We start from the raw sequence: 51,392 nt of genomic DNA, 5'->3' as shown, positions 1-51,392 counted from the left end.
ATTAAAAAATCAATTTACGAGAAAGATCTATTTACACAAAAGATTTGACAGTTTCCAAGCTGTGCTTGCTCTTATGGAAAATAATACCCAAACTACACGCGAAAAAATTATCAAAACTAAAAAGAATTATAAACGTGCTCCGTTGATGCCGGTTCATTTAAGAGTAATGATTGCTGTTATCTTAGGTCAAATAGCCTGTGGCTATGCCTTGGGCATCAGTGGTACAGCACTTTCAAATGCCGCTAAATATATTGACATTAGCGATTTATGGACCGGTTTAATCGGAGCTGGTTCATTGATTGGATTAGCTGGTAGTCTTTTAATAGGACGACTTTCTGATAAAATTGGTCGCCGTCAGTTATTAATGATCAATATGTATATTCTGGCAGGATTAACCCTAATTCACTTATTGACAGCTAATTTATTATTGACCTTCATCATTAGAATCGGAATCGGATTAATGATTGCTGTTGATTATACTGTTGGTAATGCTTTATTAACAGAATGGTTACCTAAAGGTGAGGATAGTAAGCGCCAAAGTCATTTATTGATCTATTGGACAATCGGTTTCATCTTATCCTATATAGTTGGTACTCTCATTACTGGCTTGGGCGCTTATACTTGGCAACTGATTATAGCTACCGGTGCCGTTCCAGCAATTATTACCGCTTTATTCCGAAGTTTCTTTCCGCTTCCCGCTTCTCCTACTTGGCTCGCAAGTAAAGGTAAAGTTAAGAAAGCAAACAAAATCATTAGTAAACACATGGGACACAAATGGCGCTTGCCTAAACGATTTATGAAAAAGAAAGCGCCTAAAGATATTGCCTGGGGAATTTTATTCTCTAAGAAATATTTACGCCGCACTTTAGTTGGTGGTATCTTTTATGCTTGCCAAGCATTTTCATTCTTTGGTATTAGTATTTTCTTACCAATTTTGCTTAGCAGCATGAATATTACAGGTGGCAGCATCTCCGGAATCATTTACAATGGCGGTATGTTTGTCGGCGTTCTATTCGGTATCTTTATTTTTAATAAAATTAGTCGCCGTACATTTTTAGTTGGCAATTTTTTAACTTCAGCTGTTTTAATTGGTATTATGGCTTTAGTACCTGGGTTAGATTCAATGATTAAATTATCCATTTTCACTATTTTTGCGATTATCCTTTCATCAGGATTAGTGCTTGATTACCCATATCCCACTGAATTATTTGGCATTAAAGTACGTGGGACAGGAGTTGGTACGTGCATTACAATTAGCCGTTTTGGTGCAGCCGCTGGTACATTTTTATTACCGGTTCTAACCAATATTGGTGGTGCAAAATTAGCTATGTTAGTTTGTGCAATTGTATTGCTCTTCGCATTTATCGTTTGTCTTATCTGGGCACCAGAAACATCACCGAAATTTATTAAAGCTGAACAAAATAATAATTAATTATCATAAAAAGACAGATGCATCTTCGCATCTGTCTTTTTTACTTCTTATCTTTCTTCTTTTTATCTTTAGAATCCTTATCAAGCAATTCTTCTGGATCCTTGTGTTTTGGCGTCTTTTTTGGATCTGGAACGGTCGCAAAACGATCAAGCATCTTTTGTAAATTATTAGGGTTGTCAAAAGTTAATCCCATAACTCATCTTCCTTTCGTTTTCCTCATTATATAAAAATTAATAAGCTACTAGCAACTTATTTAATTATTTATGATCAATGAAACGCTGCATTTTTATCATTTCTGAGCCAGCCAAATCAACACTAATTAGATCATCATAATTATGGTCACTAATCTCGCCTAAATCATATTCAGTTAAGATTTTTAAATCAAAGCCTTCATCGCCACGATCAGCAATTAAGCCCAATCGATCTGGATAATGATAAATAGAATCACTGATTTTTATCAAATGACCATCAGGCCAATTCTCAACTACCTCGGTGATTGACTTTATCGGGCCATTAAGATTAAGTGATCGTTCCAAATAGTCAGGATCAAAGCTATGATTTTTCTGTTGCCAATTTACTAAATAATTAAAATAGTTCAGTCTTTCTGATTCTTCCGTAACGTGCGCAACATGACTCCGAGCTATCACGACAATAGATTCTACTTGTCCCAATTCATTTAAACTCTCAAGCAAAATATTATCTTCATCATACTTAAGCACTTTGCCAATCACAAAATTACCAAATTGATCATCGAAAGTATAATCAAAATAAATTTCTACTAATTTTAATTCATTAAACTCATAATTTTGCTTTTGCTTCAAATAATGAATAAATAAATTATTATCTATGCTGTTTACGTCAACACAAACAATATCTTGAAGAGGAATAACCGTAGCAAAATGTTCAATAGAAGTGCCGTTCTTTTCTAAAATACGGACTTCTTTTTTATCAAGCTGTGTAATCAAACCAGTGTAAGTTACGCCGGTATCAACCTCAAAAGTTACAAAAGGCTGCGCATCAGCAACATTGATCAGTAAGTCATAAATATCAGTGAAATCCCAGTTCTTTACTAAACTATTTAAGTGCCCCATGTCAAATGGATCCTTAATTTCAGTTGTCGCATAATAATGCAACACTGGTGTGTCGTCCTCTATTTTGGCTATTTGATCTTCCTTGATAAAAACAATTCCGCCTTGATTGCCAGTTTGATCAACTGATTCTAAAACGATCCAACCATGTTCACGTGCCACAATTTGACCAATATAGTAGGAATTTGCATCAATAAAAGTAATGCTCTCATCCCCATCCAAATTATATTTTTCTTGATCAGCATTCAATGTAACTTGCACTAATTTGTTCACGTCTATCCCTCTTTTCTGTATAAGTTCAAGTATCCACTAAGAAACATTTTTCTGCAAGAAAAAAAGCGGCATCTATTGATGCCGCTTAATCTCATTTACCCATCAAGTTCAACGCCTTGCAGCTGTTTCATCTTACTATAAACTGCACCACGTTGGCTTGAGTCGAATTCCAGAATTAACATATCGCCACCGCGAATAACCGTTTGTCCATTAGGAATAATTTCATCCCCATCACGGCGAATAGTACTTACACGCGTATCTTCAGGCCACTTAATCTCGGATACCTTTTTGTCAACTAATCTAGAGCTCTCATAAACCGGTAGAACCATTTTATCAGCTTGGCCAGTATAATTAACCTTACGATCACTATGCTTGTCCATAGCGGCCGCTAATAGGCCGTAAATTGGTTTTCCGCCAAGAAGTTCATCAACTAGCAGCGCAATAAATGCTACAACAGCAAGTGGCATTAAATGTAGCAATGAGCCAACCATTTCAGTAATCAAAATAATTGCGGTAAATGGTGCGCGAATAATTGCGGCGAAATAGCCAGCCATTGAAAAGATTACTAAGTTAACTACTAAACGCTGAGGCAATAGTCCAAGTTGAACCATGAACAAACCATAAGTAGCACCAATTAAAGCACCCATGGTCAAAATTGGCAAAAAGATACCACTTGGTAAACCAGAGTCATAGGCCACGATTGAAAAGACAATTCTCATGACATAATAGAACGCCAACAGGCCAACTAATCCCCATCCACTTTGTGTAATTATATGGGGCATTGCCAAAATCAAGCGATTACCAGGACCTGTAATTAATGGCCAGAAGTAGGCTATTGGAATTAAGATTGCTAAAGGGATTAAGCCATGAAGCCAGTGAGGCAAAAACGTGATTTTTGCATAAACTTTTTTCAAACTAAACAGTCCGACTTTGTATAAATGGCCTAGAACACCTAATAAGATCCCTAAAATAATCAAGTGCCAATAGAGCACAATTGGAAATGAATGATTATATAAAATTCCAAGCGCTGGATGGATACCGAATAAATTGGAAACCACAAAGTTGGAAGCAATTGCTCCAGCTAATGCATTCATCCAAACAAGTGGAGAGAAATTATGGAAAACTTCTTCTAATACAAACAATGCTCCACTAAGAGGTGCACCAAATGCAGCAGATAGACCACTAGCGGCACCGGTTGCTAACAAAATTCGTGAATTAAGCTTATTTTGCTTAAAGCCTTGGCCTACACCCTGGCCGATGGTTGAGCCGAGTTGTAATGAAGGGCCTTCTGGTCCCAAGAACAAACCTGTACCAATTACCAGAATACCCCCTATTAGCTTACGCCATAAGATTGGGAACCATTGCAGAGATAACTTTCCTTGAAGTTGTAATTTTACTTCAGGAATACCTGATCCTCCAACATGAGGATATTGTTTTACAAAATACCCTGCAATTACGGCTACGGCGATAAAGCCTATAATAATCACAATAAACCATAATGGATTGCTGTGAGCTAATTGAAATAAATGCAGCCAAAAACCTGACGTTTTTTCAATTCCAAATCTAAATAGCCCAACTACTATACCAGTAAAGATACCAACTACTAACGCTTGTAAAAGTAGTTTTATATTGGTTTTATTTCCCTCGTCTTTCATATAACCCTCTCTTTAATTGAACAATCACGACAAACTCTATTGTACAATAAAAAACCAGCTAAGATTTAGCTGGTTTTTGGTTTCATGTGAAACAGATTTATTATTTTTCTTCATACCATTCAGTATGGAATGTACCTTCACGATCATTTCTTTGGTAAGTATGTGCACCAAAGTAGTCACGTTGACCTTGAATAAGGTTAGCTGGTAAATCTGGGTTAAAGATTGATTCTAAGTAGTTAAGAGCTGCACTTAAAGTTGGAGTTGGTACGCCAGCCTTAGTAGCGAATTCAACTGACTTTCTCAAAGCTGGGAGGTTTTCTTCCATTAACTTTCTGAAGTAGTCATCTTGGAACAAGTTCATGAGCTTGTTGCCCTTAGAATACGCATTTTCGATATCTTTAAGCATTGCAGAACGAATAATGCAGCCTGCTTCCCAATCTTGAGCAATTGACTTGTAGCGCAAGTCCCAATCATAAGCTTCGGCAGCCATGGTTAATTGTTGGAAGCCTTGTGCGTATGCGACAGCTTGAGCTAATTGCAAAGTCTTTTCGAATTCATCCACTAAATCGTCAGGAATTGCACCCTTGTACTCAAACTTAGCTTGCTTAATACCGCTCTTCACTGCTAAATGAGCTTGCTTACTCATGAAACGAGCCATAACAGCTTCAGCTACGACAGTTACTGGAGCGCCAAGTGCAACACCGTCTTCAAGCATCCAGTTACCGGTACCCTTGTATGAAGCAACATTTAAGATATGGTCGATAACGTGATCTGAAGTTAAATCATCCTTTTGAGCTAATACTTTAGAAGTGATTTCACTAAGGTATGCTTCAACCTTACCATGGTTCCACTTGTCAAAAATTGCGGACATCTCATCATCACTCTTATGAGCAACATCACGAAGTAAGTTGTAAACTTCTGAGAATTCTTGCATAATTCCGTATTCGATACCGTTATGTACCATCTTGACATAGTGACCAGCACCTTCAGGCCCCATGTAGTAGACACAAGGCTTGCCTTCCTTGTTCTTAGCAGCAATTGCTTCAAGAATTGGAGCAACCTTTTCATAAGCTGCTTCATCACCACCGGGCATAAGAGCTGGGCCGTTAAGGGCACCCTCTTCACCGCCGGACACACCCATACCGATAAAGTGAATACCATGCTTTTCCATTTCATGGTAGCGACGGTTAGTATCGTGGTAGTTTGAGTTACCGCCATCGATTAAAATATCGCCCTTATCCAGCAATGGGAGCAATTTTTGCAAGGTTTGATCCACTGGATCACCAGCCATAATTTGGATCAAAATCTTGCGTGGCTTTTCGAGTGAATTAACAAATTCTTCCCATGTATAACATGGCTTCAACTTATCATCTTCATATTTTGCAAAAGCATCAACTTCTGGTTTATCAATTGAAAAGCCAGAAACTGAGAAGCCGTGATTTCTAACGTTTAAAGCGAGGTTTTTACCCATAACGGATAAACCGATAACGCCGAATTGTTGCATATCTTTAACATCCTCCATTTAATCAAAATTCATCATGTTTTATTATACTTTTTTAAAGACAAAAAAGCGAAATTAAAAGACCGCTCTTTAGTCATTCCCTGGGAAATATTGCCACAAAAAAAGCGAGATTTTCATCTCGCTTTTTTGGTCAATTGAATTAAAACTAATTAGAAATTAGTGTTGTGAAGCACCCGAAACTGTATCAGGAGCAGTATCTTCTTCAGGTTCTGATTCTTCATGCTGAGATGCACCTGTTGCAGCGTCAGCTTCCAAACCATACTTTTCAGCAAAGTAGCTGAATGGCTTCAAGTCTTCGGCTTGATACTTCTTGACGAATGCAGGATCGTCAATTGAGTTCAATTCAGTTGAGTAAGGCATTTCGTGGGTGTACTTAACATCAATCAACATTGGGCCATCCATCTTCTTGAATTCGTCAACTGCTTCTTCGAATTCTTTCTTAGTGCGTACAGTAACGCCCTTCACGTTCATACCTTCAGCAACCTTAGCCCAGTCGTTGTCAGGAATAATAACGCCTGATAATGGTTGGTGAGATTCATCCTCTTGTTCAGCTTGAATGTAACCTAAAGTCTCGTTAGTGAAGACAACATTCAAAACATGCATGTTGTAGCGTGCCATAGTGAGTAATTCTTGGTTCATCATAGCAAAGCCACCATCACCAGCTAATTGCCATACTTCACGGTCTGGGTAAACAGTTGCAGCCATTAAGGCAGCTGGAGCACCGTAGCCCATTGTTGCGTGCAAGCCTGAAGTAGTCCACTTTTGATCATCATGCAAGTTCAAAAGACGGCATGAGTCAACGTTAACGTTACCAACATCGATTGCAAAGATAGCATTGTCATCAGCCTTCTTGTTGATTACATCCCAGATTGGCTCTGGACGTACAGGCATTTCATCTGAATTTTTAAAGCTATCTTGCCAAGCATCCCAATTCTCACGGTCTGCAATAGCAGCCTTGTAAAGTGGTGATTCGCTTCTAGTTTCACCAGCGTCAATAATTGCTCTCAATGCCTTCTTAGCATCAGCTAACATTGATACATCAGTTGAGTGACGCTTGCCAAACTTAGCTGGATCAACATCAATTTGAATTACCTTGGCATCCTTAGGGAACCATAATACTGAGAATGGTGAGTTATTGCCAACCCAAACAACTAAGTCAGTTGCACCTTGAACTTCTTGTGCGGCCTTTGGTCCAATACGACCGATGGTACCCATGTATGCTGGAAACTTGTCTTCTACGATACCTTTGCCTAAGTATGATGACATAATTGGAGTCTTGAATTTTTCGGCAAATTCCTTAACTTCATCACCGGCATCTTTAGCGCCTAAACCAATGTACATGGTTGGGTTCTTAGCTTCCTTCAAAAGCTTAACAGCTTCATCAACTGAAGTCTTAGTTGGTGCTGGGTAGTTTGGCTCTGGATGAGCATCCTTGTTTACACGGAAGTTATCCTCAATCTTTTGCCAACCGTAGTCCTTAGGAACGATTAAAACTGCAGGACCTTTTCTTGCGTAGGCTTGACGGATAGCTTCGTCAGTCAATACTGGAATAAGCTCTGGAGTCTTAGCTGAAGCGCACCAAACGCTAGCGTCTAAGAACCATTTATCTTCATCAAAAGCTTGGAAGAAGTCGATATCTTGTCTGCTAGTTGGAACGTTAGCTACAATAGCTACCATTGGTGTCTTATCAAACTTAGCATCGTATAAACCGTTAAATAAGTGAGCAGCACCAGGACCAGCTGAACCGAAACATACACCCAACTTGCCTGTTACCTTATATTCTGATGATGCAGCAAGTGCGCCAGCTTCTTCGTGACGTACTTCGATAAATTTCATCTTATCTCTGAAGTCATAGATGGCATTCATACTTGAGTCGAATGAACCACCTGGGAAACCATAGATGTGGTCAATTCCCCAATCATAAATAACTTTAAGCATTGCATCAGAACCATTAATTTTTGTCATTATAAGTACATCTCCTTAACTTTTCGTTTCTTTCATAATGTATTAAAACACATTTTTTCACATTTTTAAAACGTTAAAAGCGTTGTTATTATGCAAATGAAAACGTTTTTTTAAAAATAATCATTTCACAAAGATAGATAAATTTAGACTTATATATCACTCGTTGGTAGCGTTTTCTATTGTGATTTCATGAACATTATTATACTAAAAATCATTTATTTTATATACATTTATTATTACTTATAGTCAAAATTTAAAGAAAAAATTTTTTCTTTTTATTCAATCGTCCATTTTTTAGGTTGCGAGTTATTTCAAAAGGGCATGAAAAAAGCATAGTGGCAGTATTTGTCAACTATGCTTTTTACTTATTCATTTTATTTGTTTACTTTGGAATAGCGACCATTTTGAATATAAACACTCAAGATAGCTAAATCAGCTGGGTTTACCCCCGAAATACGTTCGGCCTGAGCTAAAGTCTCAGGACGAATCTTTTCAAATTTCTGACGAGCCTCAGTTGCTAAGCCCTCAATCATTTCATAATCAATATCAGCTGGAATCTTTTTAGCTTCTTGACGCTTTAAACGAGCAATTCTGGTTTCTTCTTTCTTGATATAGCCCGCATATTTAATCGCAATCTCTACTTGCTCTTTGACATAACGGTCACCATCGATCTTTTCGCCAGTGAGTCGTTCGATATCATCGATCTTAACATGTGGACGGCGTAAGAAGACGTCTGCCTTTACGCCGGCTTTCATTGGTTCCTGGCCGATACTCTTCAGATATTGCTGAACATCATCAGTCAAGTGGACCGTAATTTCATGCAATCTAGCTTTTGCATCCCTAATAGCTTGTTTCTTTTCTTCAAACTTTTCGTAACGTTCATCAGAAATCAAACCAAGTTCGTGACCGTATTCGGTCAAGCGCAAATCTGCATTATCATGACGCAAAATCAAACGATATTCGGCACGACTAGTGAGCAAACGATATGGTTCATTAGTACCCTTAGTTACCAAATCATCAATCAAAACACCGATATAAGCATCGTTTCGTCCCAAGGTAAAGCCAGGCTTGTCTTGCGCACTTAGTGCAGCGTTAATCCCAGCAATCAACCCTTGACCAGCGGCTTCTTCATAGCCTGACGTACCATTCATCTGTCCAGCAGTAAATAAGTGCTTGATGTTCTTAGTCTCAAGAGTGTGCTTCAATTGCCATGGTTCAACCACATCATATTCAATTGCATAACCTGGGCGCATCATCTCAGCGTGTTCAAGTCCCGCAACTGAGTGAACCATTTTAAGCTGAATTTCTTCAGGCATTGAAGTTGAAAAGTCGCCTACATAAACTTCTTTAGTAGTTCTACCTTCTGGTTCAAGGAAAATTTGATGACGATCTTTATCGGCAAAACGAACCACCTTATCTTCAATAGAAGGACAATAACGAGGGCCCACTCCCTTGATAATCCCACTAAACATTGGTGCTCGATCAAGATTATCACGAATAATTTCATGGGTACCGTTGTTGGTGTAAGTCATCCAGCAAGAGATTTGATTCTTTAAATAGTCAACGTCTTTACTTTCATATGAGAAATGACGAGGAGTTTTATCACCAGGCTCTTCTTCAGTCTTGGAGTAGTCAATCGTATTACCGTTAACACGTGGAGGAGTACCAGTCTTAAAACGACGAAGCTTAAAACCAAGTTTTTCAAGGTTTTCTGACAACTTGATTGAAGGAGTTGTGTTGTTAGGACCTGAAGAATAAGTAAGTTCACCAATAATAATTTTGCCGCGTGCTGCAGTACCGGTAGTCAACACAACGCTTTTAGCATGGTATTTTGCACCTGTATTGGTAATTACACCTTTGCAAACGCCGTCTTCTACTACTAATTGATCTACAATTGCCTGACGCAAAGTTAAATTAGGCGTATTTTCAATAGTATCCTTCATATGCTCATGATATTGCCACTTATCAGCTTGGGCACGAAGAGCACGTACGGCTGGACCCTTACCGGTATTCAACATTCTCATTTGAATATAAGTAGCGTCAATGTTTTTACCCATTTGTCCGCCCAAAGCGTCAATTTCACGAACCACAGTCCCTTTAGCAGGACCACCAACTGATGGGTTACATGGCATAAAGGCAACCATATCCAAACCAATAGTCACAAGCAAGGTCTTTTGCCCCATATGTGCACTTGCCAATGCTGCTTCACACCCTGCGTGACCTGCTCCAACAATAATTACATCATATTCATTTGAATCATATGTTTTAATCATATTCTTCCCCTACTTTCCTAAACAGAATTGACTAAACAATTGCGTTACCAGTTCATCTGGCGCGCTTTCTCCAGTGATTTCGCCTAAAGTATCCCAAGCTCCAGTGAAATCAATTTGCGCGATATCTACTGGGATGCCATCATCAACTGCTTGCACTACATCCTGCAATTCTTTTTTAGCCTTAGCTAAAAGTGATGTTTGACGCTGGTTAGTAACCATTACTTGATCATTAGAATTTTCGATACCAGCAAAGAATAGTTTATTGATTAATTCTTCTAATTTATCAAGATTTTGCTCTTTCAAAATTGAGGTTAAAATAACGTCGCTGCCAGTTTGCTTCTTCATTTCATCAACTGTTATCTTTTGTCCTAAATCAGACTTATTCAAGACAATAATTCTCTTTTTGTTCTTAGTTTCTTCAATTAAAGCTCTATCTTCAGCTGTTAATTCTTGACTAGCATCTATCAACAAAAGTACTAGATCAGCACGATCTAGCGCCTTCTTTGATCTTTCTACCCCGATTTTTTCAACCTTATCGTCTGTATGGTGAATTCCGGCAGTATCAATTAATTCTAGCGGTACTCCTTTTACAGACACATATTCTTCAAGGGTATCTCTAGTGGTTCCGGCTACATCGGTTACAATTGCTTTATCACTTTGAGTCAAATAATTAAGCAATGATGACTTACCCACATTAGGGCGTCCAACAATTGCAGTCGCAAGACCATTACGCAAGATTTTACCCTCTTGTGCAGTCTTCAACAGTCGATCTATTTTCTTAATTACTGATTTAGCAGTATCAGACATTTGCTTGGCAGTAACAGTATCGGCATCATACTCTGGATAATCAATATTTACCTCTACATTAGCCAGAGTATCCAAAATCTCCTGTCTCATAGCTTGAATTTTATGCAAAAGCCCCCCAGCAAGCTGCCCTACAGCGACCTGACGTGCTTTATCTGTTTTAGCACGAACAATGTCCATCACACTTTCAGCCTGAGTTAAATCAATTCTGCCATTAACAAAGGCACGCTTAGTAAATTCACCCGGATCAGCCATACGAGCGCCATGACTTAATAAAAGTTGCAAAATATGATTTGTAACTACGATCCCACCGTGACAATTGATTTCAACAATATCCTCACGCGTAAAAGTCTTGGGCGCACGCAATACTGTGACCATTGATTCATCGATAGTTTTACCAGTATCAGGATCAATAATATGACCATAGTGAATAGTATGTGTTGGTACTTTAGTCAAATCTGCACCTTTAAAAACTTCATTAGCAATTTTAACTGCATCTTCACCCGACATCCGTACAATGGAAATTCCGCCTTCGCCAATAGGGGTGGAAATTGCAGCAATTGTATCGAACTCTGTTAAAGTTTGAGCCATAATTTCACCTTTTCTTAATAAAAAAAGTGCATTATACCACCACGAATAAACATGATGGATAAAGCACTTTGACTACTTTATCTAAAAATCATTTTAGATTGATATTCTTTTATCTCTTTTTGCGTCCTAAACGCTTGTAAGTTTTTCTTATCTTACGTTTACGCTCACGTTCAGCTTCTGCCTTAGCCTCTTGCTCTCTCTTAAATTTAATAGGATTTTGCAAGATAAAGGTCTGAACTGCCTGGAATAAGTTGGAAATAACCCAGTAAAGTGTAATTGCTGATTGGAAGTTCAATGCCATTACACCTACCATGATTGCCATTCCGTAAGTCATTACCTTTGTCATCCCATTTTGAGCTGACTTAGGCGTAGCTAACTGACTAATGTAACTAGACAAGAAAGTGAAAACCATTGCCAAGATCGGCATTATGAAGTATGGATCTGGTTTACTCAAATCCATCCATAAAAAGCGTCCTGTTTGCAATTGTGGTGTACGTTGAATTGCCCCAAACAAAGCATACATAACGGGCAATTGAATCAAAACAGGCAAACATCCAGTATATGGATTTACTCCTGCTTCTTTATATAGTTTATTAGTCTCTTGTTGTAATAGCGTCCTTGATTCAGTGTCACGTCCTGGATATTTCTTACGTAACTCATTAATTTGTGGCTGAATGCTTTGCATCTTGGTTGTGCTTCGAATAGAAATAGCATTCAAAGGCAACAAGACAACACGAACAATAATGGTAAAGACAATAATTGCCCAGCCATAACTATTGCCCATTAACTTAGCTAACCACAAAATGAAAGCTGACATGTAATAAACAATCCATCTGTCCCACCAATTTCCACTGTTATGTGAAATCGGAGCAACATGACCGTTTGCACCTTGAGTCGCACATCCTGTCAAAACGACAGCAAGTGTAATCAAAGTTAAAACGGCAATAAGACGTTTGACACTTCTCTTGGTCAGAATGTCCTTCAATCTAATTTTCCTCAACTTCATCTGGCATTTCTTCAATAATATGAGCCAAAGCTAATGCATGAAGCAAGTTTTTTCGTACTTTGACCATATCAAAATTACGAGCATAAGGCCGGGTAATGATTAAAAAATCAGCATGTGGATCAATCTCCAACTTTTTTTCATCAATTACGGCCCGAATATAACGCTTGAGTCGATTACGTGCAACTGCAGTATGCCCAACCTTCTTGCCAACAGAAATACCTACACGAAAGTGCCTGTTTTCTGCTTTTTCTACCTTATAGATGACAAAAGCACGGTTAGCTACTGAATTACCAGACTCGAAAACTTGCTGGAAATCTTTTTCAGATTTTACTCGATAAGACTTTCTCAAAACGTTTCATTCCACTCTATGTAGACTAAAAAAACCACTGGGATTCAGTGGTTTAAGCAGATAAGACTTTTCTACCCTTTGCGCGGCGTCTTGCTAAAACCTTACGGCCATTTGATGTGCTCATACGCTTCATAAAACCATGAACACGTGAACGGTGACGCTTCTTAGGTTGGTAAGTTCTCTTAGTTGTCATTGTAAACTGCACCTCCATAAAATCTTTGTGCTAAATACACAATTTCTTATTAAGAATAGCACGAATAGCCGCAAAAACCAAGTATTTATTTAAAAAAAGCATTCATGATTCATTCAAAAATAAATCCCTTAAACAGTATTTTTATGTGGATAAAAAAATAAATATTTTTTCACACGAAATAATTCACAAGATAATTCCCAATGTTTTCCACATCCCACAGGATGTTAAAAATTAAATTCACACCATGTGGATAACGCATATGGTAATGCGCTTAAATTATTGCTACAATAGCAAAAGTAATCCACAGATCAATTGTGCATAAAGTAACTTTTTGCTTTTCATCATGTCAAAATGTGCATATTATTATTAAAATAATCCACAGACTGTTAATCATGTTAATTACTTTTACTCTTGTGGAAAACTTTTATATAAAATGATACACTTAATGTGCTTTTTACTATTGGGGGAATGCACATTGTTCGACATTGAAAAATTCTGGCAACATTTTAACGATGAGATGCGGGCTCGTTTTAATGAAGTTGCTTATAATGCATGGTTTAAAAATACTAAGCCTATTTCTTACAATAAAAATACACATGAATTGAAAATCTTAGTTCAAAATCCTGTTGCAAAGGGGTATTGGGAGAAAAATTTATCTTCACAACTGATTCAATCGGCCTATGGTTACGCCGGAATTGAAATATTACCTGTATTTCAGATAACTGAAAATAACGAAAGTCCTGAACGGATCGTCACACCCGAGCCCAAACATGATATTCAACTACAACAAGAAAAAAGAGCACCTAGACAATTCACCAAAAATTTAAAATTAAACGAAAAATATACCTTTGATAATTTCGTTCAAGGTGAGGGAAACAAATTAGCTGCCGGCGCCGCATTGGCTGTAGCAGACAGTCCTGGTAGCTTTTACAATCCACTCTTTATTTTTGGTGGTGTTGGTCTTGGAAAAACACACTTAATGCAGGCAATCGGTCACCAAATGTTAGCCGAACGTCCTAATGCAAAAGTAGTCTATATACAGAGTGAAACTTTCGTTAATGATTTTATTAATTCCATAAAAAATAAAACGCAAGACCAATTCCGCGAAAAATACAGAACTTGTGACTTGCTGTTAGTCGACGATATTCAATTTTTTGCAAAAAAAGAAGGTATTCAAGAAGAATTCTTCCATACCTTTGAGACTCTATATAATGATCAAAAGCAAATCGTGATGACCAGTGATCGCTTACCAACTGAAATTTCCGATTTGTCCGAGCGTTTAGTTTCTCGATTTACATGGGGGTTACAGGTTGAAATTACACCTCCAGATCTTGAAACACGAATTGCAATTTTACGCAAGAAGGCAGAAGCAGAGGGCTTAGTCATTGATGACAACACTCTCGATTACATAGCCTCACAAGTAGACACTAATATTAGAGAACTTGAAGGTGCACTTGTTAAAGTTCAAGCATATGCAACTATTGAAAAAGCAGACATAAATACAAATTTAGCTCGAGAGGCTCTTGTTGATCTAAAATTAGTCCAAAAAAATCGCGGGTTACAGATATCTAAAATCCAGGAAGTAGTCGCAAATTATTTCCAAACTTCAACTGCCGAATTAAAGGGTAAAAAGCGTGTACGGCAGATTGTAGTACCAAGGCAAATAGCGATGTACTTATCTCGTGAGTTAACTGATGCTAGTCTACCAAAAATTGGACAAGAATTTGGCGGCAAAGATCATACCACGGTAATGCATGCATATGATAAAATCGATAAGCAAATAAAAACGGATACAGAAATAAAAAGTGCTGTGTTTGATTTGAAACAAATGCTTGAGCATTAATTATCCACTGTGGATAACTTTAAGAGTTTTACACATAGTTTTTAACCGTTTAAATTCCGTTATTTTAAGGCTTCTACTGAGTTTTCAACAAAATTCACAGGCCCTACTACTACTAATTAAATATATAATTAATATAAATAACTTAGGAGGACAACAATGAAATTTACAATTAATCGTAATCTGTTTATAGAAAACTTGAACAATGTAATGCGGGCTATTTCCTCAAGAGCAACTATTCCTATTCTTAGTGGTATTAAGTTGGACTTGACTGAAACAGAATTAACCTTAACAGGTAGCGATACAGACATTTCAATTGAAATAAAGATACCTGTAAACGAAGACTTAAATGTGGAATCTACAGGTTCAATTGTTCTGCCTGCTAGATTCTTCAGTGAAATTGTTAAGAAATTACCAGGTAAAGACTTTTCATTTGAAGTAAAAGAAAGTTTCCAAACTCAAATCGTATCTGAAAATAGTGAATTTACAATTAATGGCTTAGATGCAAATAATTATCCACGTTTACCTGAAATCCCTGATAATGCCTCATTTACTATTTCTGGCAAAACTTTCCGTGAAATTATTAATGAAACGCAATTTGCCACATCTAACGATCAAACGAGAGCTATTCTTACAGGTGTTCGTTTCTTCTTTAATCCAACCAACATTAAGGCAGTCGCAACTGATTCTCACCGTTTATCACAGAGAACTATTACTTTAGAAAACGGACCTCAAGCAGAAACCGATCTGATTATCCCTGGTAAAAGTTTGCAAGAATTAGCTAGAATTATTGGAGAAACTGATCCAGAAGTAAAAATTTGCCCTGGTGATAACCAAGCATTGTTTGTAATTGGCAATCTTTCATTCTATTCACGTTTGCTTGATGGCAATTATCCTGACACTGATCGTTTAATTCCAACTGAAAAAACTACTAGTGTTGAATTTGATATTTCAGAATTATCTAGTGCACTTGAACGTGCAAGTTTGTTAACACACGCGGGCCGCAATAACGTAGTAACTTTAACTTTGGATACTACGAACCAAACTGCAAAGTTATCTGGTAAATCCGCAGAAATTGGTAATGTAGAAGAAGATGTAAGTTTCAGGAACTTGGAAGGAAATGACTTACAAATTTCATTCAACCCTGATTACATGCGTGATGCACTTAGAGCTTCTATTACCGATTCTGTAGTAATGAGTTTTACTAAGCCACTGCGTCCATTCGTCATTAATCCAGATAAAGATGATATTGAATTTGTTCAATTAATTACACCAGTTAGAACCTACTAATTAAGTACACAAAATTTAGGTATTAAAAAACTGCCCCATCGTGGGCAGTTTTTATTTGTTTTTCTGTTAAATGCTAAAAATCGACGCTCTAGTATTTTTTATTCGGGATAGTGTGATCAGGTTATTTGCAAAAAAACCGCAGAAAACGCCTTAAATAGCGGTTTAAGTTTGTTATTTGTTATGAAAACTAATATAATTATATAGGTAAAAAGAGTATTGAAGGTGAACATCATCAAATATTTTACAATTGTTGGCGACTGTATAACTTTAGGGCAATTCCTTAAAGAAGAGAGCGTTGTTTCGTCAGGCGGACAAGCTAAATTTTATCTCCAAGATAATCCAGTAACTTTAAATGGAGCACTTGAGAATCGTAGAGGTAAAAAAATTCGCGTTGGAGATCATTTGCTAGTTAATGGGCAAGAATATGAATTTCGGCGGGAAGAGTAATGTATCTTGATCATTTTGTAGTTCAAAATTTTCGTAATTTAAAAAAGCTTGATATCGATTTTGATCCTAACGTCAATATTTTTATTGGCAAAAATGCGCAGGGAAAAACCAATCTTTTGGAAGCAATCTATTTTTTAGCGTTGACTAGATCCCATAGAACCAATTCTGATAAAGAATTAATAGGTTTTGGTGGCGAATACACCAATTTGCTTGGTCATGTGCAAAAAAGCCAGGTTGATTTAACATTGCGTGTTTTGATCACCCAAAAGGGTAAAAAAGTATGGATTAATCGTGTTGAGCAAGCTAAGTTATCGAAGTACGTTGGCCAATTAAATGCAATTTTATTTTCTCCGGAGGATTTGGAGTTGATAAAGGGTGCTCCAGCCTTGCGGAGAAGATTTATGGACCAAGAATTCGGTCAAATAAATGCGGAATATTTATACTTTGCTAGTAAGTATCGGCAAGTTTTGCTTCAAAAAAATAATTATTTAAAGCAACTTGCCAAAGGAAAAACAAAAGATCAGGTCTTTTTGGATGTATTGTCAGATCAGCTTGCAGGTATTGCTGCAGAAGTGATTTTTCGTCGTTTTAAGTTTTTGCGATATTTAAGTCACTATGCTAGCGATGCATATGCACATATCAGTTTGGGTGGTGAGAAGCTAGCAATAGCGTACCACCCATCTGTTTCTACTATTGAAGCGGATGATACTGTTGAAGAGATTTATCAAAAAATACTAGCAAACTTTGAACGCAATAAAGCGATTGAAATGCGGAAGGGTACTACTACGTCTGGACCGCACCGAGACGATATTGAGTTTAAGCTCGATGGTAAAAATGCCCATTTATATGCTTCCCAGGGACAGCAACGTTCCATTGCTTTAAGTGTAAAGTTGGCAGAAATTCAGTTGATCCATCAATTAACTGATGAATATCCATTGTTGTTATTAGATGATGTGATGAGTGAGCTAGATCACACTCGTCAAAGTGCACTCCTTAATTATATTCATGGAAAGACTCAGACCTTTATCACTACAACAGATCTGGAAGGAATTTCCTGGGAAATAATTAAGAAGCCACGTGTGTACCACATTCAATCTGGCAAAATTAGTTTTGAGAAGGAGAATTAAATGGCTGATAATTCAAAGAAAAATCTTGATAAGGTCAAAAAATATGAAAAAGAGGCCGACAAGTATAATGCCAGTCAAATTCAAGTCTTAGGCGGCCTGGAGGCTGTTCGTAAGCGACCAGGTATGTATATCGGTTCGACTAGTTCTCAGGGATTGCACCACTTAGTGTGGGAAATTATTGATAACAGTATTGATGAACGACTTGCTGGTTTTGCTACCAAGATTGAAATTACTGTTAATGAGGATGGTAGTGTTACTGTTCAAGATGATGGTCGTGGTATCCCAGTAGATATTCAGAAAAAGACAGGTCGTCCAGCATTAGAGACTGTATTTACTGTACTTCACGCCGGTGGCAAATTCGGCGGTGGCGGATACAAGGTATCAGGTGGTTTGCACGGTGTTGGTGCATCTGTTGTAAATGCTTTGTCCACTAAGCTTGATGTAACTGTCATGCGTGATGGTAAAAAGTATTTCATTGATTTTGATCACGGCCGTGTTAAGGATGATATGAAACAAATTGGTACTGTGCCACTTGATCAACATGGTACTATTGTTCATTTCTATCCAGATCCTGATATTTTTACTGAAACTACTACTTTTGATGACAAGATCTTAAAGAATAGAATTCGTGAACTTGCATTTTTAAACAAGGGATTAAAGCTTACTTTTACTGATAAACGTAAAGATAGTGCTGAAACCGACGTATACAAGTACGAAGGTGGTATTAAAGAATACGTTGCCTTTTTGAACAAAGGACAAGAAGTATTATTTGATGAACCAATCTATGTTGAAAGTACTTATAACGGTATTGATGTGGAAGTTGCTTTGCAATATACAAATGGCTATAAGACCACTTTGATGACTTTCGCTAATAATATCCACACCTATGAAGGTGGGATGCACGAGGCTGGTTTTAAGACTGCTTTAACTCGTGTAGTCAACGACTATGCGCACAAGGCTAAGATCTTAAAGGATAAGGATGACAATCTTTCTGGTGAAGATATCCGTGAAGGAATGACAGCTGTTGTTTCAGTTAAGCACCCAAGTCCTCAGTTTGAAGGTCAGACCAAGACTAAGTTGGGTAACTCAGATGCTAGAACAGCAGTAGATAAGTCATTCTCTGAGACTTTTAGCCGTTTCTTAATGGAAAATCCATCTGTTGGACGCAAGATTGTGGAAAAGGGACAACTTGCTGAACGTGCTAGAACAGCTGCTAAGCGTGCGCGTGAAGTTACCCGTAAAAAGTCCGGTTTGGAAATTGCAAACTTGCCAGGTAAATTAGCTGACAATACCAGTAATGATCCAAGTATTTCTGAATTATTTATCGTTGAGGGTAATTCAGCCGGTGGTTCAGCAAAACAAGGTAGATCTCGTTTGACCCAAGCAATTTTGCCAATCAGAGGTAAGATCTTGAACGTTGAAAAAGCTTCAATGGATCGTATTTTAGCTAACCAAGAAATCAGATCTTTATTTACAGCTTTGGGTACAGGCTTTGGTGCAGATTTTGATGTGTCTAAGGCTCGTTACCATAAGTTAATTATCATGACTGATGCCGATGTCGATGGTGCTCACATTAGAACTTTGCTTTTGACGCTGTTTTACAATTACATGCGTCCAATGATTGAAAAGGGATATGTATACATCGCTCGTCCACCTCTGTATCAAGTTCGTCAGGGTAAGGTAATTAAATATCTTGATACTGATGAAGAATTGCATGATTACTTAGGTAGTTTGCAACCAAGTCCTAAGCCAGTTGTACAGCGTTACAAGGGGTTAGGTGAAATGGACCCAGAACAATTATGGGAAACTACTATGAATCCAGAAAATAGACGTTTGGATCGAGTAAGTCCTGAATATGCCAAGGATGCGGATGCAGTCTTTGAACTTTTAATGGGTAATGAAGTTGCTCCAAGACGTGACTTTATTCAAAAGAATGCTAAATATGTTGAAAATTTGGATGCATAGGAGAGGTTAGATGGACGATAATCAAACTCAAGATCGTAGAATTAGAAACGTCGATTTAACTAGCATGATGCGTAGTTCATTCCTGGACTATGCAATGTCAGTTATTGTAGCTCGTGCTTTGCCTGATGTTCGCGATGGTTTGAAGCCTGTACAGCGTCGTATTCTTTATGGAATGAGCGAATTAGGTGTTACGCCTGATAAGCCATACAAGAAAAGTGCCAGAATTGTTGGGGAAGTTATGGGTAAATTCCACCCACACGGTGACTCATCAATTTATTTAGCTATGGCGCACATGGCACAAGACTTTTCATACCGTTACATGTTAGTTGATGGTCACGGTAACTTCGGTTCTGTTGATGGAGACGAACCAGCCGCAATGCGTTATACCGAAGCAAGAATGAGCAAAATCGCTGTTGAAATGCTTCGTGATATCAATAAAAACACAATCGACTGGCAAAGAAACTATGATGATACTGAAAATGAACCAGTAGTATTGCCAGCTAGAATTCCTAACTTGTTAGTTAACGGTGCTAACGGTATTGCTGTTGGTATGACAACTAATATCCCACCTCATAACTTGAGCGAAGTAATTAGTGGTTTGCACATGTTGATGAAAAATCCTGATGCCACTACTAAGGATTTGATGAAGGTTATTCCAGGCCCTGATTTCCCAACTGGTGGAATTATTATGGGTCGCGGTGGAATTTATCGTGCTTATGAAACTGGTAAGGGCAACATCGTTGTACGTGCCAAAACGAATATCGAAACAGAAAAGAGTGGCCGTGAAAGAATTATTGTTAGCGAAATTCCTTTCATGGTTAATAAGGCTGAATTAGTTAAGAAGATTGCTGACTTAGCACGTGAAAAGATCATCGATGGAATTACTGGTGTTCGTGATGAATCTGACCAGACTGGTATGCGAATTACTATTGATATTCGTAGGGATGCCAGTGCCAGTGTTGTTTTGAATAATTTGTTCAAACAAACTCAAATGCAGGCTAACTTCGGCATGAACATGGTTGCCATTGTTGATGGTGCACCACACTTCTTAACTTTGAAGCAAATGTTGCAATATTACTTGGACCACCAAGAAGATGTTGTAACTCGTAGAACCAAGTTCGAATTAGCTAAGGCTGAGGCTAGAGCCCATATTCTTGAAGGGTTGCGAATTGCTCTAGATAATATTGATGAAATTGTTCATATTATCCGTAACAGTCAATCAAGTGATATCGCTAAGGCAACTTTAATTAGTCGCTTCGGTCTTGATGATAAGCAATCTCAAGCAATTTTGGATATGCGTCTTGTACGTTTAACAGGCTTGGAACGAGATAAGGTTGAGGCCGAATATAGAGAGTTGCAAGCTAAGATTGCCGATTACAAAGATATTTTGGCTAAGCCTGAACGGATCGATAAGATTATTTATGATGAATTATTAGATATCCAAAAGCGCTTTGGTGATAAGCGTAGAACCGAAATTGGTGCTAGCGAAGTTGTTTCAATTGAAGATGAAGATTTAATTGAAAAACAAAATATTCTTTTGACTGTAACTCACAATGGTTACATCAAGAGAATGCCAATTCAAGAATTTAAGACCCAAAACCGTGGTGGTAAAGGTATTAAGGGTATGGGTGTTCAAGATGGTGACTTTATCGAACACTTAATTTACTCAAGTACACATGACATGCTTTTGTTCTTTACTAATGCGGGTAAAGTTTACTCAAAGAAGGCATATGAAATTCCAGAATATGGTCGTATGGCCAAGGGATTGCCAGTAGTTAACTTGCTCCAATTAGAGAAGGGCGAAAAGGTTCAAACAGTTATCAACATTCCTGAAAATGCGGATGATAACTACTTGTTCTTTATCACCAAGATGGGAACAGTTAAGCGTACCCACGTTAGCGAATTTTCTAACATTAGAAACAGTGGTTTGATTGCCCTTACTCTCCGTGATGGGGATGAATTGAGCAACGTTTTGACCACTGATGGCAACCAAAACATTTTGATCGGTACTCACTCGGGTTATGCCGTTACCTTCAAGGAAAGCGACGTTCGTGCTATGGGTAGAACTGCTGCGGGTGTACGCGGAATTAACTTACGTGATCATGATTATGTAGTTGGTTCTGGTGTATTAGGTGCAGACGACCAGGTATTAGTCATTTCTGAAAAAGGCTACGGTAAACGTACTCCAGCTGCAGAATATCCAGTTAAGGGCCGTGGTGGTAAAGGTATCAAGACTGCTAATATCACTGAAAAGAATGGCCTACTTGCTGGCGTAATCGTTATTAGTAAGGGCAAGGACATCATGGTTATCACTACTGATGGTATTATGATCCGCTTTAAGACAAAGGATGTTTCTCAAACTGGACGTAGTACTATGGGTGTTCGCTTGATTAAAGTTAACGACGATAGTCAAGTCGCAAGTTTGACCATTGTTCCATCTGAAGCTGATCAAGATCAAGTTGATGATGAAGATGACAATGACGATAATGAGTAATTAATTAAAAAATCAAAAAATTTGAAGTTTTAAAAAAATTATCAAACTTTTTTGCGTAATAAATAATGAACAGTAAAAAACTATTTAGGATCACGTGAAAAACTGTTTGGTAATTTTTTATTTATATGCTAGAATTAGAAATTGCGAGTAATATTTCAATTACTCCTTGTTCTTGATTTTAGCAAGAACCATATAGTCCAAAAGGAGGTGCATTAGTCATGGCAACTACAAAGTACGAAGTAACTTACATTATCAAGCCTGATGTTGATGAAGAATCAAAGAAGGCCCTCGTAGAAAACTACGACAAGGTTATCGCTGATAACGGTGGTACTATGGTAGAATCCAAAGACTGGGGCAAGCGTCGTTTCGCATATGAAATTGATAAGTATCGTGAAGGTACTTACCACATTATGACTTTCACTGCTGACAACGCTGACGCAGTTAACGAATTTAGCCGTTTGTCAAAGATTGACAGCGCTATCTTACGTTCAATGACCGTTAAGTTAGACAAGTAATTTTAATTTATTGTTTTCGTGATTTAGGAAAGGAAGGACATAAGTATGATTAATAGAGTTGTACTTGTTGGCCGTTTAACACGTGATCCTGAATTGCGTACTACTGGGAGTGGAATCTCGGTTGCTACGTTTACTCTTGCTGTTGACCGTCAATTTACAAATAGCCAAGGTGAGAGGGGCGCGGACTTTATCAGCTGTGTAATTTGGAGAAAATCTGCAGAAAACTTCTGTAACTTTACTTCAAAGGGTTCATTAGTTGGTATTGATGGCCGTATTCAAACCAGAAGTTATGACAATAAAGATGGGCAAAGAGTATATGTAACTGAAGTTGTTGTTGATAACTTCGCATTGCTCGAATCACGCAAGGATCGTGAGGCCCGCGGTCAAAATGGTGGTTATACACCAAATACTGGAAATGCTGGTGCTCCAAGCACTAACAACTTCCAAAATAATGGTGGATCACAAAATACTACTCAGAATACTAATAATCAATCAAACAACGCTCAAGATCCATTCGCAGGATCTGGCGATCCGATTGATATTTCTGATGATGATCTTCCATTCTAAAAATATTTAAAGAAAGGATTCTAGAACATGGCTCAACAAAGAAGAGGCGGCCGTCGTCGTCGTAAGGTTGACTACATTGCAGCTAACCACATCGATTACGTTGACTACAAGGATGTCGATCTGTTGAAACGTTTTATCTCAGAAAGAGGTAAGATTTTACCACGTCGTGTTACTGGCACTAGTGCTAAGAACCAACGTAAAGTTGCAAATGCTATTAAGAGAGCTCGTATCATGGGCTTGTTACCATTTGTTGCTGAAGACTAATTAAAATTAGATCGAATACAAACCAAAAGGACAGGATTATTTCCTGCCCTTTTTTAGTGCCATTTTTTCATTCATAACGCGTAATAATGTATAATTGATACTGATATATTTTACCTTGTAATAGGAAGGATCTTCATGAAAGATTTTTTACGTAAGCTTGAATTGCCTGAATTTATTAAAGATTCGCGATTAACAGCTTCCGTAGTAATCATTTTAGTACTTTCTTTAGTGGGAAGTATTATTGCGATGATTATGAGTCCATTATTTGGTTTAGCAATGGTGCTAATTTTTATTATGTCTGTTGCTTTTGCCATTTATGGAACCTACATTTTGGCAGGTAAGGCAACTAATTTTGCCGTTAATCTGTCTTACCGAATAAAACGTAGTGAGCAAGAAGCCATGATCAAGATGCCACTCGGTATTTTGCTCTATGATTCTGATCATCAGATTCAATGGGTGAATCCTTATTTGCAATTGTATCTTAAAGATACGGATTTAGTAGGTCACACAATTGAAGCTGTAGATCCAGATCTGAATAAATTGTTGAATGAAGCGATTGAAGCTAAAACCTCAGAAAACCATATAGTTAATTGGGATGGACACCGTTTTGAAATGGTGGTCCAAGATGATTTGGGCGTAATTTATCTGCTAGATATTACGCGTTATGCAAAAATCGAAGATAAGTATGAAGCTGAGCGTCTGGCTATTGGACAGATCTTTATTGATAATTATGATGAGTTAAGCGAAACAATGCATGATCAGGAACTGACCAGCATGAGTTCATATGTACAAAACACGTTAAGTAATTATGCTAAGAAGTTTAAGGCATATTTAAAGCGGATCGATGAAGATCACTTTTTACTGCTAGTACATATGCAAGATTTAGCTGAGATGGAAAAGGATAAGTTCTCTGTCTTAGATAAAGTACGACAAGAAACTAGCCGTAACAACACTCCGCTTACCTTGTCAGTCGGGATTGCCTTCGGCTCCGATTCACTCTCTGAAATTGCCAACCAGGCACAATCTAATCTTGATTTAGCCTTAGGTCGAGGCGGGGATCAAGTTGTGCTTCGTCAACCGGGCAAGGATGCACGCTTTTATGGTGGTAAATCCAACCCAATGGAGAAGCGAACTAGAGTCAGAGCTAGAATGGTCTCTCAAGCAATTAGTGAACTATTCAAAGATGCGGACCGTGTTTTCGTCGTTGGACATCAGCGTCCAGACATGGATTCAGTTGGTAGTGGTATTGGTGTCGTAAAGTTGGCTCGCCTTCATGGCGTAAAAGCTAATTTTGTTTTAGATACTAATAAAACAAATTATGACGTAGGGCGCTTAGTGATCAGAATGCAACAGAAGAATCAGGATAAAGATATTTTTATCAGTCCTGAGGAGGCTCTAGCTGAAGCAACTGATAAATCAATGTTGGTTATGGTTGATCACTCTAAGTATTCAATTACTTATTCTCAAGCCTTGTATGATCGTTTGAAGAATAGAATTATCGTAATTGATCACCATAGACGTGGTGAAGAGTTCCCAGAGAATCCAATGCTTACCTATGTTGAACCATATGCTTCTTCAGCCTGTGAGTTGGTTACTGAAATGATCGAGTATCAACAGCCAGCGCAAGGCAAGCAAGTTTTAACAGATCTAGAAGCAACTGCAATGCTTGCCGGTATCGTAGTTGATTCTAAAGAATTCTCGCTTAGAACGGGGACTCGAACCTTTGATGCCGCAAGTTACTTGCGGTCAATCGGCGCTGATTCAGCTGTGGTAAGTTCACTGCTCAAGGAAGATATTGATAGTTTCCTTGAGAGAACACATTTGGTTGCTACATTGAAGATGGTAAAGCCGCATATGGCTGTTTTGTGTGGACCTGATGATAAGATTATCGATCCAATTATCACGGCTCAAGCAGCTGATACGGCACTTGATTTGGAAAATGTGGGTGCTAGTTTTGCCATTACTCGGCGCACTCCAGACACTATCGGTATTTCTGCACGTTCAATGGGTAAGATTAATGTGCAGATTATTATGGAAAAGCTGGGCGGTGGCGGCCATCTTTCTAATGCGGCTACTCAGATTAAAGGTGTTACCATTGAAGAAGCAAGAGCAAAATTGCTTCAAGCAATTGATGAATACGAAAAGGAAAATGAATAAAGGAGAACAAAATGAAGGTTATTTTTACACAAGACGTTAGAGGTCGTGGCAAGCGTGGACAAGTTAAGGAAGTTCCAGATGGATATGCACAAAACTATTTAATCAAGCGTGGCTTGGCTAAGGCAGCTACCAAGGGTAACATGAATACCTTAAAGCGTGTAGAAGCTAACGAAAAGGCTGCTTACGAAGCTGAAAAGGCAGAAGCTAAAAAGATTAAGGCAGAGCTTGAAAAAGACGATACAATCGTTAACTTCAAGTCAAAGGCTGGTACAGATTCACGTTTGTTTGGTTCAATTTCAAGCAAGAAGATTGTAGAAGGCCTTGAAAAGCAATATGGTATCAAGGTTGATAAGCGCAAGTTGAACTTGCCAGAACCAATCAAGACTTTAGGTTACACTAATGTTCACGCTAAGTTGTTCAAGGGTGTTGAAGCTACTATTCGTGTACACGTTACTGAACAAGACTAATTTTATTTTTGATAAAAAGTGGTTGTGATTGATGGATAATATTGTTTCTCAACAAATTCCACACGACTCAGATGCCGAAAAGGCTGTTCTGGGCGCGATTTTTATTGATCCAGAAGCAATTGCTGATGCGAGTGCGGTAGTTCAACCGGAAGATTTTTATGAAAGAGCAAATCAGATCATCTATCAAGCGATGCTGGATTTGTCAGATCGCGGGGATGCAATTGATCCGCTGACTCTTCAAGATGAACTAAATAAGAGAAATCAGCTAGATGACATTGGTGGGATTAGTTATGTTTCAGAATTAGCACTGGCAACGCCTACCGCTGCGCACGTTACTTACTATGCGCAGATTGTGCACCGAAAGGCGTTATTGCGCAGACTGATTTCTGCTAGTCAGAAGATTATTTCCAACGCAATTGATGGTTCAGATGATGTAACTGATATTCTTGATGACGCGGAAAGCGAAATTATGAATGTCTCATCAGAAAATAATAGTGGTGGTTTCAGAACAATCAAAGAAATCGTTAATTCCACTATTAAGGATATTAATAATATCCCTGATGACGGCAACATGGTTACAGGATTGCCAACAGGATTCGCTGAGCTGGATAAGATGACGACTGGTTTTCATGATGATGAATTGATCATTATCGCTGCACGGCCTGGTGTAGGTAAAACTTCATTTGCATTGAATGTGGCACAGTTTGTGGGGCTGCATACGGATAAAACCGTGGCGATGTTTTCTCTAGAAATGAGTGGAGAACAGTTAGTTCAAAGAATGTTAGCATCCTTAGGACTAATAGATTCTCAGCATTTAAGAACAGGTCAGCTGGATGAAGAAGAATGGCGCAAGTTAGTAATTGCGTCAGGCTCGCTTGCTAACACGGATATTTTTATCGATGATACTCCGGGTATTAAAATGAGTGAAATCCGTGCAAAAGCCAGAAGATTAGCCAAAGAAAAAGGTAATCTGGGGCTAATTGTAATCGACTACCTGCAGCTGATTGAAGGTCCACGTAGTGAATCACGGCAACAAGAAGTTTCCGCAATCTCACGTCAATTGAAAAAGCTGGCTAAGGAGCTTCACGTGCCCGTTATTGCCCTTTCCCAGTTATCACGGTCGGTTGAGCAGAGGCAGGATAAACGGCCTGTATTGTCCGATATTCGTGAATCTGGATCAATTGAACAGGATGCCGATATTGTATCTTTCTTATATCGTGATGACTATTACCGCGATGAGCCAGAAGATGGTGAAAATAGCGGTAGCAGCAACGAAGTAGGATCTGAAGACGATAACGGTGAAGTTGAAGTAATTATTGAAAAGAACCGTTCAGGTAGTCGTGGGACTGTTAAATTAATGTTCTCGAAGCCATATAACCGCTTCTCGAACCTGGATTATGCTCATGATGATCCTGATGGCAATTAAGCACATGTTAAAAGCATGTGCTTTTTTATTTAGTAAGAGTATTCAAAATCCGAATATTAAGTGATAAACGTTGATATAACAGCAAATATAAAATAAATATCAGAACAATGGTAATAAATATAAATAATATAATTCGTATTTTATATTGAAATCTAGCATTTATTCTGTTATACCTATTTATGTGATGAAACCTATTAATTAATTTTTTGGAGGAATTTCAGGTTTATGAAGTTTAAAAAAGTATTAGTTGGAGCTTTAGCAGTTTTAGCTACTGTTTCACTTGCGGCATGTTCGAACAATCAAAAGAGTAGTTCATCTTCATCAAATGAACCAAAAGAATTGAATGTCGAATTCGTACCAAGTACTCAAGCTAACAAGATGGAAGCTAAGGCCAAGCCACTTGGAACGCTTTTACAAAAACAATTGCATATTCCAGTTCACGTAACAGTTTCTACAGACTACAGTGGTTTGGTTGAAGCTATGTCATCTAAGAAAGTTGACGTTGGTTTCATGCCACCATATTCTTACATCCTTGCTCATAAACGCGGAATTGCGGACGTACTTTTACAAGCTGAACGTTACGGCTATGATGAACCATCTGGTAAGATGAACCACACTTTGATGCACAAATACCGCGGTATGATCGTGGTTAAGAAGGGTTCTAAAATCAAGTCATGGAAGGACCTTAAAGGTAAAAAGATTGCTATCGGTGATCCAAGTTCTTCATCCGGTTACGTTTACCCAGTTGCAGAACTTTACAAGAAGGGCTTAAATGTTACTAAGGAATGTAAGCTTGTTAACATCAAAGGTGATGATCAAGAAGTTCTTTCAGTATTGAACGGTGACGTTGATGCTGCATTTGTCTTCTCAGATGCACGTAACATCGCAGCTCAAGACGATAAGAAGGCAATGACTGACGTTGTGCCAATCTACTTCACTAAGTGGATTCCTAACGACACCATCGCAGTTAGAAAAGACATGCCTAAGAAGTTTAGGGTTAAATTGGCTAAGGCTTTTAAAAACATTGCCAAATCCAAGAAGGGTAAGCAGATCATTGAAAGTATCTATAACCACTATGGTTATGTAGATGCTAAAGATTCTGATTTTGATGGCTTGCGTAATTATCAAAAGATTGTTAATAAAGCAACTGGCAAATAATGCCTGCATTGAAAAGACTCGCTTTGGTAAAAAGTGGGTCTTTTCTTGTGCGTGATACATCGGTTAAAATAATTAACAAAGGAGAAAAAATATGAAAATCGCCGTTTTAACTGATAGTTCAGCTTATTTAACTAAAGAACAACAGGAAAAATACCATATCGATGTTTTACCTATTCCTATTATTTGGAATAATAAAACATACCGTGATCTGATTGATATTGGTTACGAAGAGTTTTATCAAAAGCTAAATGAAGAAAAGAACTTGCCAACTACTTCACAGCCATCAATCGGTAATTTACAAAAGAAGATTGATGAATATGTCCAAGAGGGCTACACCGATGTGATTGTAATTACCTTATCTAGTGGTATTTCAAGCTACTATTCTACTGTGCATAGTATCGCTGAAGCCGAAACTAGAATCAAGATTCATCCATTCGATAGCAAAATCACCTGTGCTGGTGAGGCCGATTATGCTATCCTTGTAGGACGCCTTGTCGCAGCCGGAGCAGGCGTTGATTTAATCATGCATGATTTAACTGACTTGCAGAAAACAATGGATGTGCGCTTTATGGTGGACGATTTAAGCCACTTGAAGCGTACGGGCCGTCTTTCTAATGCAGCTAGTTTTGTAGGTGCTTTATTAAAAGTCAAGCCGATTCTTTCAATGGATGTGCAAGCTGAAGGACACATTTCCGCAATTGCTAAAGAACGTCAAACCAAGCGGGCTTATAAGCATATCCAAACAGATTTTGATAATTTAACTAAGAATATGCTATATAAGATTCAATGCACGATTTTTGATTCGCTTGATCCAGATAAAAAAGCGGAGTGGGTCAAGGATTATCAAGCTAAGTTCCCTAAGTATAAATTCAATACTAGCATCATTGGCCCAGTCGTTGGAGTGCACGTTGGACAAGGAACTATGGCGATGATTTGGTGTCGTGATTTGGATGATTATTTTGATGAAAATGGTCAACCCATCAAAGGAATTGACTCAAAAGAAGTCGTAGATAATGCGTAAGTAAAGAAATTTAATTACATATGCATGAAAGCCTTTACACATAAGGGCTTTTTTCTTTATAATAGGTGCAGCACAAAACTATTTGGAGATAAAAATTTTTACGAAAAGGATGAGAATATGTCAGATAAGAAATATGTCGGCAGTATTGAAGCCGGTGGTACTAAATTTATCGTAGCAGTACAAGATGTTGAAACTGGTAAGGAAGTCGCAAGAGACCGTATTCCTACTACCACCAATAAGGAAACCTTGGAAAAGACTGCAGAATTCTTTAAAAAGCACCCAGTTGATGCATTAGGCATTGGTACTTTTGGTCCAATTGATATTAATCCTAAGTCAAAAACTTATGGTTATATTTTGGATACGCCAAAGCCAGGTTGGTCAGGTACTAATGTTAAGGGCTTCTTTGAAAAAGAATTAGGTATTCCTGTAGTAATGACAACTGACGTTAATGCATCATGCTATGGTGAATATGTTGCGCGCGGCCGTGACGATTCTAAGAGTTACTTCTATGCAACTGTAGGTACTGGTGTGGGTGCCGGTATCGTTCAAGGTGGAAAGATGCTTGGGCTTAACAACCACCCTGAAATGGGACACATGCTTGTCCGTCGCTACCCAGGTGATGATTATGAAGGTCACTGTCCATTTCACAACGATGCTTGTGTAGAAGGGATGGCAGCTGGTCCAAGTCTTGAAGGCAGAACTGGTATCCCAGGTGAAAAGCTTTCTCGTGATAATAAGGTCTTCACTTATTCCGCATACTACATTGCACAAATGCTCTTTAACGTTTACATGACTGCTCGTCCAGATGTGATGATCGTGGGTGGTTCTGTATTAAACGAAGACGATTTGACTAAAGTAAGAAAGTTTTTTGACGAATTTAACAACAACTATGTAGCTACTCCAGATTTAAATGAATTAATTGTTCATCCAGCTGTAGCTAACAATGGTTCAGCTACCTTAGGCGACTTTGAATTAGCTAAGAATTTGCTCAAGTAAAAAACGAATCAAAAATAAATATGCAACAAAAAGGCTCAACTTGTTAAGAAAGACGTAAGGCGAGCCTTTTTTGACGTAATCGGATACAAATCAGTGTAATATTAAAAACATAGAAAACCTATCACATTATTTTCCCGAAAGGAGTCCTACCTATGAAAAAAACAGATAGTAGCTTAAAAGACAAGGTTATCGGAAAAGTGAAAGAGGTCGAAGGTAAAGTTACCGGCGACAAGGCTCGCGAAGTACAAGGAAAAGCTCAACAAGCTAAGGGTAAAATAAAGGAAAAGGCTAAAAAGTTAAAGGATGATCTTGAAGATCATTAAAATAGCAGTTTGTTTTATTAAACCTTACATGGAAAGAAAATAGGTGATCCTATGTTATATTGGATCTGGGTTTTAATAGTTGGTGCCATAATAGGACTAGCCGCTGGTTTCATAACTGGCAAAGGCGGGTCGATGGGCTTTATAGCTAATACGATAGCTGGGCTAGTTGGCTCAACTCTTGGACAAGCAATCTTTGGTGAATGGGGACCCCAAATGGCTGGCATGGCAATAGTGCCGTCCATATTGGGAGCAATAATATTGGTTGCTTTGGTTTCATTCATCATGAGTATTTTCAATCGACAAACTGAATAAAAACTTAATACTAAAAAAGGACATGCACTTGCATGTCCTTTTTGTTTCATGTGAAACTTTTTTACTTTAATTTTTTGTTTTCCGCATCTTTTTCAGTCTTGAATCTAGTTTTAATTTCTTCAGGCAAAATGCTTGGAACTGAAGTGTCATAGAATTCGTAAAAGATCGGCTTCTTATTTGAGTCGTTGCTTTTTGGATATAGAGCAAAATCTGTTTCAGAAAATGGTAAGCTAATGTTTCCGCGAATTGCGTTAATAATCTCGTTGATCATGTGCAAAATATATTTTCGTGTATCAGGGGTAAGCGACATAATTACGCGGCTAAAGCGAACAGTTCCCAGTAACTTATGAGCAGTTATTTGGAAGACGTCAGTAATATTCAATTCTTCAAATGATTGAAACATAGTGTCCCACAATTCGCCTCGTTGAATATCAGGAATTGTGTGATTGAAATCAATTAGAGAATGGCGCAAAGATCTGGCTCCAGAAGTAAGACCATCAGCTAAAACGAAACTATCGCGACCAACGCTCCAGCGGCGCGGATCGTGTTGCTGAACCATAGAAGCATTGCTTTTAGTAATTAAAACTCGCTCAGGGTGATCTAACATCGCTCCAATAATAGATCCTTCAGGTAGGTATGTCTTCATTTTAGGTAGGGCACGAACAAAGCCGGGAGAACGCCATACTTCACCAAAGAAGCCGGGACCATCAAAACTGATGGCTTTAATAATGCGATCCTGCAATTCAGGTTCAACGACACTTAGAGCATATTCTGCGTAGTTGCCGCCCTTTGAATGACCAGTAAGATAAATTTTATCATTAGGAAATTCTTCGGCCATTTCTCTAAGATAATCGGTGGCGACATCTTGACCATAGATTTTAGGCATGTAATTCATAGTCATGTCTTCATTCCAGCCAATGATAGAACTATCGGTGCCGCGATAAACAATGAGAATAGTATTGGCATTTAGACGAAAAGTAGCGGCAGTAAATTGCAACGGATAAGGATCTTTTTCTAAGCGATTGGTCCAATTTAGGATTTCAACGTTGCCTAGGCGTGGACTTTTAGGTAAAAGCCAAATTTGTGCGCCTGTCTCATCGTGCATTTGTACTTGAAAAGATGGGAGAACGCGCAGTTTTTCTGCAACTTCAGCTAAAGTATGCCCCTTAGCTGATTTGTCTACTGGTAAATAAATTAAAGAAGAAAATAAAGAGGCGTCAACGCTATTAAAAGGCTTTTCTTTGAAGGTTAAGTCACCGCGCCAGCGTAAATAATCAAGAGTGCCTGACATATATATGTCCTTTCTGTATTAATATTGATGTATTTTACAGGATCTTTCTTCAAAAGAAAATCTCAAGCAGAATTGCTCGAGATTTAGTTAAGTCCACCGCGTGTGTAACTAATTCGAGTAATATCAGGATACTTGCGCAGTGCCATCACAATGTTGTTTTCATTAATTTTATTATTGATAACGCCATCGACATAGAAGACAATTCTTTCATCGCTAACATCTAGAATTTTTATATTGATGTTTTCAACTTTGTTTTCCTCAAGTTTCTTTTTTATCTTAGATAAAATATGATGCTGGTTAATGGCTTCAATTTGGATATTAAAGCGAACATGAGGTGTGATCTTGCTGATGATCACATCATCGTGGAAGAGCATTTGAATCACAAAGAGAAGGGCTGTAGAAAGAATTCCAATGAAGTACATGCCAGCCCCGATAGCCATTCCGATAGCAGCAGTTGCCCAGACACCAGCCGCGGTGGTTAAACCAGAAATTTGTTCTTTTCTAACTAAAATTGTACCGGCACCAATGAAGGAAATACCAGTAACGATTTGTGCGGCAATTCTGGAAGGATCAAGCGCAATATCGCGCATATTTAAAAGATCTGTAAATCCATACTTAGATACGATCATAAAGAGTGCAGAAGCAATTGCGACTACGATGTGTGTTCTGACTCCTGCGCTTTTTCGTTGAATAGCACGTTCATAACCAATAATCCCACCGCAAAAAGCAGCAACAATAATTCTAAGCAACCAATCTAATTCAGTTGGAATTGGTGCTAGAGTTTGCATAAAATCACTCCTTATTTCATTAAAACTACACATTCATTTTACCGTATAATCAGTGATTTGATAGTTTTGAAAACTTTTTTGAACTTTTTTGCAAAAAAGGCTTGCACAAGTCTAATTCATATGGTTTAATTAATACTGTTGTCGGGTGAGACAACAAAGAGTTGCTGACTTAGCTCAGTTGGCAGAGCACGTCACTAGTAATGATGAGGTCGGAGGTTCGAATCCTCTAGTCAGCATTAAGAAGAACAGTTAAGCTTTTTAAAAAGGTCTTTAATGACTGATTTGAAAGGCTTTTTTCTTACTTTAAGATAATTTGAAATGCTTTGAAATAAAACGAAATAGTTTGAAATAAACACATAGCAAACACACAGAAGTAAAAAAATGTGTTTATGTGTGTTTATAGAATTTTGATGGAGTGCCAAATGTGCTGGTATAATGGGCTTAATGCCCATTTTTTTGTGTGTTTAAAAAGTAGAGGTTTGGTAATGAATAGAAAAACAGAAAAGATTAAAGACTATTTTTATATGCATTTTAAGCTTAGAAGTGTTATCGCAATAATATTAAGTATGACTATTGGCATCTGCATTGGTTTCATTTGGAATGGAATGCTAAAGTATAAAATTTTAATTACAGGTGAACAATTTGGATCAATTGCAGAATGGTTTAGTGGAACAGTAGCTGCGATTGGTGTTTGTCTATCTTTATATCTTGCTTTTGGTAGAAGAAATAAAGTTGAAGTATATAAATCTTTTGATGAAGTTAAGGCCATTAATGGCAAGAATGTCCCAGGTGTGATTGTATTTACTGCTTATAATAAAAGTGATAGAACAGTTCCTTTAGAGTTTTATGGAGTTAGAAAAAAGAAAGAAAAGATATTTAATAGGCCGTATTATAATTCTAAGCATAAGGGAAAAATTGATTATTCACCTCAAAGGATTCATTCTGGAGAATCTTTAAAGTTTCCTTATAGTATCGCTGATTTTGCTATGGCTTGTGATTTAAATGATTATGTAGGTATACTTGAATTTTGTTTTGCAGAACCAGATGGAAGAAAGCATATAAAAAGATTCAAATGGGGAAATTTTGATTTAAAGTTCAAATAGATCCACTATTTATGGAGTTTAAGAATTTTTATATAATGAAATTATTAATTAAGATCTGACACTTAACACATAGATAGAGGTAACATATGGCTACATTTGATGAACTTGTAAATCAAATAGATAATAATTTAGATAATCAAAGAGATCGAGGAACAGCCTTTGAAAAGATGGTTGTTGCTTATCTTAAGAATGAACCTTTATATAAGCAAAAATTTGAAGATGTTTGGATGCTTAATGAAGTTCCAGCAGAATACCATATTTCTAAAAGAGATACTGGTGTAGATATTGTTGCTAAAGATTATGAAGGTAATTTAACAGCGGTTCAGGCTAAGTTTGATAAAGGCAAGGTAAGCAAGGATGAGATTAATTCATTTGTTGCTGAAACTGGTAAGGATTACTATTCTGCAGGGATGCTTGTTTCTACAACTGATGAATGGAATAGAAACGCAGAAAATGCTTTAACTGGAACAACTAAGCCTTTTACTAGAATTGGTCTATCTCAATTACGTCATGCAAATATTGATTGGAAGAAGTTTTCTTTTGCTAAAGAAAATAATCTTTCGACTAAAAAGGAGAAGAGGCTTCGTAAGTATCAACAGACAGCAGTAAACAATGCTGTTGAATATTATAAAGATCATGATCGTGGCAAGTTGATTATGGCTCCTGGTACTGGTAAGACCTTTACGAGTTTAAAGATCGCAGAAGCTTTAATGCGTGATCAAAAGAAGAGCAATTTTAATGTTCTTTACTTAGTTCCAAGTATTCAACTACTATCACAAACTTTGTTTAGCTGGAATGATGATGTATCTGATGATATTCACATGACTTCATTTTCTGTTGTTTCAGACAGAAAAGCTAACAAGCGTAAAGGGCAAGATGATGATGATTTAGGTGCTAAGGATATTGGTTTTGCTCCAACTACTAAAGCAAATGAATTAATAGATCAATATAAGGAAATTCAAGAATTAAATCTGTCAAGCAATATGGTTGTTACCTTTAGTACCTACCAATCTATTGATGTTATTCATAAGGCTCAAGAAGCAGGTTATCCAGAGTTCGATTTAATTATTGCAGATGAGGCACACAGAACTACTGGTGCAACTAAATTAGGAGAGGATACAGACTTTACTGAAGTTCATTCTAATAAAAACGTAAAAGGTAAGCTTCGTTTGTATCAAACAGCTACTCCTAAGATTTATGACGCTAATGCTAAGAAAAAAGCTGTTGAAAATAGTATTGTAGTTTCATCTATGGATGATGAAGTTAAATATGGTAAAGAAATTTTTAGATTTGGCTTTGGTACAGCAGTAGCACAAGGCTATTTAACTGATTATAAAGTAATGGTATTAGCTGTTAGTGAATCTTACATCAATAAAGATATGCAGAAAATGATGGCTGCAGATAATGAACTTAAGGTTGACGATATTGGTAAGATTATTGGTGTTTGGAATGCCATGGTTAAGCGTAATGGTGTGACTGGTGAAATAGACGGCGCGCCGATGAAGCGTGCTATTGCCTTTACTGATACGATTAAGCACTCTAAAATCTTAGCAAATGAATTTGAGCAAGTAGTAAACGATTATCTTGATGAAAATTCAGAAGATAGTTTTCAAGTTGACGTTCATCACGTTGATGGTTCTTTAAATGCTCTTGAAAAAGCCACTCAAATTGATTGGTTGGGTAACGATGATATTGAAGATAATCATGCCAGAGTTCTTTCTAATGTACGATTTTTAACTGAAGGCATTGATGTACCAAACTTGGATGGAATTATTTTCTTTAGCCCTAAAAAATCACAAGTTGATATTGTTCAAGCTGTTGGTCGTATTATGCGCCGGGCAGAGGGTAAAGACTATGGCTATATTATCTTACCTATTGTAGTGGCCGATGGTGTAGATCCTTCTTCAGCATTAAACAATGACAAAAAATATAAGCAGGTATGGCAGGTACTTAATGCCCTTAGATCTACTGATGAGCGTTTTGAAGCAGAAGTTAATAAGCTTGACCTTAATAAGAAGAAAACAGGCAAGATTAACTTTATTGGTGTAGATACTAAGCCAGATGATGATGTTACTGAAGACAAGGGAAAAAATGCGGAAGAAAATCAAGAGCCTGAACAATTAGAATTGCCACTTCATTGGCAAGATATGCAAACAGCATTTTATGGTAAAGTTGTTCAACATGTTGGTGATAGAAGATATCTAGAGGATTGGTCAAAAGATGTGGCTGACATCGCTAAGATGTACATACGTAGAATTAATGACTTAGTTGATTCAAATCAGGGTGCTAAACTTGCTTTTGATAAGTTCCTAAAGAGTTTGAAACACAATATCAATGATTCTATTACACAAGAATCAGCTATTGAAATGCTTGCTCAACACTTAATTACTGAACCTATCTTTGATGCATTATTTGGTGAATACAGTTTTGTTAAGAATAATGCAGTTTCTAAATCAATGAATGATGTTATTACTGCATTTAAAGTATTTGGTTTTGCTAAAGAACAAGAGCAATTAAAACCATTTTATGAATCAATTAAGTTACGTGCTTCGGGGATTGATAATGCAGCTGGAAAGCAAAAATTAATTGTCACCTTGTACGATAAATTCTTTAGAACAGGATTTAAAGATACTACTGAACAATTAGGTATCGTCTTCACACCAGTAGAAGTAGTAGACTTTATTGTTCATTCAGTTGATGATGCACTTCATAAATACTTTGGTAAAGGGTTAGCAGATGAAGGAGTTCATATTCTTGATCCATTTACTGGTACAGGAACCTTTATTACTCGAACTTTGCAATACTTAAAGCAGCAAATGGATGAAGGAAAAATTACTTATGATGATATTTTACGTAAGTACATGCATGAACTTCATGCTAATGAAATTGTACTTTTGAGCTATTATATTGCTGCAATAAATATTGAGGCAGTATTTGATGAAGTTAATGGCCCTGATCGTGGATATGTACCTTTTGATGGAATTGTTCTTACTGATACGTTTGAGAGTACTGAGCGACAAGACAGCTTTATGGATGACTTATTTGGAGAAAACAATGAACGTCTAAAGAAACAACAAGAAGTACCAATTACTGCTATTATTTCTAATCCACCTTATTCTGCGGGACAAAAAAATGCAAATGATGATAATCAAAATGTTCATTACTTAAAACTTGAAGATGAAATTAGAAAACTATATGTTGCCAAAAATAATGTTCATAATGTAAATTCAATTTATGATTCTTATGTAAAAGCCATTAGATGGGCGAGTGACAGAATTAGAGAAAATGGAATAATAGGTTTTATTACAAATTCCGGATACATAGATAGTAGAGCTTTTAGGACGTTTAGACAGCATCTTTTGCAAGAGTTTAATTATGTTTATGTTTATAATTTGAAAGGCGGAGTTCGAGGTAAAACTAGGAGTGCTGCACAAAAAGAAGGACAAAATATATTTAATATTATGACTGGAGTTGCAGTATTAATTCTAATTAAAGACACTAGTAATAAACATGAATTAAATTATAGCGAAGTAGATAATTATCAATCAAGAAGGCAAAAATTAAGTAGCCTTATGGAATTAGGTTCAATTAAGAATATTAAATGGACAAAAATTAAACCTGACAGTAATAATGACTGGATAAATCAACAAAATAAAGAATATCCAAAATTCATCTCTATAGATTCAACTACTGAATCCCCATTTTTCAATCATTCGCTTGGCATAACTACTCAAAGAGATTCATGGGTTGTAGGTTTTTCAAAACAAGCCGTATTGAATAATAGTAAAAAGCTATTAAATAATTTTAATTACTTAGTAAAAAATCATATTCCTGCTGCTGATGTATTAACTTTATACAATGACACAGAGATAAAATGGTCAGAAGAACTAGGAAAGAAGTTGAAGACAAATAAACTGTTAAGTTTTAATCCAAATAAAATTTCTTTACAGTTATATAGACCTTTTACTAAAAAATGGTTAATGTATGATAAAAATTTAGTAGACAGACCTAGAGATTTCTATTCAAAATGGGGATCAAATAACATTGCATTACTTACTTCAGGGAAAAGTGTTGCTAAAGGCTTTTCTAGCTTAGTAGTTGATACATTGCCTAGCTATGATGCACTTGGAAAAACACAAGGTTTTTATGTGAAAAATAATGACCAAACTGAAATGAATCTATTAAAGAATAACAATAACAGTAATTTAAATATAAATTTTGCTAATAAGCTAGGTATAGATGTTAAAGATATAGTTCCATATATATACAGTTTGTTGAACTCTAAAGAGTATAAACTAGAATTTAAGAATAATTTAAATAAAGATGTAGTACGTATACCTATGATTAAGAATAAAGAAAAATATATCAAAGTAGGTAGAAACTTAATGGATCTTCATCTTAACTATGAAGAAGTACCAGTTTATGAAGATGTAAATATCACTACCACTGGGGATGCTTACTATAAAGTTAAGAAGATGAAGTTTGCTAATAAGAAAGATCCTGAAACTGGTAAGAAAGTAAATGATAGATCAACTATTATTTACAACGATACTTTGACTATCTCTAACATCCCTGAAAAGGCATATCAATACATCGTTAATGGTCGGTCAGCAATTGAATGGATTATGGATCAGTATCGAGTTAAGACTGATAATAAATCTGGCATTACTGATGACCCCAATGACTTTAGTGATGACCCAAAGTATATCTTTAATTTGCTGCTTAGAATTATTAATGTATCAGTTCAAACGGTAGATTTAATTAACTCATTACCTAAGTTAGAGATCGATGAATAGCGTATATTTGAATAGTAGAGGATGAGATAATCATTCTCTACTTTTTTTATTTGAATAAATCAAAAATATAAGGCAGTACAATTTCTTTAACTTTAGTGGTCACTATACCATCATCAAAGTCATCTAATGTAACTGATGAACGTAATTTTTTTGTTAATTCTGTAACAAAAATTGAACATGGATTAATTGTATCAATATTATAATAGATGGAATTTAAAATAATTTGTTTACTATTCTCAGAAAATGAAGGTACTATTCTAACTGAAGATGATCTATTGGTTACTGCAATATAATGTTCCCATACAAAATAAATTAAAGCAGTAGCCATCTTTACTTGACTAGCTTTAGTATCCGTTAAAATGTGAAATGCTTCAAGGTAAGTTAATGTAGTGATTTGGTTACTTAACTTTTCTGGATCTTTAAAAGCCTTATTTACCATTTTGGTTATGACATCTTTAAGAATATATACGGCAACTTGTGGTGTGGGAATGTATACATCAAGCCATCTATCAGTATTTTTGTACTTCAAATAGGCTAAAGATTGGATTTCGGTAGCTTTCGGGATTGCACCCTGAGCCCAAGTGAAGACTTTATGTGGAGTAATATCTTTACTGATGTATTCTAAATTAGCATTAAAGATGTTAACCTCTATTTTCTGAATTTTTTCACTAAGCTTTTCAAATGATAGTTTTTCTTTTGTAAGAAAAATTGTGATTCCATTTTTGGCTATAAATTTTTTGTTTTTAAATTTCAATGCTCAAAATGAGCAGGCCTGCATGTTCTCCTTTCATTTTTTTAACGCGTTGGATTCATAATATGATCAAATTGAAATCTGCAGGTTGATTACTTATATTTGCAGAATTTCGGCTAAATTAATTTAGTAAGCCAATAATAATGCAAAAAAAATAGGACTCGATTTTAACTTTTAAAACGCAAAAATGAACTTTACTACATGATTCTAATTTAGATATTAAAACTAAAAACATGTCAAAAAAGGCTGATACAATAACGTTTTTTGGACGTAATTGTATCGGCCTTTTATTTTGCTTTTGATGTAATAGCTTGTTTTTTAAGATGCAGGTAGCATAGAAGCATAAAGTTAAATGACCTGAGGGTCATGATTTATGAAAGGACAAAAATGATGAATAATCAAAATCAAGGTAAAAAGATTCCAGTAGCTCAGGTACCAGATACTACGAAGAGCCATCAAGTAGATAAAAAAATTGAACCAAGTACTTTTGCACCTGTTAGAAATAGCAAAACTCAGCCTATTCAAAGTTTAATGGACGCAGATTTGTATGAGTACACAGGTGACCTTTTGGAACTAGATGGCCTTGAAAGACAAGAATCTGTAGATAAGGATTCTGGTGAAGTCCATGTTGCAAGCTTGTACACTGTCAAAATCATTCAAAAGAAAGCCAAGGCGACTTTGGGTTCTTTGTTAACAATCAAGGTCAAAAATTCTGAACCAATTCTTGATCCGGTAAAGTTTGCAGAAAATCAATTAGATGACAATGCAAAAAAAATTGTAGTTCGTTTTGATAATTTAGCACATTACACATATATCGGTGGTGAATCGATAAACTCAAGTAAAGCAGAAATTGTTCCTATTTCAGTAAAAGAGGCTAGTCGATTATGAGCAATAGATTCGAAATTAATCTGAAAGATACAACAGTAAGGAAAGGTCAACTCTCTCTTATTTCTGATTCACTAATTTTTATAGGATTCTTTATCATGGGATTAGTGGGCTTTTTAGTTACTTTTCAAGCTAGATCTTTTGATAAGATGCTTTTGCTTGGAGTAGTAGCCATTATAGTGAAAGAAATTCTAGTCAACTATAATTTTGGTGCCCATAAACCAATTAGAAGGAAGTTGAGAAGAGTGGTTATGTCTGCTGGTTTGGTACGATTGAAAAATAGTCGCACCTCATCTCTATTATTTGATACTCGTGAGGTATTAGATGCACCCAGAATCGTTGTAACTGATACAGAAAAGTACACACAAATTGAGGTATATGCTAACGGGTGCCCAAATCCAGATAACATTTACAGACTACAAAGACGTCTGACCGAGGAATTTCATTTGCCGGCAGAGTTAGTTGATGACTATGGTCATGCAACCTACAAGATTTACAAGTATAAGCAGGCTGGAAGAAAGCTCAGTAATGATGACTTTAGATAGTAAAGCTGTGTGGTTAGATCGTTTTCACCCTATAGGAGTTTGTGGAAGTAGCGGCGCACTGTTAGTCGGCCTGCCAGGTACCGGAAAAACAGTTAGTGCGGTACTTTTGGCGTTAAGGATAATGCAAAAATTTGGAGCAAAGCTTATGATTGCTGATACTAAGCGATCTGATTTATATGGCATGAAGGATCAATTGATAGATGGCACTGAAAGAGTGGCTGCCACACCAGCACAAGTAGCAAAACTGCTTAGGACTACTTCAAATAACTTGAGCGCCAGGTATGATCACTACCATGATCATTGGGGCTGGACTTGGCTTGACTACGGTTTAAGACCGATTGTAGTTCTGTTTGATGAAGTGGGATCAACTCTTTCAGAAGCAGATCGTAAAACACGAGAAGAGATCCTTAATTATTTAAAGGCAATCATATATCGTTCACGTGCAATGGGAATTTACGTAATTATGGCTAGTCAAAGGCTTAGTGCGACAACTATGGATCGTGATCTTTCATTAGAGCTTAGTACCAGAATTGTTATGGGAAGCAGTGATGGCGATACTTTGAGGATGGCATTTCCCGGAGTTGATGTTAAAGAGCTACCTCCTGTTCAACGGATACCAGGACATGGCTTGATTTATACCGATTTGCTCGGGACGGCTGTGCCACAGTCGATAATTATTGATGATCCATCAGAGTTGAACATTCCTAAACTAGTTAAGTATTTAGACGTTAAAGGCAATCATATGCACTTTGCAGAAGAACCTTATTGGAAGTAGTCGACAGCTGTAGCTGGCAAATCGACAGGCTTGCCTGTCGAAACGGAGTGGTTTGAGCGGAGCGATCAGCGAAAGCTGACGCCCGTTAAGTAATACGGGTGTAGACCTCCTTCAAGGAGTTAATTATGAAACAACAAATAAACCCTAAAACTAAAATCAAAATTGATCAGATGGGCTTGATGATACCGATGGAAGAGCAAGCTCTGAAGGCAAAGCAACTGCCACAAGAATTTCAAATTTATGATACTTTGCTTCACTTGACCAAGATCTTTGGAAAGCCAAATCTACTTAGTTATGGACATAATGGCTATTCAAGATCGGCACAGTTTGGGACTAATCAAGGTGGAAGTATAACTTTAATGTACAATCCAACTAGACCAGATATGGGTTTATTTCTTCACATGACTGCCTCCGGTAAAGCTTATCTAGAAAATAATAGTGATAAACCTATTAGTTGGCATAAAGTGATTGAACAGATTTATCAAGTTTATCATGGTCATGCTAGTCGAATCGATATAGCAGCAGATTTCATCAATCATGGTTTTTCAGTTGCTGAAGTTTACCAAAACTTGCGATCCGGGAAGTGGCTATTTATTGATTCAGTCAATAGAAAGATTCCACTTAAGCGAATAGGGCATATTGGTGCTGGTGAGCAAGTAGAGACAATTTATGTTGGAAGTAGGAAGTCTGATAATTTCTTACGGCTGTACGATAAAAAGAAAGAGCAGATGAAGGCGAGAGGCCTTTATCATAATGTTGCAGTTAACTGCAATGACTGGGTTCGAGTAGAAGCAGAAATTAAAGGAAGAGCTTCAAGAGTACTTGGGTCGACGATTGCTACACTCACTACTGATGATATTTATCCTTACTTAGCTGGTTATGTTTATAAACGTTGGAAACTTGTGATTAACAATGAAAAAAAGTCAAAAGATAAAAGCTAAGTATGAATTAACTCCACTATGGATTGAACTTCAGAAAATAAGTAAATCACCAACTTATGATCTAACTCCTATATGGAGTGAAATTAAAGCACATTCTAAAGATCCAGACAGTATTATTAGTTCAAATGCTTTGCTATATCAAAGGGTTCTAACCTTTATTGCTAGTGGTTCAATGGGACTTATGTATGAACTTAAAGCAACATTTGGTGAAAAGGGTATAGATACATTCATTAAGTTTGTAAAAGATTTTGTATCAGTTGAGGATGTACCTGGTCACTATTATTTATCCAATAGCACTAAAAAGAATTTAGAAGTTTTAAGACAAGATCGTAAATCACTTGATCTGGAGAGAACACTTAATGAAGTTAGTCAATTACAATATACTCTTCATGGGGATGCAAATGCAGAAGGATGGCAAACAAAAAAGATGAATATTAATAATGAAAAAAGACTTTCAAAAACAACTTTAGCTAAAACATTAGGAGTAAGTAATACTACTCTTTGGCGAACGATTAAGGTTAATGAAGCCAAAGCCAAGAAGAACAAATTACCTAAATGTCCAAAACATAAAAATTATACTGGCGGCAGATATTATTATTTACTGTCTGAAGTGCAAGAATGGTTGGATTACATGGCTCAAGTTTAGGTAGATTAATGTATAATGAAGGAGTACCAGAGTTCGGCACTCCTTTTTTAATAAGGAGATAATAATGTCAATCACTAGAATTACATCTGGTAAAAGCAAAGGACAATATAGAGTTAGAATTCAACCGATTGATCCTATAACTAAAAAGGTTATTAAAGTACCTAGTAAAAAAGTTACTACTAGAGCTGAAGCAGTGAAGGTAGAGCGTAAACTGTGGGCTGAATATCAAGATAATAAGATAGTTCAAGCGGAACAAAGTGAAAAGAAATTTGCTACTGAATTTGCTAACTATGTTAAAGGTGAATTTGAATCAGGTAGATGGAGTCAAACGACTTATTCAGACTGGTTATATACCTCTAAGCTTGTTAGTCAATTTTTTGGTAAAGCTAAACTTAAAGATATTGATACAGCTATGATTCGTAAATTCGCTCGTCAATATATTGCTACTCATAATGCTACTGTAGGGCGTCATACGACAGTTGATAGACGTTTGCAACATTTACGTACCTACTTTTCAGTCTTAGTTGAAGATGGTTTAGCTAGAAATCCAGTGCCAAAAAATCCTCTTAGAGCATTCTTCCGCTATGATGAATTTTCTATGCCTGAAGCTAAGTATACGTTTAGTGATGGAGAAGTATCAGCAATTAAGGCAGAGCTTCAAAATGAACTTTTGCATACTAATACACGCTTTTGGACTAGTAAGTTAGCAATTTTAGTAGGAATTGAAACTGGTATGCGTCCTCAAGAAATACAAGCTCTTAGATGGGATGAATTAATTATTGATGGTAGTTATCATGTGTTTAGGATTGATGACGCATGGAATGATAAAACTCATCAGCTTAACCATCATTTAAAAGGTCGTCCAAGAGGCTATTCACGCAAAACTGTTTCTATTTCAGCTAATACGGTAGAACTTTTGAAGACGTTCCATAAGAAACAACAAGATTATTTAGCCGGTAAAGGGATGCTGAATAGTAATAACTTTATTATGCTGAACCTTACTAACCAACAGTTAACTAAACTGTGCTATCCAATTAATCAACGAAGTATGAATGATTTGCTTAAGAAGATAGCTAAAAAAGTTAGAGTCAATAATGGTGATAAGCAAGTAACTATGTATACTTGTCGTCATACTGTGGCTACTAAATTAGCAAATACTCCAGGGATGAAGTATCCTTGGGCAGCTAATAGAATGGGACACTCGGTAGATATGTTTTTACGGACATACGTCCATGTTGATCAAGATAAAGATGAAGAAATGTTAAATCTGATCAATTCAAACACACAACCCAACACACAAAAGTTAAAGACACTTTGAAAAGCTTGATGTAGAGCCAATGAATCGTCAAGGTTCGAATCCTCTAGTCAGCATTAATAAATACGTTTAAAAGATCTGATTGAAAAATCAGATCTTTTTTTGTACTATAAATAAAACATTTATTAATAGCACAATTTTCTTGGAGGAGAATTATGAAAGCATGGAAAACTAGCGGATTAATTGTATTGCTGGTCTGGATAGCAATTGCAGCAATTATCTGGTTTAGGAATGTTGACGGAGCAGGAGTAGCTCAAACGGCTCAATTAAAAGAAATGACTTTGCTGATCTGGCTAATTTTTGCAATTCCTGTCATTATTGGCTATCTAATTTGGTTTATTGTTTTAAAAAGAAAGCAAGAAAATATAAACTAAGAGAAACAAAGGAATGGTCGATTGCTTTAGGGATACCGGTTGAAGAGCGTCATGGAAAACACTATGAAGATGGTGCGGTAACTCTTGACGATTTTGATTATTCAAAAACTGATGAGGTCAAGCCAGATGCGGAAAGTGGAGTTTCGCAAAAAGAATAGAAAATAAAGAAGAGCAACATGAGAAAGAATCTCGTGTTGCTCTTTTTGATCTTCATTAATCTACTGCATTACCAAATTGATGATCTTTTTTATTAAACCATTGACGGGCAAAATCGATCAAGGATTTGCTGTTGATTACTTTGATAATTCCTTGACCTAATTTTTGTGCTTTAACTTCATTAGGAAATTCTTTTTCAAAAACTTCACCTAATTCGTTGAAATCGTCATAAGAATCTAAATCTATGTTTTGATAATTTGTCCAAATCGTTTTTCCATCTTGGTCGATACTGGTTGCTGCAGAACAGGTTTCAGTTTTGCGATGAATCGTAGATTCTGCGTAGTGAAGTATTGTGCAGGTTTCGTAATCGGTACCTAAGAAAATAATTTTGCCATCGTTCTTGTACAAATAATCAAGTGGACTGTTGATCCCATATGGCAGGTTTAAAGGCTGACGTGCGGCAATTTCAGCCGCATTTTTACCCCAGATAGCAACTGGCAAATAGGGATGCGTGCTGCGAACTACATCAGGTAAATTCCTAAAGTATTCTGGCGTTATGCCCATACCTTCTGTAGCTGAGGTCCTTGGATCATATGGTGGCATATTATCTCTAACCACCTGAATTAAATCTTGACGAACGGGTGGATACTCCCAAGTTGCTGGATCACAATTCGTTGAAACCTGTGACGGCATCATTAGTGTGCCAACGGATAAAGTTTCTTCAAGTGCTCTAACAATTGTTTTAGGCCCACCGGGTAAATATTGAAACTTACTCATGGCAGTATGAACCATGCAAGAATCTGTGCTTTTAACTCCCAATTTTGCGAAAGCTTCTTTTAAATCGTTTTTTGTAACAACAGTTTCGATTAAATTTTCAGACATAATTTATTCCTTTTCTAGATAAGATGTTATTGACTTGGTCTGAAAATAATTACTCTTGTCTTAATTTCAGCATTGTTAATTTTATTCTTTTTATTACTCATCTTAATTTACCTTTCGAATAATCAATAGCGGTATTTTAACATTTTTAAATAATAGATAAAAATAACTGAAACTGTCAAATCTTTTGTGTAAATAGATCTTTCTCATAGATTGATTTTTTATTCTTTATTTAGTCAAAGTAAGATTCTAAGGTGTCCTGAACCTGACCAAAGCCCGGTCCTAAACAGCCAACTTCAGTTCCTGAACCAAATAAACTAACATCGGAGCCCAACAAACCTAGTTTGAAAACTAATAATGACAATCACGGTAAATCAAAGAAAAATTCAGGTACTACAAAGTATTCAAGCAGAAACACGAATAATAATCCAAAGGCTAGAAGAAACGTAAAACGTCAATATAACTCAAATAATAATCCCAAAACAGAGACAGCTAGATTTGCTAAGCCACATGAATCTGCTGTAATTAGAAATGAACAGGCTCAAACTAAGCGAGAGATGTTACCAAATACTAGTAATAAGCGTCAAGCTTCAATAGCATTAGGAGCTGTTTTAGTAGGAGTAAGTGCAGTTTTACTTAGTGTGTTGGATAAGAAATGTAAGTCCTAAAGCTAAGCTTTCTAGTCAGCATAAATAAACTCGTTAAGACATGGTTTAAACGCCATGTCTTTTTTTGTGATCTAAGCAATATATCAAAGTAAAAGTACGTTTTGCTATACCTTTCTATAAAACTAACTACAATGAAAGGTGAAGAAGGCGTTTTTTATGACAAAGCATTATGAAAAAGAAGTCAAAGAAGCAGAAAGTGTATTAGAGGATAAAAAATTAACTGATAGTGAAATCTCACAAGAGTTGATTTCCAAAGATAATCCAACTGAGAACGTTAAACCATCTGAGATTGATTTCTTGCGTAAAAAGCCATCTTTAGCAACTCAAATTGATTTTACCTTGTTAGGTGACCTTGCTGGATTGTCCAAGGAAGCTAAGGAAGAAGCAGCCGCTGCAGCTGAATAATGTTAATGAAAATAAATTAGCCATGGTTTAAGCGCTATGGCTTTTTATTATGCAATCACATATTTAATTTGTCACCTAAAGCCAATATGGTTAAACTAAAAATGTTAATGCAAAAATATTTTTAGGAAAAAACTATGACAATTATCGAATTTAAACATATTAGTTACCAGGTAAAAGAAAAACAAATCTTGCATGATGTTTCTTTTAAGGTAGATCGAGGAGATTTTTTGACCTTGGTTGGACCATCAGGCTCTGGTAAAAGTACTATTTTAAAATTAACCGCTAATTTAATCAGCCCAACAGCAGGCGATATTTTTTATCAAGACAAAAAGATGGCGAAATACGATCCCGTCCAATACCGCAGGGAAGTCTCTTATTGTTTCCAGCAGCCGAGCTTGTTTGGCAAAACGGTAAGAGAAAACTTGATTTTTCCCTATGAAATTAGAAGGCAAGTCGTTGTAGAAAAAAGGATAGATGAGTTACTAAAACTAGTTGATCTATCTGCTGATTTTTTGGATAAGGACATAAATTCTTTGTCAGGTGGAGAAAAGCAGCGAGTGGCTCTCATTCGAAATATAGTTTTTCTGCCTAAGGTGTTGCTACTAGATGAGGTTACAACTGGGCTTGATGATGATAGCAAGGAAATAGTGCATCAATTGATTAAGCGAGTGCACGAACAAGGAACTACTATTATTCGAGTAACTCACGATCAAAGTGAGATTCAGACGGCCGGTCATATTATGCAGATTAAGCAGGGAAGGATCATCAAATGAAGAATGTGATGGTTAGTAATTTATCTTTAGTGTTGGCTTTTGCCTTGGTGCTGGTATCAATCGCAATTTCAGCTAAGGAAAAGCTGGGCTTAACTAAAGATATTTTAACGAGTGTATTTAGAGCAATTATTCAGTTAGTCATTATCGGCTTTGTGCTGAAGTTTATTTTTCACGTTGATCAGCTGTGGTTAACCATCGTTTCGACCTTGGTCATCATTTTTAACGCGTCCTGGAACGCTAATAAACGTGATCCTAATCCGCACCGCAGTCTTTGGAATTCGATAATTGCCGAGGCCATCGGCACCTATGTGACGCTAGGTTTGCTGATTTTTTCAGGGGTAATTAAGCCCATCCCGATGCAGGTGATTCCAATTACGGGGATGATTGCCGGTAATGAAATGGTGGCGATCGGCTTATGCTACAAGGCATTGCATGATAGTTTCAATGATTTGCATCAACAAGTTTTAGAAAAATTAGCTTTGGGCAGCGATATTAAATTGGCATCGATGCCGATCCTGCGTCGGAGTATCAAAACTGCGATGCAGCCAACGATTGATTCTGCCAAGACCGTGGGCTTGGTTAATTTACCAGGGATGATGTCGGGCTTGATCTTCGCAGGAATTAATCCAGTTTACGCGATCAAGTATCAGATTATGATCACATTCATGTTACTGTCGGCGACAAGCCTTGGTGCGGTGATCAGTGGTTATTTAGCCTATAAAAATTATTTTAATGAACAGATGCAGCTGCGATGAGAAGGCCTGAGTTTAAACACCAGGGCTTTTATTTTTATCTAAAAATTCGCTACATTTTATTGATTAATTGCCGGAGAAAACACGGGATTTTAATCCCGTGATGAATCCGGCCTTTTTTAGTTTTTTTGCTTGTTCCCCCCTTCTTTCTTAAACATATGTTTGATATAATCTTAAAAAGAAAGGAGGGAACAAATGTGCTAAAAGGGATCAAATTAAGACTCTATCCTAATAGAACACAACAAAACCAGCTTGAGCAGATGTTTGGCAATGATCGTTTTGTTTGGAATCAAATGCTGGCCATGATGAATGAGCGCTATCAGAATAATAAAGCTTTGCCTTTTTTAGGTAAGTTCAAGCTGAATTATCTGCTTAAGCCGCTTAAAAAAGAATATCCTTTTTTGAAAAACAGCGATTCTTCAAGCTTGCAGGTAGTTAATGAATTCCTAACTCAATCTTGGAAGAACTTCTTTCAAGATAAAACTGGTCAAATTGGCAAGCCTCGTTTTCATTCACGCAAGTATCTGAAAAAGTCTTATACGGGCAAGTCAATCATAAAAACTGCAGGTAAAAGGTACTTGAAGATTCCTAAATTAGGCTATGTCAAAACCAGCAAGAATAGAGTTTTGCAAGATGTTAAGATTAAGCGTTATACGGTCGTACTTGAACCAACAGGAAAATATTATTTGTCTCTACAGGTAGAAATATCTGAACCAGAGAAGTACAGCTTAACTGGCAAACAGGTTGGGATTGATGTTGGCGTGGCTGATTTAGCGATTCTGTCTAATGGGCTAAAATATCCTAGTTTTGACAGTTCTTATTTTGAAAAGAAAGCCAAAGTCTGGCAAAGAAAATATGCTCGTCGCAGACATTTAGCTAAATTATTAGTTTTGCAAGACAGGAATAAAAAGGTGCTTTGTCCTAGAAGCTTAGAGAGTTTCACTAATTGGCAAAAAGCGCAAAAGTCAAAAGCTAAGTGCCAAGCTAAAATAGCTAATCAGCGCAGAGATTATCTGCATAAACTAACTACGCATTTAGTTAAGCAATATGATGTAATTGCGATTGAAGATTTGAAAACCAAGAATCTTCAGAAAAATCATCATTTGGCTAAGTCAATTGCCAATGCTTCATGGCGGATATTCAGACAAATGCTAGAATACAAATGCGAATGGTATGGCAAGAAACTAATTGCAGTTGATCCCAAGAACACTTCCAGAATTTGTTCAAAATGTGGCTATAACAGTGGCGCTAAGCCATTAGAAATTCGTGAATGGACTTGTTCTAAGTGTCAAACCAAGCATGATCGAGATATTAATGCGGCAGTTAATATCCTGCATAAAGGAAGTACAAAGCTAAGTGGTCAGGGACTGGCCATGGTAACAAGCTGAGTTCCGTGAGTTAGGTATTTGACTAGTTCAATGTAAGATCCTAAACACTACTCAGTGTTCCCAGAAACCCGGCACTTTAGTGTCGGTGTAGTTCATAGAATCTGTCTATAACTCTACACACGGCACGAATCTGATCTTAATTACTTTTTCCATACATGCTTTAATCTTGTTAAAAGTTAAATACATCGTGTATGTGAATTTTAACGAGGTATGTATGAATAAAATAGATGAATTTTAAGCATGTAAAAGATGCAGATGCAATTGTTGTTGGTGCAGGAAGCGGAATGTCACGCGCTAAAAGATGCATTGAGGTGACTTGATGCATCTTTTTTTGATGCGTTTAGAAGAAAGAAGCGTATATTTTAAGTAATAAGTTTTTATAGTAGGTGAGTAAATGGTATTACATATAGGTGTTTCGTATAAAACGGGACCTCAGGCTAAAAAAAAAGCACAGGAAATTTCTGATACATATTATATTTCTGAAGATGATGATTCTTCGAAAAATTATTTTATTGCAACCCATTTAAAAGATGGAAAGAAAAATTATTTTCGTAAATTGCAATAATAAATTGAACACTTACGCTGTTTGATAGATTTTATCTAATTCTCTTTCGAAGATTTCATCTGGTGTGTGATATGCC

The 51,392-nt window shown here is 36.8% G+C and carries 48 protein-coding genes and 1 tRNA gene; 35 read left to right on the top strand and 14 right to left on the bottom strand.

Annotation, left to right across the window (positions count from 1 at the left end):
- The first annotated feature begins 73 nt into the window (after positions 1-73).
- A complete protein-coding gene (locus tag CP357_RS02395) occupies positions 74-1,432 on the top strand; it encodes an MFS transporter (RefSeq protein ID WP_098036456.1) in 1,359 nt (452 codons plus the stop codon).
- A 40-nt stretch (positions 1,433-1,472) separates the two neighbouring features.
- Here CP357_RS02395 and CP357_RS02390 read toward each other — a convergent pair whose 3' ends face one another.
- The 10 genes from CP357_RS02390 to rpmH all read right to left on the bottom strand — a co-directional run bounded on the left by CP357_RS02390 (position 1,473) and on the right by rpmH (position 13,151).
- On the bottom strand, positions 1,473-1,625 hold the full coding sequence (locus CP357_RS02390) for an SPJ_0845 family protein (RefSeq protein WP_013642612.1): 153 nt from the start codon (positions 1,623-1,625) through the stop codon (positions 1,473-1,475).
- Positions 1,626-1,689: 64 nt separating this feature from the next.
- A complete protein-coding gene (locus CP357_RS02385; protein ID WP_098036455.1) occupies positions 1,690-2,793 on the bottom strand; it encodes a hypothetical protein in 1,104 nt (367 codons plus the stop codon).
- A 95-nt stretch (positions 2,794-2,888) separates the two neighbouring features.
- Positions 2,889-4,448, bottom strand: coding sequence for a ClC family H(+)/Cl(-) exchange transporter (locus CP357_RS02380; protein WP_098036454.1), 1,560 nt, complete (start codon positions 4,446-4,448; stop codon positions 2,889-2,891).
- A gap of 100 nt (positions 4,449-4,548) precedes the next feature.
- Positions 4,549-5,952 carry an NADP-dependent phosphogluconate dehydrogenase gene (gndA, locus tag CP357_RS02375; protein ID WP_098036453.1) on the bottom strand — a complete coding sequence of 468 codons (1,404 nt, stop codon included), beginning with the start codon at positions 5,950-5,952 and terminating at the stop codon, positions 4,549-4,551.
- 174 nt (positions 5,953-6,126) lie between these two features.
- Complete coding sequence (gene spxB, locus CP357_RS02370; RefSeq protein ID WP_098036452.1) at positions 6,127-7,935, bottom strand: pyruvate oxidase; 1,809 nt, start codon at positions 7,933-7,935, stop codon at positions 6,127-6,129.
- 374 nt (positions 7,936-8,309) lie between these two features.
- The gene (mnmG, locus tag CP357_RS02365; protein WP_098036451.1) at positions 8,310-10,208 is read right to left on the bottom strand and encodes a tRNA uridine-5-carboxymethylaminomethyl(34) synthesis enzyme MnmG; all 1,899 of its coding nucleotides are present in this window, start codon (positions 10,206-10,208) and stop codon (positions 8,310-8,312) included.
- Positions 10,209-10,217: 9 nt separating this feature from the next.
- The gene (mnmE, locus tag CP357_RS02360) at positions 10,218-11,603 is read right to left on the bottom strand and encodes a tRNA uridine-5-carboxymethylaminomethyl(34) synthesis GTPase MnmE (protein WP_087176518.1); all 1,386 of its coding nucleotides are present in this window, start codon (positions 11,601-11,603) and stop codon (positions 10,218-10,220) included.
- A 109-nt stretch (positions 11,604-11,712) separates the two neighbouring features.
- Positions 11,713-12,609 (bottom strand): membrane protein insertase YidC, encoded by an 897-nt coding sequence (locus CP357_RS02355; RefSeq protein WP_198995845.1) that lies wholly within the window; start codon positions 12,607-12,609, stop codon positions 11,713-11,715.
- Complete coding sequence (rnpA, locus tag CP357_RS02350; RefSeq protein WP_087176516.1) at positions 12,590-12,958, bottom strand: ribonuclease P protein component; 369 nt, start codon at positions 12,956-12,958, stop codon at positions 12,590-12,592. The genes CP357_RS02355 and rnpA overlap by 20 nt, the downstream gene beginning before the upstream one ends.
- Before the next feature lie 52 nt (positions 12,959-13,010).
- Positions 13,011-13,151, bottom strand: a complete 141-nt coding sequence (gene rpmH / locus CP357_RS02345) for a 50S ribosomal protein L34 (protein WP_003549412.1) — start codon at positions 13,149-13,151, stop codon at positions 13,011-13,013.
- Positions 13,152-13,626: 475 nt separating this feature from the next.
- Between rpmH and dnaA the strand changes: the two genes are divergently transcribed.
- The 17 genes from dnaA (at position 13,627) to CP357_RS02260 (ending at position 31,520) form a co-directional block, all read left to right on the top strand.
- On the top strand, positions 13,627-14,994 hold the full coding sequence (gene dnaA, locus CP357_RS02340; RefSeq protein WP_087235770.1) for a chromosomal replication initiator protein DnaA: 1,368 nt from the start codon (positions 13,627-13,629) through the stop codon (positions 14,992-14,994).
- A gap of 156 nt (positions 14,995-15,150) precedes the next feature.
- A complete protein-coding gene (gene dnaN, locus CP357_RS02335) occupies positions 15,151-16,281 on the top strand; it encodes a DNA polymerase III subunit beta (protein ID WP_087235769.1) in 1,131 nt (376 codons plus the stop codon).
- Between the two features lie 222 nt (positions 16,282-16,503).
- A complete protein-coding gene (yaaA, locus tag CP357_RS02330; RefSeq protein WP_025006343.1) occupies positions 16,504-16,728 on the top strand; it encodes a S4 domain-containing protein YaaA in 225 nt (74 codons plus the stop codon).
- Complete coding sequence (gene recF / locus CP357_RS02325) at positions 16,728-17,855, top strand: DNA replication/repair protein RecF (RefSeq protein WP_025006344.1); 1,128 nt, start codon at positions 16,728-16,730, stop codon at positions 17,853-17,855. The genes yaaA and recF overlap by 1 nt, the downstream gene beginning before the upstream one ends.
- Positions 17,856-19,820 carry a DNA topoisomerase (ATP-hydrolyzing) subunit B gene (gyrB, locus tag CP357_RS02320; protein ID WP_056945597.1) on the top strand — a complete coding sequence of 655 codons (1,965 nt, stop codon included), beginning with the start codon at positions 17,856-17,858 and terminating at the stop codon, positions 19,818-19,820.
- A 10-nt stretch (positions 19,821-19,830) separates the two neighbouring features.
- Positions 19,831-22,314: a DNA gyrase subunit A gene (gene gyrA / locus CP357_RS02315; RefSeq protein WP_056945598.1), complete on the top strand. Its 2,484-nt coding sequence runs from the start codon at positions 19,831-19,833 to the stop codon at positions 22,312-22,314.
- A gap of 218 nt (positions 22,315-22,532) precedes the next feature.
- Positions 22,533-22,829, top strand: coding sequence for a 30S ribosomal protein S6 (gene rpsF / locus CP357_RS02310; RefSeq protein WP_098036449.1), 297 nt, complete (start codon positions 22,533-22,535; stop codon positions 22,827-22,829).
- 45 nt (positions 22,830-22,874) lie between these two features.
- Positions 22,875-23,396 (top strand): single-stranded DNA-binding protein, encoded by a 522-nt coding sequence (ssb, locus tag CP357_RS02305; RefSeq protein ID WP_087235765.1) that lies wholly within the window; start codon positions 22,875-22,877, stop codon positions 23,394-23,396.
- A 27-nt stretch (positions 23,397-23,423) separates the two neighbouring features.
- The gene (gene rpsR / locus CP357_RS02300; RefSeq protein WP_003549366.1) at positions 23,424-23,660 is read left to right on the top strand and encodes a 30S ribosomal protein S18; all 237 of its coding nucleotides are present in this window, start codon (positions 23,424-23,426) and stop codon (positions 23,658-23,660) included.
- Between the two features lie 135 nt (positions 23,661-23,795).
- Positions 23,796-25,817 (top strand): DHH family phosphoesterase, encoded by a 2,022-nt coding sequence (locus CP357_RS02295; RefSeq protein WP_098036448.1) that lies wholly within the window; start codon positions 23,796-23,798, stop codon positions 25,815-25,817.
- Between the two features lie 11 nt (positions 25,818-25,828).
- Positions 25,829-26,284: a 50S ribosomal protein L9 gene (gene rplI, locus CP357_RS02290; RefSeq protein ID WP_087363427.1), complete on the top strand. Its 456-nt coding sequence runs from the start codon at positions 25,829-25,831 to the stop codon at positions 26,282-26,284.
- Between the two features lie 31 nt (positions 26,285-26,315).
- Complete coding sequence (dnaB, locus tag CP357_RS02285) at positions 26,316-27,710, top strand: replicative DNA helicase (protein WP_025006349.1); 1,395 nt, start codon at positions 26,316-26,318, stop codon at positions 27,708-27,710.
- A 225-nt stretch (positions 27,711-27,935) separates the two neighbouring features.
- Positions 27,936-28,868, top strand: a complete 933-nt coding sequence (locus CP357_RS02280) for a phosphate/phosphite/phosphonate ABC transporter substrate-binding protein (protein WP_087363423.1) — start codon at positions 27,936-27,938, stop codon at positions 28,866-28,868.
- A gap of 91 nt (positions 28,869-28,959) precedes the next feature.
- On the top strand, positions 28,960-29,889 hold the full coding sequence (locus CP357_RS02275) for a DegV family protein (protein ID WP_098036447.1): 930 nt from the start codon (positions 28,960-28,962) through the stop codon (positions 29,887-29,889).
- 117 nt (positions 29,890-30,006) lie between these two features.
- Entirely contained in the window at positions 30,007-30,885 is an 879-nt protein-coding gene (locus CP357_RS02270; protein ID WP_098036446.1) for an ROK family protein, read from the top strand.
- Positions 30,886-31,037: 152 nt separating this feature from the next.
- Positions 31,038-31,208: a CsbD family protein gene (locus tag CP357_RS02265; RefSeq protein WP_098036445.1), complete on the top strand. Its 171-nt coding sequence runs from the start codon at positions 31,038-31,040 to the stop codon at positions 31,206-31,208.
- A gap of 51 nt (positions 31,209-31,259) precedes the next feature.
- Positions 31,260-31,520 (top strand): GlsB/YeaQ/YmgE family stress response membrane protein, encoded by a 261-nt coding sequence (locus CP357_RS02260; protein WP_087176503.1) that lies wholly within the window; start codon positions 31,260-31,262, stop codon positions 31,518-31,520.
- Positions 31,521-31,581: 61 nt separating this feature from the next.
- Here the strand turns inward: CP357_RS02260 and CP357_RS02255 are convergent, their stop codons facing one another.
- Both CP357_RS02255 and CP357_RS02250 read right to left on the bottom strand, forming a co-directional pair.
- The gene (locus CP357_RS02255; RefSeq protein ID WP_098036444.1) at positions 31,582-32,811 is read right to left on the bottom strand and encodes a DUF2974 domain-containing protein; all 1,230 of its coding nucleotides are present in this window, start codon (positions 32,809-32,811) and stop codon (positions 31,582-31,584) included.
- Between the two features lie 83 nt (positions 32,812-32,894).
- Positions 32,895-33,599 (bottom strand): MgtC/SapB family protein, encoded by a 705-nt coding sequence (locus CP357_RS02250; protein ID WP_098036443.1) that lies wholly within the window; start codon positions 33,597-33,599, stop codon positions 32,895-32,897.
- A 163-nt stretch (positions 33,600-33,762) separates the two neighbouring features.
- Here CP357_RS02250 and CP357_RS02245 point away from each other — a divergent pair.
- From CP357_RS02245 to CP357_RS02235, 3 genes are all read left to right on the top strand, one after another.
- Positions 33,763-33,835, top strand: a tRNA-Thr gene (locus tag CP357_RS02245).
- A gap of 249 nt (positions 33,836-34,084) precedes the next feature.
- Positions 34,085-34,702: a hypothetical protein gene (locus CP357_RS02240; protein WP_098036442.1), complete on the top strand. Its 618-nt coding sequence runs from the start codon at positions 34,085-34,087 to the stop codon at positions 34,700-34,702.
- A gap of 86 nt (positions 34,703-34,788) precedes the next feature.
- The gene (locus tag CP357_RS02235) at positions 34,789-39,498 is read left to right on the top strand and encodes a type ISP restriction/modification enzyme (RefSeq protein WP_098036441.1); all 4,710 of its coding nucleotides are present in this window, start codon (positions 34,789-34,791) and stop codon (positions 39,496-39,498) included.
- Positions 39,499-39,544: 46 nt separating this feature from the next.
- Here the strand turns inward: CP357_RS02235 and CP357_RS02230 are convergent, their stop codons facing one another.
- Positions 39,545-40,252 (bottom strand): hypothetical protein, encoded by a 708-nt coding sequence (locus tag CP357_RS02230; RefSeq protein ID WP_098036440.1) that lies wholly within the window; start codon positions 40,250-40,252, stop codon positions 39,545-39,547.
- A 384-nt stretch (positions 40,253-40,636) separates the two neighbouring features.
- Here CP357_RS02230 and CP357_RS02225 point away from each other — a divergent pair, with 384 nt between their 5' ends.
- From CP357_RS02225 to CP357_RS02190, 8 genes are all read left to right on the top strand, one after another.
- Positions 40,637-41,137 (top strand): hypothetical protein, encoded by a 501-nt coding sequence (locus CP357_RS02225; protein ID WP_098036439.1) that lies wholly within the window; start codon positions 40,637-40,639, stop codon positions 41,135-41,137.
- Positions 41,134-41,679 carry a hypothetical protein gene (locus CP357_RS02220; RefSeq protein WP_098036438.1) on the top strand — a complete coding sequence of 182 codons (546 nt, stop codon included), beginning with the start codon at positions 41,134-41,136 and terminating at the stop codon, positions 41,677-41,679. Before CP357_RS02225 ends, CP357_RS02220 begins: the two co-directional genes overlap by 4 nt.
- A complete protein-coding gene (locus tag CP357_RS02215; RefSeq protein ID WP_158227252.1) occupies positions 41,663-42,454 on the top strand; it encodes a type IV secretory system conjugative DNA transfer family protein in 792 nt (263 codons plus the stop codon). The genes CP357_RS02220 and CP357_RS02215 overlap by 17 nt, the downstream gene beginning before the upstream one ends.
- 125 nt (positions 42,455-42,579) lie before the next feature.
- Positions 42,580-43,395: a replication initiation factor domain-containing protein gene (locus CP357_RS02210; RefSeq protein ID WP_098036436.1), complete on the top strand. Its 816-nt coding sequence runs from the start codon at positions 42,580-42,582 to the stop codon at positions 43,393-43,395.
- The gene (locus CP357_RS10440; RefSeq protein ID WP_098036435.1) at positions 43,367-44,041 is read left to right on the top strand and encodes an AlpA family transcriptional regulator; all 675 of its coding nucleotides are present in this window, start codon (positions 43,367-43,369) and stop codon (positions 44,039-44,041) included. The genes CP357_RS02210 and CP357_RS10440 overlap by 29 nt, the downstream gene beginning before the upstream one ends.
- Positions 44,042-44,105: 64 nt before the next feature.
- Complete coding sequence (locus CP357_RS02200; protein WP_098036434.1) at positions 44,106-45,359, top strand: site-specific integrase; 1,254 nt, start codon at positions 44,106-44,108, stop codon at positions 45,357-45,359.
- Positions 45,360-45,511: 152 nt separating this feature from the next.
- Complete coding sequence (locus CP357_RS02195) at positions 45,512-45,730, top strand: DUF3923 family protein (protein WP_098036433.1); 219 nt, start codon at positions 45,512-45,514, stop codon at positions 45,728-45,730.
- Positions 45,688-45,888 carry a hypothetical protein gene (locus tag CP357_RS02190; RefSeq protein ID WP_087176858.1) on the top strand — a complete coding sequence of 67 codons (201 nt, stop codon included), beginning with the start codon at positions 45,688-45,690 and terminating at the stop codon, positions 45,886-45,888. Before CP357_RS02195 ends, CP357_RS02190 begins: the two co-directional genes overlap by 43 nt.
- Positions 45,889-45,943: 55 nt before the next feature.
- Here the strand turns inward: CP357_RS02190 and CP357_RS02185 are convergent, their stop codons facing one another.
- Positions 45,944-46,768 carry an aminoglycoside N(3)-acetyltransferase gene (locus CP357_RS02185; protein ID WP_098036432.1) on the bottom strand — a complete coding sequence of 275 codons (825 nt, stop codon included), beginning with the start codon at positions 46,766-46,768 and terminating at the stop codon, positions 45,944-45,946.
- Positions 46,769-47,109: 341 nt separating this feature from the next.
- Here CP357_RS02185 and CP357_RS02180 point away from each other — a divergent pair, with 341 nt between their 5' ends.
- From CP357_RS02180 to CP357_RS02155, 6 genes are all read left to right on the top strand, one after another.
- Positions 47,110-47,433, top strand: a complete 324-nt coding sequence (locus CP357_RS02180) for a hypothetical protein (protein ID WP_098036431.1) — start codon at positions 47,110-47,112, stop codon at positions 47,431-47,433.
- 156 nt (positions 47,434-47,589) lie between these two features.
- Positions 47,590-47,838, top strand: a complete 249-nt coding sequence (locus tag CP357_RS02175; protein WP_087176861.1) for a hypothetical protein — start codon at positions 47,590-47,592, stop codon at positions 47,836-47,838.
- A 134-nt stretch (positions 47,839-47,972) separates the two neighbouring features.
- Positions 47,973-48,611 (top strand): ATP-binding cassette domain-containing protein, encoded by a 639-nt coding sequence (locus CP357_RS02170; protein ID WP_098036430.1) that lies wholly within the window; start codon positions 47,973-47,975, stop codon positions 48,609-48,611.
- A complete protein-coding gene (fetB, locus tag CP357_RS02165; RefSeq protein ID WP_087176247.1) occupies positions 48,608-49,366 on the top strand; it encodes an iron export ABC transporter permease subunit FetB in 759 nt (252 codons plus the stop codon). The genes CP357_RS02170 and fetB overlap by 4 nt, the downstream gene beginning before the upstream one ends.
- A gap of 125 nt (positions 49,367-49,491) precedes the next feature.
- Positions 49,492-50,751 carry an RNA-guided endonuclease TnpB family protein gene (locus CP357_RS02160; protein WP_098036429.1) on the top strand — a complete coding sequence of 420 codons (1,260 nt, stop codon included), beginning with the start codon at positions 49,492-49,494 and terminating at the stop codon, positions 50,749-50,751.
- A 394-nt stretch (positions 50,752-51,145) separates the two neighbouring features.
- Positions 51,146-51,316, top strand: a complete 171-nt coding sequence (locus CP357_RS02155; RefSeq protein ID WP_233187193.1) for a hypothetical protein — start codon at positions 51,146-51,148, stop codon at positions 51,314-51,316.
- The last annotated feature ends 76 nt before the right edge of the window (positions 51,317-51,392 follow it).

The organism is Lactobacillus sp. UMNPBX6, assembly GCF_002553975.1.
Classification (GTDB): Bacteria; Bacillota; Bacilli; order Lactobacillales; family Lactobacillaceae; genus Lactobacillus; species Lactobacillus gallinarum.
This window is presented reverse-complemented; position numbering and strand designations above follow the sequence as displayed.

Bases quoted from the DNA above. Each gene is read 5' to 3' on its own strand.
- CP357_RS02395 (WP_098036456.1), top strand. From the start codon at position 74: ATGGAAAATAATACCCAAACTACACGCGAAAAAATTATCAAAACTAAA.
- CP357_RS02390 (WP_013642612.1), bottom strand. From the start codon at position 1,625: ATGGGATTAACTTTTGACAACCCTAATAATTTACAAAAGATGCTTGAT.
- CP357_RS02380 (WP_098036454.1), bottom strand. From the start codon at position 4,448: ATGAAAGACGAGGGAAATAAAACCAATATAAAACTACTTTTACAAGCG.
- gndA (WP_098036453.1), bottom strand. From the start codon at position 5,952: ATGCAACAATTCGGCGTTATCGGTTTATCCGTTATGGGTAAAAACCTC.
- spxB (WP_098036452.1), bottom strand. From the start codon at position 7,935: ATGACAAAAATTAATGGTTCTGATGCAATGCTTAAAGTTATTTATGAT.
- mnmG (WP_098036451.1), bottom strand. From the start codon at position 10,208: ATGATTAAAACATATGATTCAAATGAATATGATGTAATTATTGTTGGA.
- mnmE (WP_087176518.1), bottom strand. From the start codon at position 11,603: ATGGCTCAAACTTTAACAGAGTTCGATACAATTGCTGCAATTTCCACC.
- CP357_RS02355 (WP_198995845.1), bottom strand. From the start codon at position 12,609: ATGAAGTTGAGGAAAATTAGATTGAAGGACATTCTGACCAAGAGAAGT.
- rpmH (WP_003549412.1), bottom strand. From the start codon at position 13,151: ATGACAACTAAGAGAACTTACCAACCTAAGAAGCGTCACCGTTCACGT.
- dnaN (WP_087235769.1), top strand. From the start codon at position 15,151: ATGAAATTTACAATTAATCGTAATCTGTTTATAGAAAACTTGAACAAT.
- recF (WP_025006344.1), top strand. From the start codon at position 16,728: ATGTATCTTGATCATTTTGTAGTTCAAAATTTTCGTAATTTAAAAAAG.
- gyrB (WP_056945597.1), top strand. From the start codon at position 17,856: ATGGCTGATAATTCAAAGAAAAATCTTGATAAGGTCAAAAAATATGAA.
- gyrA (WP_056945598.1), top strand. From the start codon at position 19,831: ATGGACGATAATCAAACTCAAGATCGTAGAATTAGAAACGTCGATTTA.
- rpsF (WP_098036449.1), top strand. From the start codon at position 22,533: ATGGCAACTACAAAGTACGAAGTAACTTACATTATCAAGCCTGATGTT.
- ssb (WP_087235765.1), top strand. From the start codon at position 22,875: ATGATTAATAGAGTTGTACTTGTTGGCCGTTTAACACGTGATCCTGAA.
- rpsR (WP_003549366.1), top strand. From the start codon at position 23,424: ATGGCTCAACAAAGAAGAGGCGGCCGTCGTCGTCGTAAGGTTGACTAC.
- CP357_RS02295 (WP_098036448.1), top strand. From the start codon at position 23,796: ATGAAAGATTTTTTACGTAAGCTTGAATTGCCTGAATTTATTAAAGAT.
- rplI (WP_087363427.1), top strand. From the start codon at position 25,829: ATGAAGGTTATTTTTACACAAGACGTTAGAGGTCGTGGCAAGCGTGGA.
- dnaB (WP_025006349.1), top strand. From the start codon at position 26,316: ATGGATAATATTGTTTCTCAACAAATTCCACACGACTCAGATGCCGAA.
- CP357_RS02280 (WP_087363423.1), top strand. From the start codon at position 27,936: ATGAAGTTTAAAAAAGTATTAGTTGGAGCTTTAGCAGTTTTAGCTACT.
- CP357_RS02275 (WP_098036447.1), top strand. From the start codon at position 28,960: ATGAAAATCGCCGTTTTAACTGATAGTTCAGCTTATTTAACTAAAGAA.
- CP357_RS02270 (WP_098036446.1), top strand. From the start codon at position 30,007: ATGTCAGATAAGAAATATGTCGGCAGTATTGAAGCCGGTGGTACTAAA.
- CP357_RS02265 (WP_098036445.1), top strand. From the start codon at position 31,038: ATGAAAAAAACAGATAGTAGCTTAAAAGACAAGGTTATCGGAAAAGTG.
- CP357_RS02260 (WP_087176503.1), top strand. From the start codon at position 31,260: ATGTTATATTGGATCTGGGTTTTAATAGTTGGTGCCATAATAGGACTA.
- CP357_RS02255 (WP_098036444.1), bottom strand. From the start codon at position 32,811: ATGTCAGGCACTCTTGATTATTTACGCTGGCGCGGTGACTTAACCTTC.
- CP357_RS02250 (WP_098036443.1), bottom strand. From the start codon at position 33,599: ATGCAAACTCTAGCACCAATTCCAACTGAATTAGATTGGTTGCTTAGA.
- CP357_RS02240 (WP_098036442.1), top strand. From the start codon at position 34,085: ATGAATAGAAAAACAGAAAAGATTAAAGACTATTTTTATATGCATTTT.
- CP357_RS02235 (WP_098036441.1), top strand. From the start codon at position 34,789: ATGGCTACATTTGATGAACTTGTAAATCAAATAGATAATAATTTAGAT.
- CP357_RS02225 (WP_098036439.1), top strand. From the start codon at position 40,637: ATGATGAATAATCAAAATCAAGGTAAAAAGATTCCAGTAGCTCAGGTA.
- CP357_RS02220 (WP_098036438.1), top strand. From the start codon at position 41,134: ATGAGCAATAGATTCGAAATTAATCTGAAAGATACAACAGTAAGGAAA.
- CP357_RS02215 (WP_158227252.1), top strand. From the start codon at position 41,663: ATGATGACTTTAGATAGTAAAGCTGTGTGGTTAGATCGTTTTCACCCT.
- CP357_RS02210 (WP_098036436.1), top strand. From the start codon at position 42,580: ATGAAACAACAAATAAACCCTAAAACTAAAATCAAAATTGATCAGATG.
- CP357_RS10440 (WP_098036435.1), top strand. From the start codon at position 43,367: ATGAAAAAAAGTCAAAAGATAAAAGCTAAGTATGAATTAACTCCACTA.
- CP357_RS02200 (WP_098036434.1), top strand. From the start codon at position 44,106: ATGTCAATCACTAGAATTACATCTGGTAAAAGCAAAGGACAATATAGA.
- CP357_RS02195 (WP_098036433.1), top strand. From the start codon at position 45,512: ATGAAAGCATGGAAAACTAGCGGATTAATTGTATTGCTGGTCTGGATA.
- CP357_RS02185 (WP_098036432.1), bottom strand. From the start codon at position 46,768: ATGTCTGAAAATTTAATCGAAACTGTTGTTACAAAAAACGATTTAAAA.
- CP357_RS02175 (WP_087176861.1), top strand. From the start codon at position 47,590: ATGACAAAGCATTATGAAAAAGAAGTCAAAGAAGCAGAAAGTGTATTA.
- CP357_RS02170 (WP_098036430.1), top strand. From the start codon at position 47,973: ATGACAATTATCGAATTTAAACATATTAGTTACCAGGTAAAAGAAAAA.
- fetB (WP_087176247.1), top strand. From the start codon at position 48,608: ATGAAGAATGTGATGGTTAGTAATTTATCTTTAGTGTTGGCTTTTGCC.
- CP357_RS02155 (WP_233187193.1), top strand. From the start codon at position 51,146: ATGGTATTACATATAGGTGTTTCGTATAAAACGGGACCTCAGGCTAAA.